The sequence below is a fragment of the Coprococcus sp. AM11-30B genome (assembly GCF_027674365.1).
Classification (GTDB): Bacteria; Bacillota; Clostridia; order Lachnospirales; family Lachnospiraceae; genus Allocoprococcus; species Allocoprococcus comes.
Window position 1 is genome coordinate 57,672 of record NZ_JAQDVB010000011.1, and the last position, 57,671, is coordinate 115,342.

The 57,671-nt window shown below is 38.7% G+C and carries 60 protein-coding genes and 2 pseudogenes (2 of these 62 cut by a window edge); 57 read left to right on the forward strand and 5 right to left on the reverse strand.

Going from position 1 to position 57,671, the window contains the following annotated elements; all coding sequences use genetic code 11:
- The 12 genes and pseudogenes from PGU50_RS08875 to PGU50_RS08930 all read left to right on the forward strand — a co-directional run.
- On the forward strand, positions 1-183 hold the 3' end of the coding sequence (locus PGU50_RS08875; RefSeq protein WP_270246729.1) for a metal ABC transporter substrate-binding protein. The gene continues 810 nt to the left of window position 1, outside the view; the window shows 183 of its 993 coding nt (coding positions 811-993); the start codon falls outside the window, past its left edge; the stop codon is at positions 181-183.
- A gap of 8 nt (positions 184-191) precedes the next feature.
- On the forward strand, positions 192-902 hold the full coding sequence (locus PGU50_RS08880) for a metal ABC transporter ATP-binding protein (RefSeq protein WP_270246730.1): 711 nt from the start codon (positions 192-194) through the stop codon (positions 900-902).
- Positions 899-1,738 (forward strand): metal ABC transporter permease, encoded by an 840-nt coding sequence (locus tag PGU50_RS08885; RefSeq protein WP_117556992.1) that lies wholly within the window; start codon positions 899-901, stop codon positions 1,736-1,738. The genes PGU50_RS08880 and PGU50_RS08885 overlap by 4 nt, the downstream gene beginning before the upstream one ends.
- A gap of 1 nt (position 1,739) precedes the next feature.
- On the forward strand, positions 1,740-2,315 hold the full coding sequence (locus PGU50_RS08890; RefSeq protein ID WP_195250473.1) for a hypothetical protein: 576 nt from the start codon (positions 1,740-1,742) through the stop codon (positions 2,313-2,315).
- 54 nt (positions 2,316-2,369) lie between these two features.
- Positions 2,370-3,452, forward strand: a complete 1,083-nt coding sequence (locus PGU50_RS08895; protein WP_270246731.1) for a YibE/F family protein — start codon at positions 2,370-2,372, stop codon at positions 3,450-3,452.
- A complete protein-coding gene (locus PGU50_RS08900) occupies positions 3,446-4,216 on the forward strand; it encodes a YibE/F family protein (RefSeq protein ID WP_270246733.1) in 771 nt (256 codons plus the stop codon). The genes PGU50_RS08895 and PGU50_RS08900 overlap by 7 nt, the downstream gene beginning before the upstream one ends.
- 125 nt (positions 4,217-4,341) lie before the next feature.
- A complete protein-coding gene (locus tag PGU50_RS08905) occupies positions 4,342-4,809 on the forward strand; it encodes a MarR family winged helix-turn-helix transcriptional regulator (RefSeq protein WP_022220303.1) in 468 nt (155 codons plus the stop codon).
- Complete coding sequence (locus PGU50_RS08910) at positions 4,806-6,557, forward strand: ABC transporter ATP-binding protein (protein ID WP_270246734.1); 1,752 nt, start codon at positions 4,806-4,808, stop codon at positions 6,555-6,557. The genes PGU50_RS08905 and PGU50_RS08910 overlap by 4 nt, the downstream gene beginning before the upstream one ends.
- Positions 6,557-8,452 (forward strand): ABC transporter ATP-binding protein, encoded by a 1,896-nt coding sequence (locus PGU50_RS08915; protein ID WP_117835663.1) that lies wholly within the window; start codon positions 6,557-6,559, stop codon positions 8,450-8,452. The genes PGU50_RS08910 and PGU50_RS08915 overlap by 1 nt, the downstream gene beginning before the upstream one ends.
- A gap of 310 nt (positions 8,453-8,762) precedes the next feature.
- Positions 8,763-9,638, forward strand: a complete 876-nt coding sequence (locus tag PGU50_RS08920; protein ID WP_055157237.1) for a YitT family protein — start codon at positions 8,763-8,765, stop codon at positions 9,636-9,638.
- A 36-nt stretch (positions 9,639-9,674) separates the two neighbouring features.
- A pseudogene (locus PGU50_RS08925) lies at positions 9,675-9,893 on the forward strand (prevent-host-death protein).
- Positions 9,894-9,906: 13 nt separating this feature from the next.
- Complete coding sequence (locus PGU50_RS08930) at positions 9,907-10,188, forward strand: type II toxin-antitoxin system RelE/ParE family toxin (RefSeq protein WP_243002785.1); 282 nt, start codon at positions 9,907-9,909, stop codon at positions 10,186-10,188.
- Between the two features lie 236 nt (positions 10,189-10,424).
- On the opposite strand, the gene PGU50_RS18225 is transcribed toward PGU50_RS08930, so the two are convergent.
- Positions 10,425-10,658: a relaxase/mobilization nuclease domain-containing protein gene (locus tag PGU50_RS18225; RefSeq protein WP_172676486.1), complete on the reverse strand. Its 234-nt coding sequence runs from the start codon at positions 10,656-10,658 to the stop codon at positions 10,425-10,427.
- 245 nt (positions 10,659-10,903) lie between these two features.
- Between PGU50_RS18225 and PGU50_RS08935 the strand changes: the two genes are divergently transcribed.
- The 30 genes and pseudogenes from PGU50_RS08935 to PGU50_RS09080 all read left to right on the forward strand — a co-directional run bounded on the left by PGU50_RS08935 (position 10,904) and on the right by PGU50_RS09080 (position 39,201).
- The gene (locus tag PGU50_RS08935) at positions 10,904-12,355 is read left to right on the forward strand and encodes an alanine/glycine:cation symporter family protein (protein WP_055157245.1); all 1,452 of its coding nucleotides are present in this window, start codon (positions 10,904-10,906) and stop codon (positions 12,353-12,355) included.
- Between the two features lie 3 nt (positions 12,356-12,358).
- Complete coding sequence (locus PGU50_RS08940) at positions 12,359-13,969, forward strand: amidohydrolase (protein WP_195602107.1); 1,611 nt, start codon at positions 12,359-12,361, stop codon at positions 13,967-13,969.
- A 234-nt stretch (positions 13,970-14,203) separates the two neighbouring features.
- Positions 14,204-14,545: a nucleotidyltransferase domain-containing protein gene (locus PGU50_RS08945; RefSeq protein ID WP_270246736.1), complete on the forward strand. Its 342-nt coding sequence runs from the start codon at positions 14,204-14,206 to the stop codon at positions 14,543-14,545.
- A gap of 27 nt (positions 14,546-14,572) precedes the next feature.
- The gene (locus PGU50_RS08950; protein WP_270246737.1) at positions 14,573-14,962 is read left to right on the forward strand and encodes a HEPN domain-containing protein; all 390 of its coding nucleotides are present in this window, start codon (positions 14,573-14,575) and stop codon (positions 14,960-14,962) included.
- A 1-nt stretch (position 14,963) separates the two neighbouring features.
- Positions 14,964-15,092, forward strand: coding sequence for a hypothetical protein (locus PGU50_RS08955; protein WP_270246739.1), 129 nt, complete (start codon positions 14,964-14,966; stop codon positions 15,090-15,092).
- Positions 15,093-15,284: 192 nt separating this feature from the next.
- Positions 15,285-15,554 (forward strand): annotated as a pseudogene (locus PGU50_RS08960) (DEAD/DEAH box helicase family protein); the annotation flags it as partial.
- A 302-nt stretch (positions 15,555-15,856) separates the two neighbouring features.
- Entirely contained in the window at positions 15,857-16,819 is a 963-nt protein-coding gene (locus PGU50_RS08965; RefSeq protein WP_006426197.1) for a hypothetical protein, read from the forward strand.
- 74 nt (positions 16,820-16,893) lie between these two features.
- Entirely contained in the window at positions 16,894-18,333 is a 1,440-nt protein-coding gene (locus tag PGU50_RS08970; RefSeq protein ID WP_243002862.1) for a DUF5677 domain-containing protein, read from the forward strand.
- Between the two features lie 22 nt (positions 18,334-18,355).
- On the forward strand, positions 18,356-19,426 hold the full coding sequence (locus tag PGU50_RS08975) for a hypothetical protein (protein ID WP_270246740.1): 1,071 nt from the start codon (positions 18,356-18,358) through the stop codon (positions 19,424-19,426).
- Between the two features lie 176 nt (positions 19,427-19,602).
- The gene (locus PGU50_RS08980) at positions 19,603-20,430 is read left to right on the forward strand and encodes a ParA family protein (RefSeq protein WP_270246742.1); all 828 of its coding nucleotides are present in this window, start codon (positions 19,603-19,605) and stop codon (positions 20,428-20,430) included.
- Positions 20,408-21,319, forward strand: a complete 912-nt coding sequence (locus PGU50_RS08985) for a ParB/RepB/Spo0J family partition protein (protein WP_330672481.1) — start codon at positions 20,408-20,410, stop codon at positions 21,317-21,319. The genes PGU50_RS08980 and PGU50_RS08985 overlap by 23 nt, the downstream gene beginning before the upstream one ends.
- A 266-nt stretch (positions 21,320-21,585) precedes the next feature.
- The gene (locus PGU50_RS08990; RefSeq protein WP_270246744.1) at positions 21,586-24,654 is read left to right on the forward strand and encodes a VaFE repeat-containing surface-anchored protein; all 3,069 of its coding nucleotides are present in this window, start codon (positions 21,586-21,588) and stop codon (positions 24,652-24,654) included.
- 111 nt (positions 24,655-24,765) lie between these two features.
- Entirely contained in the window at positions 24,766-24,933 is a 168-nt protein-coding gene (locus tag PGU50_RS08995) for a hypothetical protein (RefSeq protein ID WP_330412105.1), read from the forward strand.
- Positions 24,934-25,031: 98 nt separating this feature from the next.
- Positions 25,032-25,505, forward strand: a complete 474-nt coding sequence (locus PGU50_RS09000; protein ID WP_117559163.1) for a JAB domain-containing protein — start codon at positions 25,032-25,034, stop codon at positions 25,503-25,505.
- Between the two features lie 173 nt (positions 25,506-25,678).
- Positions 25,679-27,022, forward strand: coding sequence for an AAA family ATPase (locus PGU50_RS09005; RefSeq protein ID WP_117559161.1), 1,344 nt, complete (start codon positions 25,679-25,681; stop codon positions 27,020-27,022).
- 2 nt (positions 27,023-27,024) lie between these two features.
- Complete coding sequence (locus PGU50_RS09010; RefSeq protein WP_117559159.1) at positions 27,025-27,690, forward strand: RloB family protein; 666 nt, start codon at positions 27,025-27,027, stop codon at positions 27,688-27,690.
- 45 nt (positions 27,691-27,735) lie between these two features.
- Positions 27,736-29,094 (forward strand): ATP-dependent nuclease, encoded by a 1,359-nt coding sequence (locus tag PGU50_RS09015; RefSeq protein WP_270246745.1) that lies wholly within the window; start codon positions 27,736-27,738, stop codon positions 29,092-29,094.
- Positions 29,091-29,447, forward strand: coding sequence for a hypothetical protein (locus tag PGU50_RS09020; protein WP_270246746.1), 357 nt, complete (start codon positions 29,091-29,093; stop codon positions 29,445-29,447). Before PGU50_RS09015 ends, PGU50_RS09020 begins: the two co-directional genes overlap by 4 nt.
- 128 nt (positions 29,448-29,575) lie before the next feature.
- On the forward strand, positions 29,576-30,562 hold the full coding sequence (locus PGU50_RS09025; RefSeq protein WP_270246747.1) for a DUF3991 domain-containing protein: 987 nt from the start codon (positions 29,576-29,578) through the stop codon (positions 30,560-30,562).
- 15 nt (positions 30,563-30,577) lie between these two features.
- Complete coding sequence (locus PGU50_RS09030; protein ID WP_270246748.1) at positions 30,578-30,889, forward strand: hypothetical protein; 312 nt, start codon at positions 30,578-30,580, stop codon at positions 30,887-30,889.
- 188 nt (positions 30,890-31,077) lie between these two features.
- On the forward strand, positions 31,078-31,164 hold the full coding sequence (locus PGU50_RS09035) for a DUF3789 domain-containing protein (protein WP_101872451.1): 87 nt from the start codon (positions 31,078-31,080) through the stop codon (positions 31,162-31,164).
- Positions 31,165-31,284: 120 nt separating this feature from the next.
- A complete protein-coding gene (locus tag PGU50_RS09040; protein WP_270246749.1) occupies positions 31,285-32,271 on the forward strand; it encodes a DUF5688 family protein in 987 nt (328 codons plus the stop codon).
- On the forward strand, positions 32,268-32,606 hold the full coding sequence (locus tag PGU50_RS09045; protein WP_270246750.1) for a plasmid mobilization protein: 339 nt from the start codon (positions 32,268-32,270) through the stop codon (positions 32,604-32,606). Before PGU50_RS09040 ends, PGU50_RS09045 begins: the two co-directional genes overlap by 4 nt.
- Positions 32,597-34,039 (forward strand): relaxase/mobilization nuclease domain-containing protein, encoded by a 1,443-nt coding sequence (locus tag PGU50_RS09050; RefSeq protein WP_270246751.1) that lies wholly within the window; start codon positions 32,597-32,599, stop codon positions 34,037-34,039. The genes PGU50_RS09045 and PGU50_RS09050 overlap by 10 nt, the downstream gene beginning before the upstream one ends.
- Positions 34,014-34,895 carry a DUF3801 domain-containing protein gene (locus PGU50_RS09055; RefSeq protein WP_118445560.1) on the forward strand — a complete coding sequence of 294 codons (882 nt, stop codon included), beginning with the start codon at positions 34,014-34,016 and terminating at the stop codon, positions 34,893-34,895. The genes PGU50_RS09050 and PGU50_RS09055 overlap by 26 nt, the downstream gene beginning before the upstream one ends.
- 5 nt (positions 34,896-34,900) lie before the next feature.
- Positions 34,901-35,875 carry a hypothetical protein gene (locus PGU50_RS09060; protein WP_270246753.1) on the forward strand — a complete coding sequence of 325 codons (975 nt, stop codon included), beginning with the start codon at positions 34,901-34,903 and terminating at the stop codon, positions 35,873-35,875.
- 26 nt (positions 35,876-35,901) lie between these two features.
- Positions 35,902-36,105 carry a hypothetical protein gene (locus tag PGU50_RS09065; RefSeq protein WP_173789905.1) on the forward strand — a complete coding sequence of 68 codons (204 nt, stop codon included), beginning with the start codon at positions 35,902-35,904 and terminating at the stop codon, positions 36,103-36,105.
- A complete protein-coding gene (locus tag PGU50_RS09070; RefSeq protein WP_270246754.1) occupies positions 36,092-37,888 on the forward strand; it encodes a VirD4-like conjugal transfer protein, CD1115 family in 1,797 nt (598 codons plus the stop codon). The genes PGU50_RS09065 and PGU50_RS09070 overlap by 14 nt, the downstream gene beginning before the upstream one ends.
- Before the next feature lie 32 nt (positions 37,889-37,920).
- Positions 37,921-38,286 (forward strand): glutamyl-tRNA amidotransferase, encoded by a 366-nt coding sequence (locus PGU50_RS09075; protein ID WP_115624663.1) that lies wholly within the window; start codon positions 37,921-37,923, stop codon positions 38,284-38,286.
- Positions 38,287-38,364: 78 nt separating this feature from the next.
- On the forward strand, positions 38,365-39,201 hold the full coding sequence (locus PGU50_RS09080; protein WP_005342786.1) for a hypothetical protein: 837 nt from the start codon (positions 38,365-38,367) through the stop codon (positions 39,199-39,201).
- A 28-nt stretch (positions 39,202-39,229) separates the two neighbouring features.
- Here PGU50_RS09080 and PGU50_RS09085 read toward each other — a convergent pair whose 3' ends face one another.
- Positions 39,230-39,610: a hypothetical protein gene (locus tag PGU50_RS09085; protein WP_270246756.1), complete on the reverse strand. Its 381-nt coding sequence runs from the start codon at positions 39,608-39,610 to the stop codon at positions 39,230-39,232.
- Positions 39,611-39,691: 81 nt separating this feature from the next.
- Between PGU50_RS09085 and PGU50_RS09090 the strand changes: the two genes are divergently transcribed.
- The 7 genes from PGU50_RS09090 to PGU50_RS09120 all read left to right on the forward strand — a co-directional run bounded on the left by PGU50_RS09090 (position 39,692) and on the right by PGU50_RS09120 (position 49,699).
- The gene (locus PGU50_RS09090; protein WP_270246758.1) at positions 39,692-40,084 is read left to right on the forward strand and encodes a PrgI family protein; all 393 of its coding nucleotides are present in this window, start codon (positions 39,692-39,694) and stop codon (positions 40,082-40,084) included.
- On the forward strand, positions 40,065-42,404 hold the full coding sequence (locus PGU50_RS09095; protein WP_270246759.1) for a VirB4-like conjugal transfer ATPase, CD1110 family: 2,340 nt from the start codon (positions 40,065-40,067) through the stop codon (positions 42,402-42,404). The genes PGU50_RS09090 and PGU50_RS09095 overlap by 20 nt, the downstream gene beginning before the upstream one ends.
- A gap of 89 nt (positions 42,405-42,493) precedes the next feature.
- Positions 42,494-44,161, forward strand: a complete 1,668-nt coding sequence (locus tag PGU50_RS09100; protein WP_270246760.1) for a DUF6075 family protein — start codon at positions 42,494-42,496, stop codon at positions 44,159-44,161.
- 130 nt (positions 44,162-44,291) lie between these two features.
- Positions 44,292-46,403 carry a penicillin-binding transpeptidase domain-containing protein gene (locus PGU50_RS09105; RefSeq protein ID WP_270246761.1) on the forward strand — a complete coding sequence of 704 codons (2,112 nt, stop codon included), beginning with the start codon at positions 44,292-44,294 and terminating at the stop codon, positions 46,401-46,403.
- Complete coding sequence (locus PGU50_RS09110; RefSeq protein WP_270246763.1) at positions 46,354-47,592, forward strand: DUF6070 family protein; 1,239 nt, start codon at positions 46,354-46,356, stop codon at positions 47,590-47,592. The genes PGU50_RS09105 and PGU50_RS09110 overlap by 50 nt, the downstream gene beginning before the upstream one ends.
- Before the next feature lie 8 nt (positions 47,593-47,600).
- Positions 47,601-48,833, forward strand: coding sequence for a DUF6070 family protein (locus tag PGU50_RS09115; protein ID WP_270246765.1), 1,233 nt, complete (start codon positions 47,601-47,603; stop codon positions 48,831-48,833).
- A gap of 26 nt (positions 48,834-48,859) precedes the next feature.
- The gene (locus tag PGU50_RS09120) at positions 48,860-49,699 is read left to right on the forward strand and encodes a hypothetical protein (protein ID WP_173824657.1); all 840 of its coding nucleotides are present in this window, start codon (positions 48,860-48,862) and stop codon (positions 49,697-49,699) included.
- A 100-nt stretch (positions 49,700-49,799) separates the two neighbouring features.
- Here PGU50_RS09120 and PGU50_RS09125 read toward each other — a convergent pair whose 3' ends face one another.
- The gene (locus PGU50_RS09125) at positions 49,800-51,599 is read right to left on the reverse strand and encodes a BlaR1 family beta-lactam sensor/signal transducer (protein ID WP_270246766.1); all 1,800 of its coding nucleotides are present in this window, start codon (positions 51,597-51,599) and stop codon (positions 49,800-49,802) included.
- Positions 51,600-51,617: 18 nt separating this feature from the next.
- Positions 51,618-51,986, reverse strand: coding sequence for a BlaI/MecI/CopY family transcriptional regulator (locus PGU50_RS09130; RefSeq protein ID WP_119636673.1), 369 nt, complete (start codon positions 51,984-51,986; stop codon positions 51,618-51,620).
- 159 nt (positions 51,987-52,145) lie between these two features.
- Here PGU50_RS09130 and PGU50_RS09135 point away from each other — a divergent pair, with 159 nt between their 5' ends.
- Entirely contained in the window at positions 52,146-52,568 is a 423-nt protein-coding gene (locus PGU50_RS09135) for a winged helix-turn-helix domain-containing protein (protein WP_270246768.1), read from the forward strand.
- Between the two features lie 58 nt (positions 52,569-52,626).
- A complete protein-coding gene (locus PGU50_RS09140; RefSeq protein ID WP_173824653.1) occupies positions 52,627-52,968 on the forward strand; it encodes a hypothetical protein in 342 nt (113 codons plus the stop codon).
- 181 nt (positions 52,969-53,149) lie between these two features.
- Here PGU50_RS09140 and PGU50_RS09145 read toward each other — a convergent pair whose 3' ends face one another.
- Complete coding sequence (locus tag PGU50_RS09145; protein WP_006428642.1) at positions 53,150-53,512, reverse strand: helix-turn-helix domain-containing protein; 363 nt, start codon at positions 53,510-53,512, stop codon at positions 53,150-53,152.
- 485 nt (positions 53,513-53,997) lie between these two features.
- Here PGU50_RS09145 and PGU50_RS09150 point away from each other — a divergent pair, with 485 nt between their 5' ends.
- The 6 genes from PGU50_RS09150 to PGU50_RS09175 form a co-directional block, all read left to right on the forward strand.
- A complete protein-coding gene (locus PGU50_RS09150) occupies positions 53,998-54,468 on the forward strand; it encodes an RNA polymerase sigma factor (RefSeq protein ID WP_270246769.1) in 471 nt (156 codons plus the stop codon).
- Positions 54,469-55,061: 593 nt separating this feature from the next.
- Positions 55,062-55,583 (forward strand): type II toxin-antitoxin system PemK/MazF family toxin, encoded by a 522-nt coding sequence (locus PGU50_RS09155; RefSeq protein ID WP_270246770.1) that lies wholly within the window; start codon positions 55,062-55,064, stop codon positions 55,581-55,583.
- Between the two features lie 150 nt (positions 55,584-55,733).
- Positions 55,734-55,961 (forward strand): helix-turn-helix domain-containing protein, encoded by a 228-nt coding sequence (locus PGU50_RS09160; RefSeq protein ID WP_005337954.1) that lies wholly within the window; start codon positions 55,734-55,736, stop codon positions 55,959-55,961.
- Positions 55,958-57,175, forward strand: a complete 1,218-nt coding sequence (locus tag PGU50_RS09165; RefSeq protein WP_270246771.1) for a site-specific integrase — start codon at positions 55,958-55,960, stop codon at positions 57,173-57,175. The genes PGU50_RS09160 and PGU50_RS09165 overlap by 4 nt, the downstream gene beginning before the upstream one ends.
- 2 nt (positions 57,176-57,177) lie before the next feature.
- Positions 57,178-57,642, forward strand: coding sequence for an N-terminal phage integrase SAM-like domain-containing protein (locus tag PGU50_RS09170; protein ID WP_270246772.1), 465 nt, complete (start codon positions 57,178-57,180; stop codon positions 57,640-57,642).
- Positions 57,614-57,671, forward strand: partial view of a site-specific integrase gene (locus PGU50_RS09175; RefSeq protein ID WP_270246773.1) — the start only. Its footprint extends 797 nt past the window's final position; the window shows 58 of its 855 coding nt (coding positions 1-58); the start codon lies at positions 57,614-57,616; the stop codon falls past the right edge of the window. The genes PGU50_RS09170 and PGU50_RS09175 overlap by 29 nt, the downstream gene beginning before the upstream one ends.

Sequence of the window (57,671 nt, forward strand, 5' to 3'; positions counted from 1 at the left end):
GCGATTGAAAATTCCAATCAGAAAATTGCAAAGACGATCATTGAGAACACCAAAGAGAAAAATCAGAAAATCCTGACACTGGATTCTATGCAGTCTACAACATCGGATGATGTGAAGAATGGCACAACCTACCTGTCAGTGATGGAAAAGAATCTTGAAGTATTAAAAGAAGCTTTGCAGTAGGAGGGAATATGGCACAAATTATATGTCGGGATCTGGCAATCGGATATGAAGGAAAAACAGTCGTGCAGAATATAAACCTTTCGGTAAAGAAAGGGGACTATCTGTGTGTGATCGGGGAAAATGGGGCTGGGAAATCTACTTTTATGAAGACTTTACTGGGACTTTTATCACCGGTGAGCGGGAAAATAGAATTCCATGATGGACTGAAGAAGAATGAAATCGGATATTTGCCACAGCAGACAGAGGTGCAAAAAGATTTTCCGGCATCCGTGAGAGAAATTGTTCTCTCCGGATGTCAGAATCACCTTGGCTTCTGGCCGTTTTACCGTACAAAAGAAAAAAAATACGCAGAAGATATGATGAAAAAACTGCAGATCACTCATCTGTCAAAACGTTGCTACAGAGAATTGTCCGGAGGGCAGCAGCAGAGAGTTCTGCTTGCAAGAGCACTTTGTGCGACCAGGAAAATCCTGCTTCTGGATGAACCGGTTTCCGGGCTGGATCCACGAATGACAGAAGAAATGTATCGGTTAATTGAGAAAATCAACCGGGAAGACAAGATAACGATCATTATGATCTCGCATGATATCCGTGGGGCAATGGAATATGCAAGTCATATCCTGCAGATTGGTCAGGAAGTTATTTTTGAATCGAAAGAAAATTATCTGCGGGCGCATACAAAGAGAAGAACTCTGGAAAATACAGGAGGGAAAAAATGATAGAAAAACTGATATTTTATATGGGATATCCTTTTGTGCGGTATGCACTGATCGTTGGCGTACTGATTGCACTTTGTTCCTCCTTACTTGGAGTGACACTGGTATTGAAAAGATTTTCGTTTATCGGAGACGGCTTATCCCATGTTGCATTTGGAGCAATGGCGGTAGCATCGGTTTTAAATATTACAAACAATATGCTGTTCATCCTTCCGGTAACGGTTGTATGTGCGATTTTATTATTACGGACAGGACAAAATACAAAAATAAAAGGAGATGCGGCGATTGCAATGATCTCAGTTGGAGCACTTGCAATCGGTTATCTGCTTATGAATGTATTTGCGACAGGTCCTAATCTTTCAGGAGATGTATGTACTACATTATTTGGATCTACTTCTATTTTGACATTGAAGATTGAACAGGTGTGGCTGTGTGTGGTATTGTCGGTTGTGGTTGTTGTGTTATTTATCGTATTTTATCATAAAATTTTCTGCGTGACCTTTGATGAAACGTTCGCAAAGGCAACAGGCATCCGGGCAGACCGTTATAATTTGCTGATCGCCGTGATCACAGCGCTGATCATCGTACTTGCAATGAACCTGGTAGGCTCGTTACTGATCTCGGCACTGGTCATCTTTCCGGCACTATCCGCGATGCGTATCTTTAAAACATTTTTCAGTGTAACGGTATGTTCGGTTGTATTATCTGTGTGCTGTGCGATCAGTGGGATGCTTTTGTCAATCCTGGCAGGAACACCGGTTGGTTCAACGATCGTGGCAGCCGATATTGTGGCCTTTTTGATCTGCTGCATGATCGAAAAAATCGCGGGAGGGAAATAAAGTGAAAAAATTACAGAAATGGCTGATATTGTTTGTGGGAATTCTTTTGATAACCGGATGCAGAGATAATGCAAGCAGCAACAAGAAAGTGAATAACGGGAAATCTGTTAATGATGTATTAGAGAAACAGACAAAAGCGGAAGAACAGAAGGAACAGACAGAGGAAAAGGACAAGAAAAAAGAAAGTACAGACACTTCAGAAAATACGGGGACAGAAGATGTAGATTATGATCTTACAGAAATGAACAGTGATATGGTCTACGCGACAGTTTACCAGATGATGGTGGAACCGGAGCAGTATGAAGGAAAAACAATCCGGATCGACGGGATTTATTATATAAGTAAGGATGAAGCGACAGGGAATACCTATCATTTTTGCGTGATCAAAGATGCGCTGGCGTGCTGCGCGCAGGGACTGGAATTTGTCCGGAAAAATGAGGAAGAATTGTCGGATGAAGATTATCCGGAACAGGAAACAGAAATTATCGTTCAGGGAACGTTCGAGACATATAAAGAACCAAATGATGAGACTTTGTATTGCAGGATCACAGATGCGGATATGCAGATAAAAGAATAAGAAGAGAAAAGATGAATCATGAAGGAATACGGGAAAAAGATTAGCAGATATTTGATGAAAAACCAAAAAGGAAGATTTTATTGTGTGGCAGGTGTGTTGTATCTGCTGGCAATTTTGTTTGTCATGAATGATGCCTGGCTGTATCAGACACCGATCGTGAAAGTGACAAAAGTGGTGACAATTGTAGAAGGGAAAAGCAAAAGTACACGTGGAACAGAAGAAACGAAATATAAGCAGAGTCTTTATGGTAAGATCCTAAACGGAAAAGACAAAGGAAAAGAAGTCCGGATTGCCAATGAATACACAACAACAGAAATGGTTGACCAAAAATACCATAAAGGTGACCGAGTGTTTTATAAGGGATCATCGATCATTGGAGTAAAGCGGGATACGATGCTGGTTGTTATGCTTGGCTTCCTTGCACTTCTGCTCCTTGGGATTGCCGGACGGCAGGGCGGTTTGACGATCATAACAGCAATGTTGAATATTCTGATTTTTGTGATCGGTTTCTGGATGGCGGATGACACATCGGAAATTCTGAGTGTATGTAGCAGACTGATTCTTTTTTTCGCAGTGGTAACGCTTGTTGGATTAAATGGAATCCACAGGAAAACTTTTGCCGCACTATTGACAACACTATGTGTCCTGCTTATGATCATGGGGATATTTGATTTTGTTATGCAGCATATGGAAGAACTGGATTATTCGACGATGGAATATCTGGGCAGCATTGATAATCCGGATGAAATTTTCCATGCAGAGATCCTGTTGTCAGGACTCGGTGCCATCATGGATGTGGCGGTTGCCATATCGGTGGCTTTAAGCGAGATTGTTGAGCAGAAACCGGAAGTAAAATTTGTGGAACTTTTCCGTTCAGGCAGAGAGATCGGATATGACATTATGGGAACAATGATCAATGTGCTGTTGTTTGTGTTTGGCTGCGGTCTGATTCCTACATGTTTGATCCGGATGAACAATGAGGTGCGTTTTGTTACCATTGTAAAATTGCATATTCCATGTGAATTATGCCGTTTCTTTGTAGAAAGTATCGGAATTGTACTGGCGATCCCAGTGTCTATTTTCATAACAGCAGTTATGATGAAACTATCTGTGAAAAAGAGGGAAAAAAGATGTTGATCATATTGGTACTGATTCTAATGATAGTAGTAGTGCTTGTCGGAGGGGACAGAGGCGCCATGTCTCTGATCGCTCTGGCGGGAAATATTTTGTGCCTGAGTCTTGCGATCTGGCTTTATGCCGTCGGAGCACCCGTGTTTCTGGTTACTGCCGGTGCAGGAATTTTAATTTCCTGTATCACTTTGTTTTATCAAAATGGGACGAATATTAAAACCTGGAGTGCATTTCTTGCGGTTGCAATTACAATGTGTGTGTTATTTGCATTTATTTATCTGGTCGTATGGAAAAGTGGGGCGGGAGGCTTGAATGAGATCCAGGCAGCCGGAGAGGATGTTTTCTATTATAATATGAACCTGGATATCAGTATGCCCAAGGTTGCAACAGCCGTAATTGTACTCAGCACGTTAGGAGCTGTGATCGATATGGCACTGACAGTAACAACTTCCGTATATGAGGTGAAATGTCATAAACCGGATATCAAAATGAACAAACTGGTTCAAAGTGGAATGAAGATTGGAAAAGATGTGATCGGAACAACGGTTAATACGTTATTGTTTGCATATCTGGGAGAATCGCTGTTGTTATTCGCGTATTTGAGAATGCAGAATTACTCCATTGAGCTGTTGCTCAACTCCAAAATTCTTTTTCAGAACTGTATTTCCATGATTTTTGGAGCAATTTCCTGCACAATGATAATGCCGGTTTCAGCGGTTTTGATCGCAAAAAACTGCGAGCTTTTTGATTGGATGGAAAATAGTAAATAGCAGGTTGACAGCAGGGAAATATCTGTGATAAACTTGTTTAAGATTAAACTGTTTACGAATGAACAATTTATTCGTGAACAGTTTTCTTTTTTTGAAGAAGCAAAAAGTGGAAGGAGGAAAGTCATTTGTGTGAAGGATGTGAAGAGCGAATCCACGTAGGACATCAGGTGCACCGGATAGACCGTTCGATTTCAAAACTGCTGGAAATGCGTGTAAAAGAAGAAGGACTGGATGAAATTGCCCTGATGCATGGCTGGATCTTACGCTATCTATATGAACATCAGGATAAGGAAATTTATCAGAAAGATATAGAAAAGTATTTTGGTATCTGCCGTTCAGCGGTAACAAATATTATCCAGACTCTGGAGAAAAAAGGGTACATTTGCCGTGCATCGGTTGCAAATGATGCGCGTCTGAAAAAAGTAATGCTGACAGAAAAAGGACGGGAAAACCATGAAAAACTGGGAGAAATTTTTCAGAAAATGGATGCGCAGTTGGAAGAAGGCATTACAGAAGAAGAATTACATGCATTTATGCATGTGATCGATAAAGTTTATTACAATATGGAAAAAATGAAAGGAGAGAATTCATGATTCGGACTTTATTAAAAGAAGTAAAAGAATATAAAGCGGCATCGATCGCAACACCGTTTTTTATGATTCTGGAAGTATTGTTTGAGACATTGATTCCATTTCTGATGGCATCTATTATCGATAAGGGTGTCAATACCGGAGATATTCACCATATTTACAAAGTTGGTGGAATTATGATCGTGGCTGCATTTTGTGGCCTGCTTGCCGGAATGGCAGGAGGACGATACGGAGCAAAGGCTTCGACCGGGTTCGCGAAGAATTTGAGAAATAAGATGTTCGATCAGATCCAGACCTATTCGTTTGCAAATATTGATCATTTCAGTACAGCAGGTCTGGTTACACGTCTGACAACAGATGTGACCAATGTGCAGAATGCGTACCAGATGATGCTGCGTATGATGATGAGAGCACCGGCAAGTATGATCTGTGCAATGGTGATGGCATTTATGATCAATGCCAGACTGGCAAGTATTTACCTTGTGGCAGTTGTGATCCTGGGAGTGATTCTCTTCTTTATCATTCGTCATGCAACGGCTTATTTCCAGCAGGCATTTCCAAAATATGATGCTTTAAATGCATCCGTTCAGGAAAATGTATCTGCGATCCGTGTAGTAAAAGCATATGTAAGAGAAGAACAGGAAACAAGTAAATTTCAGTATGCAAGTAAGAATATTTACGATATTTTTGTAAGAGCAGAGAAAAATGTTATATGGAACTCACCGATCATGATGTTCACTGTTTATACTTGCATCATCCTGATCAGCTGGTTTGGTGCAAAGATGATCGTAGTGAAATCGTTGACAACAGGAGAGTTGATGAGTCTTCTTGCATACTGTATGAACATTCTGATGAGTCTGATGATGCTGTCTATGGTATTTGTCATGATTTCCATGAGTATGGCAAGTATGCGGCGTATAGCAGAAGTACTGGGTGAAACCAGCGATATCCATAATCCGGAACATCCGCTTTATGAAGTGGAAGATGGAAGTATTTCATTTAAGAATGTAGATTTTGCTTACAAAAAAGACAGTGCAGAGAAAGTCCTGAAGAATATCAATCTGGACATCCATTCCGGTGAGACGATTGGCATTATTGGAGGAACCGGAAGTGCGAAGACGAGTCTGGTGAATCTGATCAGTCGTCTGTATGACGTGACAGGCGGAGAAATCCTGGTTGGCGGAAAGAATGTTAAGGATTATGATCTGGAAGTACTGAGAAACCAGGTATCTGTTGTATTGCAGAAAAATGTACTGTTTACCGGAAGTATTCTGGATAACCTGCGCTGGGGAAACAAAGAGGCGACCGACGAAGAATGTATGGAAGCATGTCGGCTTGCATGTGCAGATGAATTCATTGAGCGTTTCCCGGATAAATATAATACCCACATTGAGCAGGGAGGAAATAACGTATCCGGTGGTCAGAAGCAGAGACTGTGTATTGCAAGAGCACTGCTTAAGAAACCGAAGATCCTGATCCTGGATGACAGTACCAGTGCGGTAGATACTGCTACAGATGCGAAGATCCGCCGTGCATTCCGTGAAGAAATCCCGGATACAACAAAGCTGATCATTGCACAGCGTGTATCCAGTGTGCAGGATGCAGACCGTATCATCGTTATGGATGAAGGGCAGGTTCATGGATTTGGTACACACGGAGAATTGCTGAAGACCGATGAAATTTACCGCGAAGTATACGAATCGCAGACTCAGGGCGGAGGAGATTTTGATGAAAACGGAGGTGAAGCATAATGCCAAGACCGATGGGAAGACCACAGAATAAAGTGAAATATCCGGGGAAACTTTTGATGCGTCTGATAAACTACATTTTCCGTGATTATAAAGTTCATTGTATTGCAGTATTTATCCTTATATTTGTAGGAGTTATCGCAAATGTGCAGGGAACGATGTTTACAAGAGATCTGATCGACAAATATATTACACCGTTCTTGCTGTCTGACGGTACACCGAACTTTTCACCGCTTGCACATGCAATTGAAAGGGTTGCGGTATTTTACGGAATCGGAATCGTTGCGACTTACGCATATAACCGTATCATGATCAATGTGACACAGGGAATGATGATGAATATGCGTAATGAGCTGTTTGAACATATGGAAAAGCTGCCAATCAAATATTTTGATACCCATGCACATGGTGATATCATGTCAATTTACACGAACGATATCGATACCCTGCGGCAGATGGTCAGCCAGAGTATTCCGCAGATCATCAACAGCGGATTTACGATCATCAGTGTATTTGTCAGTATGTTGATCTTAAATATTCCACTTACGGTTGTGACGATGATCATGGTTGCAATTATGATATTTGGTACCAAGAAAGCCGCCGGACAGAGCGGGAAATATTTCCTGGAACAGCAGAAAAATCTTGGAAAAGTCAATGGTTATATTGAAGAAATGATGAATGGACAGAAGGTTGTCAAGGTCTTCTGCCATGAGGAAGAAAGTAAGGCAGAATTTAAAGAGCTGAATGAGGCACTTTTTGTAAGCGCAGACCGTGCGAATACCTATGCAAACTACCTCGGACCTTTGAATGCGCAGATCGGAAATATCAGTTATGTAGTCTGTGCGATTGTCGGAGGTGCCCTTGCGCTGAATGGTGTGGGAGGATTTACACTGGGTGCACTGGCAAGCTTTCTGACATTCAATAAAAGCTTCAGTATGCCGATCAACCAGGTCAGCCAGCAGATGAATGCTATTGTAATGGCACTTGCAGGAGCAGAGCGTATCTTTACCCTTCTGGATGAGAAAGTGGAAGTAGATGACGGGTATGTGACTCTGGTCAATGTGAAAAAAGAAAATGGAAAATTTATAGAATGTAAGGAACATACCCGATGCTGGGCATGGAAGCATACACATCAGGCAGATGGTTCGGTAGATTATATTGAGCTTAAGGGAAATGTAGTATTTGATGGTGTGGATTTCGGGTACAATAATGACAAGATCGTGCTTCATGATGTGAAATTGTATGCAGAGCCAGGACAGAAAATTGCCTTTGTAGGTTCGACAGGAGCAGGAAAAACAACCATTACAAATCTGATCAACCGGTTTTATGATATTCAGGATGGAAAAATCCGCTACGATGGAATTAATATAAACAAGATTCGGAAAGCGGATCTGCGACGTTCCCTTGGAATTGTACTGCAGGATACACATCTGTTCACAGGAACGGTAAAAGACAATATCCGTTTTGGAAAACTGGATGCAACAGATGAAGAAATCTTTGCAGCAGCAGAATTGGCAAATGCAGATGGATTTATCCGCAGACTTCCGGAAGGATATGATACGGTCATCACCGGGGATGGGGCAAACTTAAGCCAGGGACAGAGACAGCTTCTTGCAATTGCCAGAGCAGCAGTTGCAGATCCGCCGGTACTGATCCTGGATGAGGCTACAAGCTCTATTGATACGCGTACTGAACGTATTATTCAGGAAAGCATGGACAGACTGATGCATGGACGTACTACGTTTGTGATCGCACACCGTCTGTCTACGGTTCGGAATTCCGACTGTATCATGGTTCTGGAACAGGGACGCATTATCGAAAGAGGTACCCATGACCAACTGATTTCAGAAAAGGGAAAATATTATCAGTTGTACACCGGGAATGCAATTGCTGAATAAGATTCAAAAGACAGGATGTTACTGTTCACAGTACCTGTGACCAGCAACGCATCTCGCCATTTTAAATCGCCTTTGGCGATGGGCGAGATGCCGTTCAAGATAAAACGTGCATCCTCCGTGCCAATCAGCGTAGTGATTGACACGGGAGTGAACAGTAACAACAGGATTCAACAAAATTTACATAAATTAAAAAATACTATCAATTTTTTTGTGCATACGCTATACTTGTATATATAGCACTGCAAGTCCTTCCGAGCAGAGAAGTAAAATAGCAGTTCTATAAAAATGTCATGATAGGGTAGGTTTGGGAATGAAAAAACAAATCAATTGCAAAGAAGTTGTATGGGAACTATTTACACTTACCGCTGCGGTGGCAATTATCGCTGCAGCGGTTTATTTCTTTCTGGTGCCGAGCCATGCATCGGTCAGCAGTATTTCCGGTCTTGGAATTATTCTTACGAATTTTATACCTTTACCGCTTTCAGTGATCACGATGGTCCTGAATGTTGTTCTTTTGATCATCGGATTCATAACATGTGGACGGGAATTTGGTACGAAAACCGTGTATACCAGTATCTTACTGCCGGTATTTATCGGTATTTTTGAACGGATTTTCCCGAATATCGGTTCCCTGACAAAAACCCAGGAACTGGATGTCCTCTGTTATGTTCTGGTAGTCAGTGTAGGACTCAGTATTCTCTTTAATATGAATGCTTCTTCCGGCGGACTTGATATTGTGGCTAAGATCATGAATAAATATCTGCACATCGAATTGGGGAAAGCCATGTCTTTAGCCGGTATGTGTGTGGCGCTTTCGGCAGCACTTGTATATGATAAGAAGACGGTGGTTTTAAGCGTTCTTGGTACTTATTTTAATGGGATGGTGGTAGACCATTTTATCTTCGGGCAGAATCTGAAACGAAGAGTATGTATTATTACAAAGTATGAAGAAGAACTTCGGAATTTTATTCTGCATGAGCTTCATAGTGGAGCAACCATTTATGATGCCATCGGAGCGTACAATTTAGATAAAAGACACGAGATCATTACGATCGTAGATAAAAATGAGTATCAGAAACTCATGAATTACATCAATAATCTTGATCCGAAGGCTTTCATCACAGTGTACACGGTGGCAGACATGAGATATCAGCAGAAGGTTTTGGAAAATGAAGAAAGAAGTTAGTGATCTACTCCATCAGGTTTAAGAAATACAAATGAAATATCTGAAATATGTCACAAACAATAGCAACCAGTATTTATTACAAAAAATGATTATGGAGATTTAGTAGTTATGAGTATGGAAACTTATGAAGAATTACTCAGCACAAATCAGATTGATAAGGCAATTTTTGAAGCAGAACGGGAAGTCGCAGAAGGTGCAGAGTTATTAGATGCACGTGAGGCATTGGGAGAACTCAGGAGGAAACATTTGGGATAAATATACCGTAAAAATGTTTCCACAGGAATATAGAGATATTGATAAGATATACGAGCAGGCACTTCTTGTTAGTAATTATGCTGATAATGCAATTGCACTGGCAGAAAAACTTGAAAAAGCAATTTTAAGTTTGGAAGAACAGCCATATCGAGGGGCAGAAAGAAAATATGGATTTTATGCTTTTAAAGGATATAGGCAGTTGACTGTAGAAAACTATATTATCATTTATGAAGTGTTTGAAAATGAAAAAGTTGTTGCAGTGGTAACTGTAAAATATGGAAAAAGTGAGTTTTAGAATCAAGAAATCTCACTGAAATATAAAAGGTACTAAAAAACGTCACAATTTGTGGCGTTTTTTTAGTGCAGGAAAAAGTAGACCAAGAGTGTCAGAAATCAGATTTTCATCAAAGGAAAGAAGCTGATATCTTATTTGAAAAAAGAGAAGAACCATTTAATATTTATGAAGATTGCAAAAAGTAGTAATTTTTTCTGTTAAAAAAGTCATGAGGGATAATTTTATATAAACGGATATTATTCTAATAAGCGCAACGGATGATCCCCATACCACAAACGGTATGATTGTAGAACAAATTTAACATGGTCTCTGATAGCATAGAAATTATGCATATCACAGTTATAGAGCATACCATTAGTCAAATCTATTGTATTTACAAGAATATGGACGTGAAGATGACTGTTATTTTCATGAATCGAAAAGATAACCTGGTACTGAGCATTACAAAATTCAAACGGAAAAAGTAGCAATTCCTCCGGAACTGTGATATACTGTGATCGTTTGGAAGATTAGTGGACTGAAATGTAAGATCCCCAGAGCATGAAGTATAAAGAGGGCAGAAACGGGGCTCGCAGATATATGGCAGAAGAGCTGTATGTCGAGAACACCGGGTATCCGTATCTGACTTCATGTTCTGGGGATTTTTTATATTCTGTACGCGGATTTTCCGAATGTATGCAAAAGAAAAACAATAAAAAGGATAGGAGAGGAAAAGATGTTTGAATTATTTGAAAATCTGACCAATTGGCTCTGGGGACTGCCGCTGCTGATCACGATTCTCGCTACAGGCGTATATCTGACAGTACGTTCCGGTTTCTTCCAGTTCCGCCATTTTGGTTACATTGTGAAAAACATGTTCAGTAAAGAACGCCGTCAGGAAGGCGGAGACGACGGAAAGAGCCTGACACCGTTCCAGGCTATTTCCATTGCGATCGGCGGTACTGTTGGAGTATCCAACATGTCCGGTGTTGCAACAGCCATTGCAACAGGAGGACCTGGTGCATTATTCTGGCTCTGGATCGCGGCGCTTCTTGCTATGGTCATCAAGATGGCAGAGGTAACACTTGCTGTGTACTACAGAGAAAAACAGCCAAACGGTGAGTATCAGGGAGGCCCGACCTACTACATGCAGAAGGGTCTTGGCGGAGAGAAAAAGCTTCCCTTCTGGAAACTTTTTGCAGTACTGTTCGGCGGCTGTATTTTTATGACATGGTTCATCACCTTACAGAATTATACAGTATCAGAGGCTGTCGGAAGTACCTTCCACCTGCCGTACATCGTGCCGTCACTTCTGTATGTGGCAGCGATCTACCTGATCATCATTGGCGGTGTAAAGAAAGTCGGTGTGATCTCTTCCTATATGACACCGATCATGTGCATGCTTTACATTGTAGGATCTCTTGCAATACTGGTAGTGAATTTTGACAAGCTGCCGGAAACCTTTGGACTGATCTTCAAGGGTGCATTTACAACACAGGCAGCAGTCGGCGGATTTATGGGAGCCGGTGTTGCAACAGCTATGCGTCTTGGATTTGCCCGTTCTGTATACAGCAACGAGGCAGGCTGGGGAACATCACCTATGATCCATGCTTCCGCAAAAACAGACCATCCTGTAAAACAGGGACTGATGGGAGCATTTGAGGTATTTGCAGACACCATCGTAGTCTGCTCCATGACAGGTCTTGTTGTTATCACCACAGGCTACTGGAATTCAGGACTTCAGGGATCAGAGCTGACACTGACAGCATTTGAGTCCGGAATGGGCTCTGTTGCGAGAGCACTGATCGCGATCAGTATTTTCCTTTTCGGACTGACAACATCAACCGGATGGTTCACCTATTACAGCGTGATCCTGAAGCACTGGCTGAAAAACAATCAGAAGGTTCTGAAGATTGCAGAGAAGGTTTTTATCCTTGGAACGCCATTATGGGGTCTTCTGGTCACAGTGCTTACTCTTTACGGAAACGGAACACCGGCACAGTTGTGGGTAATTGCAGACTTTACAACCGTATTCCCTACATTTGTAAATGTTGCCACATTATTTATCTTAAGTGGTACCTTCTTTAAACTGCTGAAGGATTATAAGGCGCGTTACATGGGAATCGGAAAAGTAGACAAGGATATGGCACTTTTCTACGAGGATAAAAAAGAAAAAGAGGAAAAATAAACAGTGGATACGATTTTTTTTAACGGATGTATAAGAACACTGGATAACAGTGAAAAAGTGGCAGAGGCTGTGGGAATCGAAAATGGCCGGATCGTTTTTGTGGGAACTGATAAAGAAGCGGAAGCTTTTTCCTGCAAAAAACGGATTGACCTTAAGGGAAGGCTGATGCTGCCCGGTTTTGTGGATACACATATGCATATGTTGCATTATGCATTTGTGGAAAGATCTGTGAAACTGTTTGACTGCACAAGTGTTGAGGAAATGCTTGCTGCAGCAAAAAAAAGACTGGAGGAGAGTAAAGGTCAGAAGCTGACCTGGCTCTACTGCAGAGGCTGGAATGAGGAGCATTTTGATAAGCCGCGCTATCCGCATAAGGATGAGCTGGATGCACTCTCAACGGAAATCCCCATCATTATGGTGCGTGTCTGCGGGCATGTGGCTGTGTGCAACAGCTGTGGTCTGGAGCTTCTGAAAAAAATCCCGGAGTTTCCGGAGATTGAGAAGGAGGTTGATCTGGATACCGGACTTCTGAAGGAGAATGCAGTACAGTTTTATTCTTCCGTATTGGAAGCACCATCCCAGGAAGAAGTGGAAGGCTACATCAGATACAGTGCGAAGAAGCTGAATGAATGTGGATTTACAGGTGTACAGTCCGATGATCTTGCCTCCCTTCCGGGAAAAAACTGGCGTCGGATCATGACCTCCTACAAGGCACTGGATGCCAGAGGAGAGCTGAGTATCCGCCATTATGAGCAGTGCCTTTTTGAGCGGGCGGAGGATGCGAAGGCTTTTATCGAGGAAGGATATCGTACCGGGCAGAGGGGAGATCACTTTACTGTTGGACCGATGAAGCTGATCCAGGATGGTTCCCTTGGTGCAAGAACAGCGGCCATGAATGAGCCTTACGAGGATTCGCCGGAAAATACCGGGATCATCACATTCAGTCAGGATGAGCTTGACGATCTGTTTGCTTTTTTTGACCGGCATCAGATGCAGGCGGCGGTACACTGTATAGGCGATCGTGCCATGGATATGGTTATTGAGGCAGCTGCGAAATCTCCTTACCGGAAGGATAACAAAAAGGGCAGACATGGTATCGTGCATTGCCAGATTACCAATCCGCGTATTTTGCAGGGGATGAAAGACCAGGATCTGCTGGCATATATCCAGCCGGTATTTATCGATCTGGATATGAACACAGTGGAACCTGCCATCGGCGCACAACGTATGGATAAGGTGTATGCATGGAAGAGTATGCTGGATATGGGAATCCATACGTCCGGCGGCTCGGATGCTCCTGTGGTAAGCTTTGATGCAATGGAGAATATTTATTTTGCAGTTACCCGCAAAAATATCAGCGGTCAGCCACAGGAAGGCTGGATCCCATCCGAAAAAATATCCGTAGACGAAGCGGTGAAGCTTTTTACAAAAAACGCAGCTTACGCTTCCTATACAGAAGACGAGAACGGAACCATCGAAGTGGGAAAAAATGCGGACTTCGTAGTTCTCGAGAAGAATATCTATGAGATCGACCCGGATGAGATCAAGGCCACGAAAGTGGATATGACAGTTCTTGGCGGTGAGATCGTTTATGAGAGAGAAGTAGAAGAATAGTGGCAGTATAAAAAGAAAAAAGTGAGAGGCAGAGTCTGAGTGGAGCAGGCTCTGCTTTTTTTTGATTTCAGTAAAAATATAGAACAAGATGTATATCATAACGGTGAACAAAATTCGTCGAAGAAAGCAGTAACATTGTTACATGGAAAATATTGATTGAGAAACGAGGGTAAACTGGTTATAATAAAATCAAAAAATTTATAGTATTATCAGCAGAAAATGAGGTGATGATGTATGCCAAAGATTATGCAGGATTTAATTAAACAGTATGTGGAAGCGGTCAAGAAGATTTATGGTTCCCATGTACGCCAGATAATCCTTTATGGTTCTTATGCAAGGGGGGACTTCCGCCCGAATTCTGATGTAGACATTATGATCCTGGTGGATATATCAGATCTGGAATTAAAGGCATATGCACAACAGCTCTCGTACATGACCTATGACTTTAATATGGATCATGACACGGACATAAAGCCTATTGCAAAAAGTGAAGCACATTTTAACAAGTGGATTGTGAACTATCCATTTTATTCCAATATTCATAAAGAAGGGGTAATTTTGTATGGAGCAGCATAATCAGGAATCGGTACTAGGCGGGATCTGGTGTTATATCGTCGGGAAACAGCCCGAAATGATCTGAAATCAGCAAGAGCATTATTTTTTATTGAAGATTATAAAGGAGCTAATAACAGAGCGTACTATTCCATCTTTCATGCAATTAATGCAGTACATGCAGTCAGCGGTAAAGCATATAAAAGACATAAAGATGCTGTGGCAAACTTTAATAAGGATTATGTGAAGACGTCTGTGTTTCCAAGGGAAATGGGAAGGAAAATCGGTCAGGCAGAAGAGATTCGCCATGCCAACGATTATGATGATTTTTATATTGCAAGTAAAGAAGAATCAGAACAGCAGATTTCAGTTGCAGATGAATTTATAATTCTGTCAGAAAAATATTGTCTGGAACAGCTTGAAGAACAAAAGGAATACTGAAATGAACGAGGATGAAAAGATAACGGTATTCAGAGAACTGGTGAAATCAATTAAAGAAAATTCAAAATATCTATCAGAAGACTTCGATCCAGATACAGAGCTGGAAAAGGGAAAAAAGAAAAATATTTAGAAATAGTTTTTTGAATAAATAATATAGAAAACGTATAAAGTACAGAACAAACATTCGCTTGCTCTGCACTTTTTTTACTCTGAATGATATACTGTAAAAGCAAGAATAATAAAGATAAAAACACTTTTTTTTACGTGTAGTAACAGGCAGTATTTACATATCCACAAATTTCAGAATAACAAGGAGAAACGTATGGATCATTTCAAATTACACTCCGAATACAAACCAACAGGCGATCAGCCCCAGGCAATTGAAAAACTGGTCAAAGGCTTTCAAGAAGGCAATCAATGTGAGACTTTGCTGGGTGTCACAGGCTCCGGTAAGACCTTCACCATGGCAAACGTCATTGCACAGTTAAATAAACCGACATTGATCATAGCGCACAATAAAACACTTGCAGCACAGCTGTACGGTGAGTTTAAGGAATTCTTCCCTGAGAACGCAGTGGAATACTTTGTCTCCTAGCATGAGAAAGTCACAAAACGGGTAGTATTTTGTGGTATGTGGGTGGTTGAACATCCAGATGTTGTGGAAGTGGTAGTGGTGAGAGTATAGGTGAAAAGCGGGTGGATGAAGAGGTTTTGTGACTTTTCATCGCCTGCTTTTTTGATTATAGAATTTGAAAAAATTAGTGTATAGGGGTTGAAGAGATGATATGATAAAATATGAAGATTTGCCAGTTGAATTAAAAAAATTATATTTATATTTGAGATAGAAAATTAAGTGAGAACTGAAATAAATAAGGAAATATAGGTGATGATGTTATGAATGGTATCTTGAAACTTGCAAAAAAATATTCCAAACAATATCATTTGAGTCTTCTTCCGTGTGAAGATTCAAACAATCTTTTGTGCAATCTAAATTTTTTATATGATGAAAAATGGGAAAATCAAAATTCTTATCCATATGAAATATTGACATATCTCTTTGACAGTTATTATGTTTTGCCTCAAAGACCAGATTTAGCAGCTTTGTTTTGTTGGCAAGCCATTAATCATTCATACTATGTGCAACAATTAGGTGATAATAGTATAGGATTTTGCGTGGATACAAAAGGTGTTGAACTTGTTAGGGAGGCTCTTTTGGCTGAATGGAATAACAGGTATAAGGCAATTTTGGAACCGTTTTTGTTGAAATTACCAATGAAGACTTTTCATTATGTCGCATCATATTTGTTAAAAGGATATGCAATGGAAAGTGCGGGGATTGCGGAAAAATATAGAGCATCGTCATATAAGTCTTTGAAAGGGAAAATCCCTGTGTTATCAGATATTTTGATTAATTCTTATGGAAATGTATATAACCAGATTGCAAATCCAGTGGTTGTGGGAAATAAAGTGGATTTAGGAATTGATAATTTGAATAAAGAAAAGAGTCGGGCAATAACACATAGTTTTGCAACGAAATTAAGAAAACTTGTGAAAGGCGATGAAGTAGAAATTACATTTTCTGACATAGCAAGAACAAAAAAGAGATATAGTTTTACAGAAGAGGAAAGACTTTCATTTGTTTTATTTGGTATTCTTTATGCTTCAAGATGTAATAATTTTCACGGGAATGTTGCGGCTCGAATGAATAGCATTAATGCCAATAAAGAGACGTTTGAGATGTATACAGATATTTTTTTGACGGAGTATATTATATTAGCGATACATATGCATAGTCAGGGAATATTATCTGATGCGGCGCTAGATAAAGTTAAGAGAAATGTGGAATTAATGATATAAATAAGACATTGAGAAAAGATAAAATGCAGCGGGAATACATACATGAAAATTTGTAATTGAGAGGAATGATGATAATGGATAAAATTGAATTGTCAAAACATAAAAAACAAGGAGATACATTGTATACACCATTTACCTCCCCAAGCGGTTTGGGGGCAAAATTAAGTCTTTCCAGTTGGGCAAGGTGTTGGTTGCCTGAATTTCTTTGGATTGGTTTAATTATCCGTAAGCAAGGGAGAAAAAAGGGTTTTGAAAATATGTATCATATAATTGAAGAGTTAAAAGACGAAGACATGGTAATTCCACAACTATCAAAGATTTTCGGATTATCCGCGGAACAGCAGAGAAAATATTGGTCAATAGTAACACGATATGTGGAGAAAAATATATTGTTGCCTTTAACAGTGGTGATTACTTCGGATATAAATGAGACTTTTTATGATTCTTTTTATGATTTTTCAATAAATGTTGATGAAAACATTTCGGAACTTTTGAATATTGCAAAGGAGACTAATAGATTTCATGATGAGTTGAGTACCGATATATGTTTTATAGTTGATTGGTTTTACATACAGAATGGGAGATTGTATATTTCAAATGAAATAGATATAGTTCCTACAGCGTTATCAGAATATTATAAATGCAATCATGAAGATGAAGCTATGAGAATATATAGACCTGTTATTAGATCTACATTCCAAGGGTTGTGCAATTTAGATTGTAGTAAGGAGTTTTCTGAGAAAATATGGAAAGTATTGGGGAAGATTTCAGAATGTAATCCTTTGGTAATAGTATGGGATGAGGAGAAGGAAAAAATGGAATTCTACGAGATTGCAAAGCAAACAATTGAATATTTCGCTGCAAATAATGAAGATAAGAAGATGGAAACTAAATATTCCGTAATCATGGGGATGACTTGTTATATTTACAAAATATATCAAGAAATTATAGAAAAACAGATGCAGAATAATATTAGCGGAAGGATTCTATTTAGAACAATGTTGGAGACATATATCAATTTAAAATATATGATGCAACAGGAAGATGAAGTGCCAGATGTTTATGATAGGTTCAAGGCATATGGAAATGGTAAGTATAAATTAGTAATGGCAAAGTTACGTGAGGAGAAATATACTGTATCGGATGATTCGCAGATTGATGAAAGAATAATGGAATTAATGGTGAATGAAGATATGGATGAAGCTTTTGTCAATATAAGTATTGGGTATTTTGATAAAACAAGTGTTAGGGCTAAATTTAAAAAATGTGGCGAAGATGAACTATATGAAATATATTACGAATACGCCACTAATTTTGCACATGGTATTTGGGGCGCAATTAGAGAATCATCCATGCTAATTTGCGACAATCCGGCACATATATATCATTGTGTACCAGATTATCATGCTGAACAGAATTTGCGTAGTGTGTTAAGTGATTGTGAAATGGTTATGAAGAAGACATTTGAAGCTATTGCAGATTATATAGAATTTCCGGAGTTTTATAATATTTAGTTAAATCCAAGGGGTGATATAAATGGTTGAATTGAAAGCTATAAAGCGAATCATGAATAATTATAGGATTTTGCTTGAGAGATATGAAGAAAAACTGGAAAGTTTTACTGTATCAGATTATAAAAGATTAATTGGTGAGGTAAAAATGTTCTGGTATCGAAATAGGAAAAGTATAGAGTACTTTGTCTCTCATATTACGGAAGATGACAAAGTGGCTTTCCTTGCAGGAGCAGTTCGCCTGGATATTGTGAGTAATGGACATTATGAATATATTTTGGTGGGGAGAGTCAGATTGATAAATGAACCACTGTTAAAAATGGCTATTTTATATAATGGTACGGAGGATGAAATTAATTTTGAATACACAAACCAATATGTGAAGGAGTGCATTCGAGATATATTGCTTTTACTTAGAGAATATACAGATGATTTTTATATCTTGCCAATAGAATATATTACAGTTAATAATGGGGAAGCTTATCATTTGGCGTTATCAAAAGCTGCTGAAAATATGATTCTCTCGATGTTTTCAACGGAATATAATGATATGCAGGATTTTTATGCAAAGAATGAAACATATGAAGATATTGAAAATAATTTATTACCACAAATAAAGAATCAGTTGATATTTGATGGGGTGGAAGATATTAAGATGCCATTGAGAGATAGATGTACTAATTATTTAAAATCAAATGGTCATATTATGCCTATGATGAAAAATATGAGTGAGGCACAATTATTTTATTTACTTGTAGTGCAATTTTGCATGCAAACAATTGATATAGTAATGGTTATGGATATCTATCATATGATTCCATTTATTAGAAATGATGTTACTTTTCAGTATTTTACTATACTCTCCCAGTCGAATTTATCAAGCAAATTTACAAAACAAAAATATTTGAATACATATATTCCATATGTTGTTCAGAAAGCTTTCGATTTTTCAGATAAGGAATACGGTTTTGTGAAATTACATATGGGAAATGGAAAGATGACTGATGCGATTATTAATGCGATTGAAGAAGAAAGAATTCCACTTCCGGGAGAAATTGTGAAGTGTGTTGAAAGTTATATGAGTTCTGTTGAATAAAGCCATGTTGTCAAAAATGTATGAAAAAATTAGGAGATGAATGATTAAGTAGAGTAATTATACATAGCCGATTGGTTCACCAAGAATCAGTCGGTTTTTTCATGCCCATTTTTATACATAGCCAGTCTCGTAAAAAGGATTGGCTATTAAATTTTTCGAGGAAGGAGGGAAACCCTATGACCAAGTGTAAAGTAATCGCCCTTGCAAATCAGAAGGGAGGAACAGCGAAGACCACAACTACATTAAATCTGGGAATTGGTCTTGCACATCAGGGGCGAAAAGTATTATTGGTTGATGCTGATCCGCAGGGGGATTTAACAACCGCATTAGGATGGACCGATGCAGATGATCTTCCGGTTACATTGGCAACACAAATGAAGAAGATATTACAAGATGAACCATTTGTGTATAATGAAGGTATTTTGCATCATGAAGAGGGAGTAGATATTATTCCGACTAACATTGAATTATCGGGCATGGAAATTTCACTGGTAAATGCTATGAGCAGAGAGCAGACTTTAAAGCTGTATTTGGCAGATTTGAAAAAGGATTATGATTATATCCTGATTGATTGTATGCCTAGTTTGGGAATGTTGACCATCAATGCGTTAGCTGCCGCAGATAGTGTAATTGTTCCAGTGCAGGCTCATTATCTTCCACTAAAGGGCATGACACAGTTAATGCAAACAATCGGTAAGGTACAGAGACAGCTAAATCCTAATCTGAAGATTGAGGGAGTATTGCTGACACTTGCAGATATGAGAACAAAACTTGCAAGGACAACAGAGACTAGCCTTAGAGAGAATTATGGAAAGCATATTAGGATTTTCAAAACTGTTATTCCAGTGGCTATCACAGCAGCAGAAAGCAGTGCAGCAGGACAGAGCATTTATGAGTATGACAAGAATGGAACTGTCGCAAAGGCGTATGCAGAATTTACGAGGGAGGTGATTCAGTGTGACGAAAAGCAGAGAAATAAACATGAATCTTCCCTCAGCCGATGATCTTTTTACAACGCAAGAAGAAAGAGACCAGAAGAATCAGGAATATGTAAAAAATATTTCTATTTATGAAATTACAGACTTCCCGAATCATCCGTTTAAGGTAAAAATGGACGATAAGATGTTGGAAACAATTGAGAGTGTCCGTGCTCATGGTGTATTAGTGCCTGCACTTGTCAGGGAAAAGCCAACGGGTGGGTATGAAATGATTTCTGGACACCGCAGGAAAATGGCAAGTGAATTGGCAGGAAAAGAGACAATGCCATGTATTGTAAGAAATCTTAGTGATGACCAAGCAGTCATTGTTATGGTTGACAGCAATCTTCAGCGAGAAGAAATCTTACCATCCGAAAAGGCATTTGCATATAAGATGAAGTTAGAGGCTATGAAGAGACAAGCTGGACGTCCAAGAAAAAATTCTGTGCCAGTGGCACAGGAATTTCGAGGAAAGACTTCAAGAGAAATATTAGGTGAGCAAGTTGGAGAAAGCCAAGACCAAATCCGCCGTTATATCCGCCTTACAGAACTTATCCCAGAAATCCTTGAAATGGTCGATGACAAAAAGATTTCTATGCGTCCGGCAGTAGAATTGTCTTATTTGCCGAAAGAGGAACAGGAGATATTGTACGACACCATGGAGTCGGAGGCTTGTACCCCAAGGCATTCACAGGCAATCAAAATCCGCAAATTTTCAGCAGAAGGCAGATTGAATGAAGATGTTTTACTGTCGATTATGTCAGAAGAGAAGCCAAATCAGGTAGAGCAATGGAAAATTCCAAAGAACCGACTGAAGAAATATTTTCCATCGGGGACTTCACAACAAAAAATGGAAGAAACCATTATCAAAGCACTGGAATTATACCGGAAACGGGAAAAAAGCAGGGAACGATAGGTATTTTGACACCAAGGGAGAAGTCTATCTGTTGGTGGTCAATGAGAAATCATCCTTTTTCTGTTTTCCCCTCCCCACACCCTACCCCTTTGGTTTACCAGCAGATTACCAGCCGAAAAGACAATAAGGAGCCGGGAACATTTTCTCTTTCGGCAGGTCAGAGATTCCCATACCCTGCATGACAGCAGGGAGTAAACAGCATAAAGCAACAACAGGCGTTCCAGACGGACGTCTTTTTTTGATTGAAAAGAAAGGAATTGTAGAAAATGAAGAAGATATGGAAACGAGTGTGTACAGGGATTCTTGCCCTGACCACGATTTTAACCGCATTACCGATTTCAACAGTTCAGGCAGCGGAAACACAGTATTGGACGGAATCCTCAGAGAGAGTCGGATATATTGAACATGTGATGAATGATGGAACCATTCATTCTACATTCAATGAAGGTCACATGAAAGTAGAGGGTGAAACCGCCTATTGTGTAGATATTAACACTGGATTCAAGAATGGGTATAAAACCAGACACGATGCAAGTTCCAGCATGAGTGCTGCACAGATTGAAGATGTGGCATTGTCACTGGAATATGTAAAGCAGTATAGGGGCAGTCACAGTAACCTGAATGCGAATCAGGGATATCTGTTGGAACAGTGTGTGGTATGGCAGAGACTCAGTGAACAGTTAGGCTGGCAGTGTGATAATGTACGAGCTGCATATTCTGAGATTTCGCAGGATATTCAGAATGAAGTGTATGCAGGAGCGAGAGCATTTGTACAGGCGAACAAAGGTCGCTATAAATGTGGTGGATATATCTATACTGGCGAAGGACAGGATCTCGGACAGTTTTGGGCAGAACTGAATGTCGGAAATGCGAAGGTAAAAAAGACTACAGCAAATGAAAGTATCACAAAAGCAAATGCAATGTATTCCATTGCCGGAGCAACTTTTGGCATATTCTCAGACCAGAATTGCAGTAAGCAGATTGGAACGCTTACAACAAATGGGAATGGTGAGACAAATGAAGTTGAAGCGACTGCAGGGACTGTTTATATCAAAGAACTTTCTGCACCGAAGGGATATAAGCTGGATACGACAGTACGCAGTCTGAAAGTTGAAGCAGGAAAGACAGCCGTATTAAATGTTTCCGATGTTCCGAAAGTAACAGAGACATTGGTAGATCTGTTCAAGATTGATATGGAGACAGGAAAAGCAACCGCACAGGGTGATGCAGCACTGTCAGGAGCAGAGTTTACCTGGCATTATTATGACGGATTTTATACAAAAGATAACTTACCAGAGAAAGCAACACGTACCTGGGTTACAAAAACGGTGGCAGAAAAGAGCAGTGACGGAAGTATTCATTATGTGACAAAACTGTCAGATGCTTACAAAGTATCGGGAGATGCATTTTACACTCAGAATGAAAAAAGCGTATTACCACTTGGAACACTGACTGTTGAGGAGACAAAAGCACCAGACGGATATTTACTGGACGGAGCTTATATGCAGGCAGGGGACAGCACAGAGCAGATCAAAGGAATGTATCTGACACAGATCACGGAGGACGGAGAACTTGCAGTTCTTTCCGGAAGCAACCAGTATTCCGTATCTGACCAGGTAATCCGAGGTGGTGTGAAGATTCAGAAATGTGATTTAGAGACAAAAGATACCAAAGCACAGGGAAGTGCCACATTAAAAGATGCAGCATTTGCAATTATTTCTCTGAATGAGAATCCGGTTCTGGTAGAAGGAAAACTGTACAAGAAAAATGAGACAGTTAAGACAATTCAGACAGGGATTGACGGAATTGCAACAACGACAGCAGATTTACTTCCATATGGCAAATACAAACTGGAAGAAACCAAAGCGCCGGAAGGTTATCTGACTGACGGAGCAAAAGCAATTGAATTTTCGATTACGGAAAATGGAAAAATTGTGAATTTAACAGACGAAAGCCATTCCATTTACAACCAGATTAAACGTGGAGATCTGGAAGGAGTCAAGATTGGAGCAGGCAAACATAAGAGACTGGCTAATGTACCATTCAAAATTACCAGCAAGACAACCGGTGAGAGCCATATCGTAGTGACAGATAAAAATGGTCAGTTTTCAACCGTTTCCGATTGGGCGTCTCATAAGAAAAATACAAATGTCGGGAAAACAAGTGAGGACGGTATCTGGTTCGGAACTTCTGAGCCGGATGACAGTAAAGGTGCATTACTTTATGACACTTATGAGATTGAGGAGTTAGCTTGTGAATCCAACAAAGGCATGAAATTGATTCCAGCATTTGAAGTTGTTGTCAGCAGAAATAAAGTAACAATCGACCTTGGGACACTGACCGATGAGTATGAAAAAGAGATTACTATTCATACAACAGCAACGGATAAAGAAACGGGCGAAAAAATAATTGTTGCAGGAAAGAAAGTAACGATTGTAGATACGGTTACGCTGGACGGTCTGGAAGAAGGAAGAAAATATCAGTTAAAAGGCTGGCAGATGCTGAAAGAGGAAAATGCAGAACTGCTCATTGATGGAAAGCGTGTGGAGAGTGATTATACCTTTGTTGCTGACAATGAAAAAATGAAAGTAGAAATTTCTTATATGTTTGATGCATCAGAACTTGGCGGACAGAATCTGGTTACATTTGAAGAATTATACGATCTGAAGAATCCGGAAGAACCTGTAAAAGTTGCAGAGCATAAGGACATTGATGATGAAGGTCAGACAGTCCTGATTACCGAGCGAAAGATTTTGATTCATACCACAGCAACTGATCAGAATGGCAAGAAAGAAATCGAAGCCGGAAAAGATCTGACGATTGTGGATACGGTTACTTTAGAAGGACTGGAAATCGGTACGAACTACAAGTTGTCTGGTTGGCAGATGGTTAAGGCAGAAAATGCAAAGCTGCTCATTGATGGCAAAGAAGTTACCAATGATTATGAATTTACAGCGGATAAGGAAAACATGGAAGTGCGGATTGAGTTTACTCTCGACGGCAGCACTCTTGGAGGAAAGCAGCTTGTAACCTTTGAAGAACTGTATGATATGATAAATCCAGAAGAACCGAAAAAGGTAACAGAGCATAAGGACATCAACGATGAAGGTCAGACTGTAACCATCAAAGAAGTACCGGAAACACCAACCCCAGAGACACCAGGTACTACTACAAAGACCAGTAACCCTCCGAAAACAGGAGATACGGCAAATGCAGCTTTATGGATAGCCATTCTGGTATTATCAGCAGCCGGAATCACAGGAGTTCGTATCTGGAATAAAAAGAAACAGGTTAAGAGATTAGGAATTGAAGAAAAGAAAGAAGAGAAGGAGTAAAACAGAGGGCGGCGATAAGCTGCCCTTTGATGCTGAAATGGGAAAGAATCAGAAAGCAATAAAAGTATTACAGCGTTTATTTGATGCCGGATACGGAAAGAGATTGTCAATATGACGATGGATGAGATGCTTGCTTTGCCGGGAGTGAATGTAGCAGATCTGTGCATTATCAGTGAGTTGCAGAAAAGCATTAAGACAAACAAAGTGATAAGCTATTTGTCAGGGAAAACAGAAGCAAGGGAAGAAACGAAAGGAGCAGATTATGGTGGAACAACCTAAATATTTGGAAATGACATTATCACAATTGAAATCATATGTGGAATCTTCAGAGAGTAATGTTCTTCTGGTTGTAGAATTTCCAAAAGGAGATCAGAACAATGGGGAATGAATTGGAAGTTGTAAATATCCGTCTAGTAAAAGAACCATCTCTTTATAGTGAGCAGACATTGGACAGTCCACAGGCTGTTGTAGAATTGATGGCGAAGGAGTTATCTCAATACGACAGAGAAGTATTTTGCATCCTGAATATGAAAAATAATGGACAGGTAATCAATATGAATCTGGTCAGTGTTGGAACGATCAATGCATCTTTGGTAATTCCCAGAGAAGTTTTTAAGAGCAGTATTCTGGCAAATGCTTCTGCAATCATTGGACTTCATAATCATCCCAGTGGCAATGTGAAACCGTCAAAAGAGGATATGATCGTTACGAAAAAGCTGCAGAAGTGCGGACAGCTACTGGGAATAGAATTGCTGGATCATATCATTGTCGGTGGAACTAATGGAAAGATGCTCAGCTTCCGAGAAGAAAAGATGTTGAATGTGACAGGAAGGATGGACTGGGAAAGATAGGGCAAGCGGTGGAGAGTCAGGGAATCTATGATATAAAGATTCCTTGACTTAACAAAAATAAAATGATTTTGAAGAAAAAGTGCAAAATAAGAATAAAAAATTGACTCTATCATACAATAAGACTATAATATAAATATGATTTTGTTAAAAACAAGCAGAATGGAGGTAATAAAATGCTTCTTGAATTTAAAACAAAAAATTATAAATCTTTTGTAGAAGAGGCAAGCTTTTCAATGGTAGCTGCGCCAAAACAAAAGGGATTAGATTATAGTCTTATGAAGACAAAAATAAAAGGAAAAGAGATAAAAGGGTTAAGTTCTTCGGTTATTTATGGACCGAATGCGGCAGGAAAAACTAATATTATTGGTGCGATGGATATATTGCGGGCAATTGTTTTGAGAGGAAATATCAGAAATTCTGAAGAAAAATCATCACCAAACCCAGCTGCAGCAGCATTAGAATTGATTCCAAATAATAATGAAATGGAATCAAAACCGGTATGTTTTGAAATAGAATTTTATGAGGAAGATGGAGAAAATCATAAATTTAAAATACACTATGAATTAGAGGTTGATCTTGGAACCTTTCTTGAGGAGGAACATCAAAGAAAAATCCTTGCAGAAGTGCTGGAGGTCAATGGAGAAAGAGTATTTGAACGTACGCAAGATCTGAAAATAGAGAACTTAAAGGTTATTAAAGATTATTTGTCGGATATAACAGAACAGAACGCAGACAGTGTAAATGAAATTGCGAAAAACAGTTTGAATCAAGAAGAATTATTTTTAACCAATGGTTTTAAGTTGATTTTTTCGCCTAAATTCACAAAGCTGATTGTTGATTGGTTTACGAATAAGTTTATGGTGATTTATCGTGCGGATTCGATGCAACTGATTAAAAGATTTGCAGATCCAAAAAAGAAAGCAATCTATGTTGAAAAAACAACAGATGAAGCTGCAAAATTATTTGGAATTAATTCAAATGCAGTAGGATATGTCGTGAGCGATGACGAGCCTGATGCAAAATTATATTCTGTATTTAAAAATATGAAAAACAAAAAGACTACGGCGGTTGCAGCAGATATTTTTGAGTCATATGGAACGATTCGATTTATCAATATGTTTCCTCTTGTAATTAAAGCGATGCAAACGGGTGGAACATTGGTGGTGGATGAATTTGATGCATCCATTCATCCGATGGCATTGATGAGTATTATCAATGTATTTCACAATGATGATGTAAACATCCATCATGCACAGCTTATATTTAATACTCATAATCCGATATTTTTGAATTCAAACCTTTTTAGGAGAGACGAGATTAAGTTTGTTGAGCGTGATGATGATACACATGACAGCGTATTATATGCATTATCTGATTTTGGCACAACAGGTGATAAGGGTGTTCGTAAGCACGAAGATTATATGAGTAAATATTTCATCAGCCAGTATGGAGCAATAAAGGATATTGATTTTACACCAATCTTTGAAGAAATCTTATGTGATGAAAAAGAGGGATAGGGATGGCAAAGAGAAAACCAACAAATAAATATTATTTCAGTGTTGAGGGAGAAACAGAACAGTGGTACTTAAAATGGCTGCAGGACACGATAAATAATACTGAAAAAACTGCATGCAAGGTGTCCATTGATTGTCCGGTAAGGAAGAATCCATTAAAGCATGCGAAGTCATTGATCGTTACCAGAAAGATTGAAATCTATCATTTTTTTGATTACGAAAGTGATGAACCGCTTCATGTCAGAGGCTTTCAAGAAGCTCTGGACAATATGAAGAAGGCAGAAAAAATAGGAAAACAGATAAAATATAAATCTGGATATAGTAATTTTACTTTTGATTTATGGATCATTCTTCATATGACGAACTGTAATGCGTCATTTTCACATCGAAAACAGTATATTACACCGATTAACCGGGCGTTTGGAGAAAAATTTCAAAATATGGACGAATTCAAAGAAGAGAATAATTTCAAGAGATGTCTTAAGAAAATGGACTTGTCCAATGTAATTGCGGCTGTTGATCGGGCAAGAAAAATTATGCAGAGAAATCAGGACAATGGATATACTTTGTATCAATATAAAGGGTATCAGTATTATAAAGAGAATCCTTCATTGACTGCATGGGAGGCTATTGAGAAGATATTGAAGGATTGTGAATTAATAGGAAAGTAAAAGATACATGCTGTTACTAAAAATAAAAATGCAATGGGAGTATATATGTATAAATTTAGAATAGATAAATTAGAACTAAATACTATAGATGGAGTAATAGATTTTGAACCTAGACGGATCAATGTAGTTATTGGACCCAATAATTCTGGCAAAAGTAGATTTTTGAAAGAATTAAGAGATTGGCTTAGTGGAGATAAAACAGATATTAAAATTATCAATCAAATTGAGTATTCTTATCCAGAAAGCTATCAAGAGGTGGAAGAGTCTTATAATGTCAAAAATAAAATGACAAAAGATATGTATGGAAATTGGATTTTAAGAACATATTTAAATAAATCAAATCAACCTTGGGACGTAAATACTACGTTTGAAAGTTATTTTACGAGAAGTTTAAATTCTGTTGCTCCAGAGTGGGAAGATTTTTTCAAAAATATTGTACGAGAAAAAAATGAGATATCATTTTTTCAGTATTTTGGACCATTATTTTTTCGATATTTAGGAACAGAAGAAAGATTAACAATTTGCAAAATGCAAAAAAACTATGGATTAGATAGTACTAATACAAATTATCTTACATCTTTTAAATTTGAAGATAAAGTGTTGCAGGAATTGTCAGCTAATGTTAAACGAATATTCAAGAAAGATATAATATTAGATACACAAACATTAGGTGATAGATTAGGTTTTCGTGTTGGTGAAGATTTTGGATATTTGCGGGGGACATTTGAGCAAGAAAAAGAGGGAGTTTTACAATTATTTAATGAGAAATTATTAGATGATCAAGGGGATGGATTGAAAAGTTACGTATCTACTTTTTTGTCATTAAAAACAAAAGAAAATGATGTATTGTTAATAGATGAACCGGAAGCTTTTTTACATCCACCATTAGCACGTCAATTGGGGGAACTTATAGGAGAGTTTGATGAAAATAAACAAATATTTGTTTCAACACACAGTGTGGAAATTTTGAAAGGGATACTATCTAAAAATACAGATATAAATGTAATAAGAATTACACAACCGGAATCATTGAAAAATAGTATAGATTTAGTTGATAAGGGAGTGTTACAGACAATTATACAATCTCCTCTTTTAAGAGTCTCGAGAGTATTGGAAGGTTTGTTTTGTGAAAAAGTAATTGTGACGGAAGCAGAGGCAGATGAGTTGGTTTATCAAGAATTAATAGAAAAAGTGTTTCCACAGTCAGGTCTGTATTTTGCACATGGACAAAATAAACAAACTTTAGCGGAAATAGCAGAAATGTATAAAGCTGTAGGTATAAGATATGAGGTTATTACAGATTTTGATATATTAAGAGTAAATGATGAATTTAATAAATTTATAAAAAAATGTCAATTGATGAATCTGAAAGACAACGATATAGAGGATATATTGGCAAATTGAGGGATAAGATTGATGAAGAAATAAATGCTGATGGAATGGATGCTGATGAGAAGAAAAAAGCTTTAAAAGCAAATAGAGATCAGGTATATCATCAAGAAGGAATAAGACATTTAAATGAAGGGGAATTAAAAGAAAATATTGAAGAATTATTAAAAAAAATGGGAGAAAATCATTTACATATATTAAACACAGGAGAATTGGAAACATTGTTGCTGCCTTTCGATATTCCATATACGAATAATAAAAGTCATTGGGTTGTATCTGCAATAAATAAAATTGCTTCATTAAGTAAAAAGGATGTAGAAGAAAATGAAAATATATATAAATTTATAGAAGAAATAGTGTTGTCGTAGGTCACTAAAATTTACAAAAAGGAATTACATAGCCAGTTGGTTCCACCCCAAGGAATCGCCTGGCTATTTTCATGCCCGGATATTATCCCCAATAATATCAATCTAAGGCAAGAAAGGAGATGAAAATTATGCCATATATACCACCATCGGTCGTGCGGGAGGTCAAGCGGATGGATTTGCTTACGTACTTGAAAAATTATGAACCATACGAATTAGTTCACTTTTCTGGCAACACCTACACTACCAGAACACACGATAGTTTGAAAATATCAAATGGGAAATGGATGTGGTGGAGTCAGAGAACCGGTGGCAGATCAGCACTGGATTATCTGATCAAAGTAAGAGGATACAGTTTTTTAGAGGCGGTTGAATTGCTTGCAGAACGGGCAAATATTCAGCCGCCTCTTTTTGTATCTGAGAATGTTCCGATGGAGAAACAGTTACTGTTGCCAAAGAAAAATCAAGATGATCAGAAAGTGATTGCGTATCTTTTAGGACGTGGGATTGATAAGGAAATCATTCAGTTTTGTTTGGAGTCCGGAAGAGTTTATGAAAGTGCATTTCATCATAACGTAGTGTTTGTAGGGATGGATGAGAAAGATAATCCGAAATATGCAGCTCTTAGAGGAATCGGAACCAGCTTTATAGGAGAAGCAAATGGAAACGATAAGAATTATTCTTTTTCCATTTTTGCAGAGAAATCCAATGATACGGTGCATCTGTTTGAGTCAGCCATTGATTTGTTATCCTATGCGACGTTGCAGAAATTAGACGGGAAAGAGTGGAGGAGAGAACATTTATTGTCACTGGCAGGTGTTTATCAGCCAGCAAAAGAAATTGAAAAAAGTAAAGTCCCTGCAACGTTGGTCAGGACATTAAAAATGCATCCAGAGGTGAAGACAATCGTTCTGCATTTGGATAATGACCGTATTGGAAGACTTGCCACAAAAGCAATTTCTACAGTACTTCCGAAGCAATATCAGATAAAAGATGTACCACCAAAACAAGGAAAAGATTACAACGATCTGCTCTGCATCAAGTTAAATCTGGCAATTACAAAGAGAGAAAAAAGCATGAAAAAGAATATGTCTGGTCATGAAAAATATGAGAGATAGAAGGTGAAAAAAGATATGAAAATTGCAAGATATGAGCTGAAGGTTGTGTATAAGAAAGAACTGATTTTGATGAAGGAAGACGATGTAGACAGCGAAGAACTGTTGAAGATTTTTCTGGAAACACAGTTGAAAGAGGAAAAAGAACCGAGTGAATTACTAGGAATTATTGCTGAGAAAGTGTCAGAAGAAAGCTGTACGGAGCAGTGTGAAAGTTGTCAAAAGTATTGTCCGGCAAGTGAAGAATGTATGGCAACTGATGAAAATGTACGATGCACAAAGTGTGAATACTTGTGTGAAACTTGCGGGATTTGTGAACTGAAAGAATAAAAAAAGCAAGTGCTTTTTCGGCAAGTAAATCTTCTGATACCCGGAACAGTGAGACGGGTGCAGATGAATACACAATACCAGCAAGCAACGCCTTTGGATTGCCACACAGGTTTCCTGTCTGGCAGTCTGCGGCAGCTTGTCAGGGGAATCCCTGAAACCCTCAGAAAATGAAAAAGGAGAAAGTAACAATGTTGAAGTTTATTTGTGGAGTATTAGTAGGTGGCATTATAGGAGTAGTGTTGATGTGCCTGTTGCAGATTAACAAGATTCAGTAGACAAAAAGAAAGGAGATACAAGATGCAGGTTGAAGTATCAATGAAAGACAAGAAGAAAGCAGAAAGACGGTATCAGGAATATTTAAAGAAAATGAACAAGAAGAAGGGAGAACAGAAGAAATGATTGCAAGAGAAATGATAGCAGAAAAAGTGTTTGCGGAAAGTGTAGCAAAGGACATCAGGAATTTTCTCCCAGAAAAATATGAGAATGCAGAATTTCAGGTAATGCAGATGAATAAAAATAATGGAGTCCAGATGATAGGAGTACAGGTAAGACTACAGGAAGAAAATGTGTGCCCAGTTGTTTATGTAGGGTCGTTTTTTAATGAAATACGTTTGGGTGAACCTGTTGAGAAAGTGATGAATGAAATTGCAAAATGCATGGAAGAAGCAGGCAATGCCCCATTTGTGGACTGTGGTATCAACCCAATGGATTATGATTCAGTGAAGGAACATCTGGCAGTGATGCTTGTAAACACCCAGGCAAACAAACGAATGTTACAGGAAATGCCTCATGAAAATATCGAAGATCTGTCGGCTATCTGTTATGTGGATTTTCCGGTAAAGTCTAACGATGGAAAAGCGACTATGAAGGTGAAAAATGAACATCTTAAGATGTGGAATGTGGATGCAAAGGAAATGTTCCAGCAGGCCAGAGCAAATATACAGCCTGTAAATACACCGATTCTTCAGTCAATGGACGAGATGTTGTTGAGTATTTTTAATGAAGAAGGACATGCAACAAACCTGTTAGATGAAAATGTTGATTTTGGACTTCGTTCACATGATATGCTGTATGCACTTACGAATGTAGAAAAGCAATATGGAGCATCTATGATCACGCAGCCAGAAGTTTTAAATAAATTGGAAAAGCTTTTTCCAGAAGGATTTTATGTGTTACCGTCATCTGTGCATGAAGTTCTGATTGTTCCGGATAATGGAGAGATGGAACCGAAAATGCTTGGTGAAATGGTACGGGAAGTAAATAAAAATGAAGTGGAACGGCAGGAGGTTCTTTCAGACAGAGTTTACAGCTACGATAAAGAAAAACACCAGATTCGCCAGGAACCAGATTCTATACAGAAAGTAAAGGAGATGGAGCGTTGAGAAAACGTAATGTAGCAATCCTTTTTCGATTGAACAAAAAAGAAGCGGAGGCGTTGGATAAGAAAGTAAAGAAAAGCGGGCTGAACCGGGAATCTTACCTGAGACAGTTGATTTCTGGTGTTGTTCCAAGAGACGCACCGCCGCCAGATTATTATTCTATGATGCGGGAGCTGCATAAGATTGGAAATAACTTAAATCAGATCGCACAGAAAGCTCATGTGTTAAATGTGGTAGATGTGCAGCGTTACGATAAGGAAGTGCGGAAGTTCAATGAAGCAGTCCGTAAGATTACAGAAGCAGTGATACTTCCAGAGAAAAATGAATCATGGCAGTGACATCAATCTGGAGCATCAAGGGGTGGATTGGAAAAGTAATCAATTATGCGGAGAATCCGGATAAGACGAAAGAGAACAATGAAGGGCGAATATCTGAGAATCAATCACGATCCACACAAGGACTTAATGATGTAATTACCTATGCGGTGAATGCAGAAAAGATCAGACGGAGGCAATCTGAATCTATGGAAATGGAACTTGTCGGAGAAGCGGAAGAACTGATGGAACAGTATGTATCTGGAGTTAATTGTGCACCGACAACAGCCAGAGAAGAAATGATTGCAGTCAAAAAGCGTTTTGGAAAGGAGGACGGAATTGTTGCATTTCATGGCTACCAGTCTTTTGCACCGGGAGAATGTAATCCGGCAATGGCACATGAGATTGGGAAGAAGCTGGCAGAAGAATTGTGGGGTGGTCAGTATCAAGTGCTGATTGCAACTCATTTGGATAAGGCAAATCATTTACACAATCATTTTGTGGTGAACTCTGTTTCATTCCTTGACGGGAAAAGATACCACAGGACAAATCAGGATTACCGGGATATGTGGATGGTGTCAGACCGTTTATGTAAAGAATACCAGTTATCGGTTGTGAGGCAGCCAGAACAGGGAAAAGGAAAACATTATGCCGAGTGGCAAGCAGAACAGGATGGGAAGCCGAGTTATCACAGCATGGTAAAGGCAGATGTTGACGAGGCAATCCGAAAGGCGAGGACTGAAAAACAGTTCTTTTTTTATTTGCGGGAAAAAGGATATTCTTTTAAGTTCGGGAAAGACATTACCATTCGTCCGGAAGGGCGGGAGCGTGGTCTGAAGTTAAAGCGGAATTTTGGAGAGAATTATTCACTGGAAGCAATCAGGGTTCGGATTCTGGAAGAAAATGAATTACCTGCCGAGAAGAAATTTCCGGTTCAGAGGCATTACCGGATTCGGGTATCCGGCAACTTCAAGCAGACAAGAAAAATCGGAGGACTTCGGGGATTGTATCTGCATTACTGTTATCTTTTAGGAATCCTACCGAAGAATCGCCCGTCAATATCTGCTAAACAGGTGCATGTATTGTTCCGGGAAGATTTATTAAAACTAAATACCATTTCAAAAGAGACGAAGCTGCTCTGCCATTATCACATAGATACTGCAGAGCAGCTTTTTTCGTTGAAAGAAAGTTTGCAGAAGAAAACGGAGCAGTGTGTGGAGGAGCGGAAGCACCTGCGTTATAAGATCCGGGCAGACAGACCGGAAGAAGAAATAGAGGAAATGAAAGAGCAGATAAAAGTTCTGACAGAGAAAATTGGAACGCTCAGAAAGGAGGCAGCACTTTGCGATGGAATCGCCGCACGTTCCAAGGTAATCGAAGAAAAATTTAAGACGGTGCGGGAAGAAAAAGAGAAGAAGGAGGAACAAAGCCATGAACACATCAGGCGAAGCCGCTGACCAGGTGGTACGAATGTCGTTGGAAGTCGGTGAAGCAGCATTGAAGATCAGTGGTACAGGTGCGAAGCATCTGGCAGTGATGCTGTATACAGTCTTAAAAGAGAAGAAAAAGACAAAAGGCAGAGTAAGACTTGAAACATTGGTTAAATCAGGTAGACCACTGACGGTATTTTCGGTGAAAGAAAGTGATCTGAAACAATTCGTGCAGGAAGCAAAGCGATATGGCGTGTTATATTGTGCAGTCCGAAATCCCAAAGGAAGCAGTGACGGACTGGTAGATGTGATTGTAAAGGAAGAAGATGCACCAAGAATCAACCGTATCGTAGATAGATTCCAGTTTGCATCTGTAACAGAAGCAGCGAAGATTAAGACGGAAATTGAGCGGACACGTGCAGAAAAAGCAAAAGCCGGAAAATCAGAGAAGCAGGAAAAGAAGCCGGAAAAAGTACAGGTTCAGCAGGAAAAACAGGGACAGGCAGAACCGGAGAAAGATTATCCGCAGAAATCCAAGGAGGATCAGCTTATGGACGAGTTGTTTGGAGAGTCGGTGAAGAAAGAGGGTAAGGAGCAAAACCCCTCTTTGGCAAAGACGACCAAATCCCGTCTGTCCGAGCCTACCTCAAAGAAGCAAGAGAAAACCGCAGAGGGTACTTCTAAGCTATTTACCCCGGAAAAACCAGAGAAACTATCGGTCAGAAAGGAACTTCGGGAAATACAGAATGCAAGGAAGAAAGAAGCGGAGCGGCGTGAGAATAGAAATGATCCGGTGAGAAATCAGGGAAATAAAGACCGGAATCAGATTCGCCACCAGCAGCCACAACAGAAACGAAAACCAAGGAAAGGGAAAGAGAGGTAAATTTTATGGATAATAGTTTTGATTCTTTATTAAATGCATCGGCTGTACCACAGGATGAAAAGGTACAGGCATTTATTGCGGAAAGCAGAAATAACAGGAATCGCTGCTATGAGTTGTCAGAGCAGGTAACCGCACAAGTGGCAACGGATGGGAAAATGCTGCAGAAGTATCTGGATGTACAGAGTACCTTTGATCGATATACTACCAATAATGCACTTCTGATTCTGGCACAAAGACCAGATGCACAGAAATTAGGTGACTATGGATACTGGAGAGATCATGGATTTTATTTAAAACGTATGGAACGACAGAATCCAGTTCTGATTTTAGAGCCGGGAAAAACATATAAGCGTGAAGATGGTACAGTTGGAAATTATTATAATGCGAAAAAGCTGTATGATATTTCTCAGACAACAATGTCCGATACAACAATCCAAAAGTCAGAATATGAAGAACATGATTTAATCCGGGCGTTAGTCAGTACCCCTCCGGTAAATATTGTTGCGGCAGAACCAGAACAGATGCCGGATGAAAAAGGAGCATTTTTTAAACCGGAAGAAGGTTGTATTTATGTAAGAAAAGGGATGAGTGCACAGGAAATCTTTCAGAATCTTGTGCCGGAATTGGTATTTGCCGGATATGCGGATGGAAATCCACACTATGATAAAAATGAAGATGCATTTCATGTATCGTGTGCGTCTTATATGTTGTGTAAAAAATATGGAATGGATACCAGTCGATATAATTTTTTACATGCACCAGAGTTTTTTGAAAATATGGAACCACAGGAGGTAAGAGGAGAGCTTTCTAAAGCAAGAGATGCAGCTAATGCAATATCAGGAAGAATGACGAGAGTGTTAGAGCAGGACAAAAATCTGAATCAGCGTCAGCAGGAAAAGAGCGAGGTTGAACAGAAGGAATCTGAAGTTAAAACAGGTGAACAGAAAACTCAAGAGCATGATAGAGGTGAAGCACGCTAGAAAAATCAGGGAAAGGAGAATGCAAAATGAGCAGTGATACGATCACGTTAGAACTGGATAAATATGAGAGCGGTGTGGTGTTCCATTCCCTGAAAGATAAGCGGAATCAGATGCTGAAAGAGGGAAAGGATACGGAGCTTGTCGATAATGTTCTGATGAAAGTGATAGAGAAAATCGAAGTACCGCCGGAGAAGGAAAAGCGAGGACGCAGAAGCCATGAAGAACGATGATGAGCAGAGTGGTCTGATACTGGCAGTAATTGGAATTATCCCGGTTATCTGGTTTGCGTTACTTGTCGCACCTTATCTTTCGTCTGGTCTTATGGGGATTCTGGAAGGAGTCCCGGAAGCAATGAACCACCCGTTTTCGATTCAGTTATGTGGGGACAGTGTAAAAACTGTCCTTATTTTTTTGCTGTCTTACGCCATGGGAATCGGGATTTATATTTCTACCAGGAAACATTACCGACGAGGCGAAGAACATGGCTCTGCCAAATGGGGAAATGTGAAAAAAATCAATCGCAGATACAGGGAGAAGCGATTTACAAAAAATAAGTTGATGACCATGCATGTACGAATCAGCTACAATATGCGGAAACATTTGCGAAATGTATTGACGGTTGTGATTGGCGGTTCCGGTTCAGGAAAGACCAGATTTTTTGCAAAGCCGAATCTGATGCAGGCGAATACCTCTTTTGTGGTTTTAGATCCAAAAGGAGAGAACTTGCGGGACACTGGGTATCTTCTGGAAGAAAAAGGATATGAGGTAAGAGTGCTTGACCTGATCAATATGGAAAAGAGCCATTGCTATAACCCGTTTGTATATCTGAAGGATGATAACGATGTGCAGAGACTGGTGACGAACCTGTTCAAAGCGACTACACCAAAAGGCAGTCAGTCCAACGATCCATTTTGGGATACCGCAGCTTCCATGTTGTTACTGGCACTGATTTTCTATCTGAGATATGAAGCACCAGAGGAGGAGCAGAATTTCCCGATGGTAATGGAAATGCTTCGTGCCGGAGAAGTCAGAGAGGACGATGACCAGTACCAGTCACCGCTTGATGAATTGTTTGAGCGGTTGGAAATGAAGAACCCGGAACATATCGCAGTAAAGTATTACAAAGATTATCACTCTGGTAGTGCCAAGACATTAAAATCCATTCAAATCACATTAGCCGCAAGACTTGAGAAATTCAACTTATCCAGTCTGGCAGCACTGACTGCAACAGATGATTTAGACCTGCCATCACTGGGAGAGCGGAAAGTGGCTTTATTTGCGTTAATCCCGGACAACGACACCAGTTACAACTTTCTGGTGTCAATTTTATATACCCAGTTATTTCAGCAGTTGTTCTATCTGGCAGACCATAAATATGGTGGAAGACTTCCAGTTCATGTGCATTTCCTCATGGACGAATTTGCAAATGTTTCACTGCCTGATGACTTTGATAAGATTCTGTCCGTTATGCGTTCCAGAGAAGTGTCAGTCAGTATTATTTTGCAGAATCTGGCACAGTTAAAGGCATTGTTCGAAAAGCAGTGGGAAAGCATTATTGGAAATTGTGATGAATTTTTATATTTAGGCGGCAATGAGCAGGGAACACATAAATATGTCAGCGAACTTCTTGGCAAGGCAACGATTGACACGAACACCTATGGAAAGTCAACAGGACATTCCGGGAACTATTCCACCAATTATCAGAATACAGGGCGGGAGCTGATGACACCCGATGAAGTTCGCATGTTGGATAACCGATATGCGATTCTTTTTATTCGTGGAGAAAGACCAATTTTAGACGAGAAATTCGATATTTTAAAGCATCCCAATGTGGGACTTACGACTGACGGAAACGGGAAACCATATCTGCATGGTACGGTTGGCCGGGCGGTGGCAAGTATCTCATTGGGAGACAGTTTAGAAGGTGAACTTACAGACGATTCACTGGAATCGGAAGATTACGAATTATTATCCGATGAAGATCTGGAAGAAATCATACAGAAATATCAGTAAATCCAAGAAAAATATATAGGAGGCTATCAAAAATGAAGTTAGATATGCGAAAGAAGCAGGAGAAGAAAGAAACCACAAAAGTAACGAAGAAGCTGCCAATGACAGCAAAAATGAAACGTGCCATGGCAGTGTATATTGCAATGGTACTGTTTATGACAGCAGGAGCAAGTACCGTATTTGCGGCAGACGATCCACTGACCGTTATCAATAATCTGTCCACATTTATTTTTGGATTGATTCGTGCTATCGGAATGATTTTATTAGGATTTGGAATTGTGCAGGTTGGTTTATCACTGAAATCTCATGATCCAAGCCAGAGAGCAAACGGATTTTTAACGTTAGCAGGCGGTGTAATCATTACATTTGCAAAAGAAATCCTGAATCTGATTACAGGTTAAGAAGAAAACAAGAAAATGGGACGGTGCAGGCCCGAAAGGAGCCGCACCGACCCGGCTAAGACAGGAGGTGTTTAGAAAGTGTCAGATAACTGGGTAGTACAGAACTTGCAAAATGCCCTGGATACCTGGAACAGTAAACTTGCGGAAATATGGCAGATACTCACACAGTCACCGGAAACTTTTAAAGGTGGCGGTATCTGGCAGGTGATTGTGCAGATCCATGGAGCATTGCAGGCAATCGGCTATGCTTTGTTAGTGCTTTTCTTTGTAGTCGGAGTGGTCAAGACTTGTGGAAGTTTTACAGAGGTAAAAAGACCGGAACATGCATTAAAAATATTTATCCGTTTTGCGATTGCAAAAGGCGTAGTCACGTATGGACTGGAGCTGATGATGGCATTATTCAATATCATACAAGGAGTGACCAGTACAATTATGCAGACCGCAGGATTTGGAAGTACAGAAGATACCGTTTTACCGGACGAAATCATAGAAGCGGTAGAAGATTGTGGATTTTTTGAAAGTATTCCTCTATGGGCGGTGACGTTGATCGGTGGACTTTTTATTACAGTTCTGAGCTTCATTATGATTATGAGTGTATATGGAAGATTTTTTCGATTATTCCTATATACAGCAATTGCACCGATTCCGTTATCTTCCTTTGCGGGAGAGCCGAGCCAAAATATTGGAAGAAGTTTCTTGAAATCCTATGCAGCAGTGTGTCTGGAGGGAGCAATCGTGGTACTTGCCTGCATTATATTTTCATTGTTTGCATCATCACCGCCAGTAGTCGATCCAAATGCAGCGGCAGTGACTATGGTGTGGAGCTATATTGGAGAATTGATTTTTAATATGTTGGTACTGGTCGGTGCGGTGAAGATGTCAGACAGGGTAGTGAGGGAAATGATGGGATTGTAAAAAGGACGCCCGAAAGCATCCTTAAAATTTATTCTACAATGTTGTTGCTATTGTTATACCGCATATTCCCCTGAGAATCAAAATGGACAGAATCTAAAGAAATCCCTCTTTGTCTGGCACGAGAAATCTGGAAGGACATATCGTCTTTCATAGCTTTGTAGTATTGATGTTCCTGCCACTTGCGTCGTAGAGCAGTAATCCAGCTAAGAACAGAAAAGGCAGTCAGCAGATAGAGGATTGCAAATGCTAGTTTCTCATGGCTTGCTGCCCATGGATTCAGAATCGTGGAAACAGCAAGGAAGTATAACAGCGGTAAGGTCAGATTTAATCTGGCAGCAATCCGAAACAGCAGAGAAATCAGGAATAGAGCAACGGTAACAACAAGTGAAATCATAACAGTGATTGGCATAGGTCAGTCCCCCTTTCATTTACCCAAAGTGTAACAGAACAGGAAAAATATAACAAATGTGCGATTTGGAGGTGTATCGTTTTGGAAGTAAAAATTAACAAGGAAATCAGGGATTACACAGAGGCAATCTTTTTCGGATTGTCCCTGAGACAGTTTATCTTTTCAGGATTAGCCTGCGGGATTGACGTTGGGCTTTATTTTTTGCTTCACCCATACATGAGTATGGAAACAGTGAGTTGGATTTGTGTACTGGGAGCTGCCCCATGTGTAGTGTTCGGGTTTGTAAAATATCATGGAATGACAGCGGAGCAGTTTATCTGGGCATGGATAAAATCAGAAATCCTGATGCCGAAAAAACTGGTGTTCCGGTCAGAAAATTTTTATTTTGATGCGGTAGAACCAGTCATTAAAAAATATGAGAAAGAAAGTATGAAGAAGGAGGGACGCAAGAAAAATGATAAAAACGCTGAGTAATATCTTCAAGCAGGATAAAGAAAAATTTGTAATTCCAAGAAGCGTACAGCAGGTAATTCCCATCGAGACCATCTGGTCTGACGGGATATTTAAAATCGGGAGAAATAAATTTGCACGTACTTATAAATTTACAGATATCAACTATGCGGTGGCAAGCAAAGTAGATAAGGAAGCCATGTTCCTGGAATATATGGACTTATTAAATTTGTTCGATTGCGGTGGAACAACAAAAATAACAATCAACAATCGCCGCTTGAATAAGGTGGATTTTGAAAAAGCAATTCTGATTCCGATGCAGGAGGACGGACTGGATTTATATCGGAAAGAGTACAACAACATGCTTTTAGATAAGGCAACCAGTTCCAACAGCATGGTGCAGGAAAAATATGTGACAGTATCCTGCTATAAGAAAACGATCGAAGAAGCCAGAACGTATTTTGCACGAGTGACAACAGAGCTGAACAGCCATTTTGCAAGATTGGGTTCCAAATGTGCAGAGGTAAATGGAGAAGATAAGTTACGGATTCTGCATGATTTTTACCGTACAGGAGAAGAATCTGGTTTCCATTTTGATATTCAGGAGAATATGAGAAAAGGACACAGCTTCAAAGATTATATCTGTCCGGATACCTTTGAATTTGAAAAAGATTATTTCCGCATGGGAGATCGTTATGGAAGGGTACTTTTTCTTCGTGAGTATGCTTCTTACATCAAAGACGATATGATAGCAGAACTGACCGACATGAATCGAAATCTGATGTTGAGTATTGATGTGATTCCGGTTCCGACTGATGAAGCAGTACAGGAAGTGGAAAAACGTCTGCTTGGTGTGGAGACAAATATCACGAACTGGCAGAGACGGCAGAATGCAAACAATAACTTTTCTGCAGTGATTCCTTATGATTTGGAACAGCAGAGAAAAGAGAGTAAAGAGTTTATGGACGATCTGACCACGAGAGATCAACGCATGATGTTTGGAATACTGACTATGGTGCATACGGCAGAATCAAAGAAACAGCTTGACGCAGATACAGAAACACTTCTGACAATTGGACGGAAAAAGTTATGCCAGTTTTCGATTCTAAAATTTCAGCAGATGGACGGACTAAATACAGCACTACCCATCGGACACCGGAAGATTCCAGCAGTCCGCACACTGACTTCGGAGAGTGTAGCAGTGTTGATGCCATTCCGGGTGCAGGAGATTATGGACGCAGGAGGTATCTATTGTGGAGAAAATGCAATCTCCCATAACTTAATCATGTGTAATAAAGAAAAACTGTTGAATCCAAACTCATTCCTTTTGGGTGTGCCGGGAAGTGGAAAATCCTTTAATGCAAAAATGCAGATTGTATTTCTGGCACTGGCAACGCAGGACGATATCCTGATTTGTGATCCAGAGCGAGAGTATGCATCATTAGTTGAAGCAATGGGCGGAGAAGTGGTTCGCATTGCTGCAGGAAGCCGGGATTATATCAATGCAATGGATATGGTAGACGGTTATGGAGATGGCGGTGATCCAGTGATTGAGAAGTCACAGTTTATTTTATCTCTGTTTGAACAGTTGGATAAAAAAGGAATCAATGCAAAGGAACGTTCTATTATTGACCGATGTGTGGGAGAAGTTTATGAGGAATATCAGCATGGCGGAGCAGTGCCGACTTTGCGGGTGCTGCGTGAAAAATTTTTAGAACAGGAAGAACCGGAAGCACAGGATTTGGCACTGGTATCAGAATTATTTACCAATGGAAGTCTGGACGCATTTGCACATGAAAGTAATGTTGATGTGAATAACCGTATCATGGTATACGACATTCTGGATTTAGGAAAGCAGCTAAAGACCATGGGACTTCTGGTTATCACTGATGCAATGCTGAACCGGGTAACGGAGAACTGGAAACAGGGAAAGCGAACCCATATTTTCTTAGACGAGTTTCATGTAGTATTTGAAAATGAGTATTCCGGAGCATTTTTTAACTCTGCATGGCGAAGATTTCGTAAGCGTAATGCATTTCCGACAGCAATTACCCAGAACGTGGAATATTTGTTAGATTCTGTTCTTGCAAGTACGATGATTTCCAACAGTGAGTATATCGTGATGCTTAATCAGGCAGAGCCGGATAGGGCAAAACTGGCAACACTTCTAAATATCTCCACAGAACAGATGGGATATATCACAAATGCAGATGCCGGTTGTGGTCTGGTGAAATACGGCAGTTCGCTTGTACCGTTCGTCAATAGATTCCCAACCAATACAAGGTTGTATAAACTGATGACCACAAAGCCGGGAGAGGACAGTATCAACCGGGGAAGAATGTAAAATTAAAAATATTTTGAATAATGAAAAGCAAGGCACTGGAAATCGTCACAATTTGTGGCGTTTTTTTAGTGCCGGAAAAGGAGGCAACTATGTCAGAAATCAGATTTTCATCAAAGGAACACGAAAAGTTTTTTTATCAGATGTTAGCAAAATGCGGAAAGCACGACAGTTATTACAGTTCATTTTTCTATTGTGTGGGAATTTCTGAAGATACCAGAAATCATGTTGACCGCATCTTTCACGAAACAGGGCATCAGGTACGTAGACAGGCAGGAAAGATTATTGAACGGAAGAAAGAGAAAGTTTCTGTTTCTTTGGCAGGCGAAGAAACAGTTTACCAGCCGAAAGAACAAATCCGACCAGTACCGCCTTCAGGCGGGGAAAAGGCACAGGAGCAGGGAAAAAAACTTGCTGTAAAAAAAATCAAGACTGTTGAACGGGATAAAAGAACCATTAAGACAGGGAAAGCATCGGAGCAGGTTGTAAAGAATACCGGAAAGGGTACCATCAAGACATCTGGAAAATCAGTCAAGACTGCAGAACAGACGGCAAAGACCAGCATTAAGACATCGGAGCAGACTGCAAATGCTTCTGTCCGGGCAATGCATTATTCTATGAAAAAAGCAGAAAAAGCAGTGCAGACAGCAAGGCAGACTGCACAGAATACCAGGATTGCAGTGAAAAAGACAGCAAAAGCGGTAACACATGCAATAAAAGCGTTGATTGAAGCTACAAAAGCATTACTGAGTGCATTGACTGCAGGTGGTTGGATTGCGGTTATGATTTTGATTATCGTCATTTTATTTGGTGGATTTCTATGCATGACAGGTGGGGATAATTCCAGTACGGTTTCTTCGGTTAGTGCAGAAGTAGAAGCATACGAACCACTAATCTGTCAGTATGCAAATCAATATGGCATTGGAGAGTATGTGGAACTAATCAAAGCCATTATGATGCAGGAATCAGGTGGGAGAGGACTTGACCCGATGCAGTGTTCAGAAGGGAGCTTTAATACAAAATACCCCAAACAGCCGAATGGAATCACTGATCCAGAGTATTCGATTTCTTGCGGAGTGCAGGAGATAAAAAGCTGTCTGGAACGTGCAGGGGTAAAAAATCCTCTGGATATGGATAATATTAAACTGGCATTGCAAAGTTACAACTATGGAAATGGATATCTGGAATGGGCGAAAGCCAGAGGTGGATATACCCTTGCAAATGCAGCAGAATTTTCTGATATGATGGCACAGAGAATGGGGTGGAGCAGTTATGGGGACAAGCAGTATGTACCGCATGTGCTTCAGTATTATGCATTTGGAAGAATCCCGACAGGCATCGGTAGTCAGGCAATCGTTCAGGTAGCAGCATCTCAGGAAGGAAAAGGCGGAACAACCTACTGGAGTTGGTATGGATTTGGAAGCCGAGTAGAGTGGTGTGCCTGCTTTGTGTCATGGTGTGCAGACCAGAGTGGTTATATCCAGAGTGGAGCTATTCCAAAATTCTCTCTTTGTTCGGACGGTGTGAAATGGTTTGAAAGTAAAGGCAGGTTCCGGGACGCCAGTTATACCCCGGCGGTAGGAGATATTATTTTCTTTGACTGGGGGAATAATGGAACGATTGACCATGTTGGAATTGTAGAGAGCGTTAGTGGTGGAACCGTAAATACCATTGAAGGCAACAGTGGGGATAAAGTAGCAAGACGGAGTTACAGTATCGGAAGCAGTAACATTTATGGATATGGTGTTCCGGCATATTAAAAGGCAGGAGAAAAAGTGTGATAGTCTAATGGTGAATCTGGAGTATACAATTCCTGAAAAAAGACTTGACTTTCAAATATTACAAGTGTAAGATTTAAGAAAATAAAAGCATTGAAAGAAAGGGGTATCTATGAAAAAAAGACGGAAAAAACAAAGCACTAAAAAATCTTACACTTGTAGGATTTGGGGATTAATAATAGCTATAACAGTAATTGCTATTTTGGGAGGTGTTTTATTAAAAAGATCAATTATGGAATCACCAGAAGACACACTGGTGGAATATATGAATCATATTGAAAAAAAGGAATATGAAGCGATGTATGCCATGATAGATTCAGGGGAGAAAGGTTATCTGGAAAAAGAAGAATATATACAACGAAATTCTAAGATATACGAAGGAATAGAGGTCACTGACATCAAAATCGATCACATAGTGATTAAAGAGAAAAAAGCAGATACAGTTACGCTTTCGTATGAATCATCATGTAATACAATTGCTGGAGCAATACAGTTTGATAATATGGTAGAACTGAAAAAAACAAAACAGGGATATAAATTAGTATGGCAGGATAGTTTGATTTTTCCAGATTTAGAGAGTGATGATAAAATAAGCGTTACTACCTCAAAAGCGGAGCGAGGAGAAATATTAGATCGGAATGGTAAAATGCTTGCAGGAAAAGGTGTAGCGACATCGGTTGGTATTATACCGGGAAAGCTGGAAGACAGGAATGTATCTCTTGAAAAAATAGCAGAGTTATTGAAGATAGACGTAGAAACAATAAATAACAAACTTACAGCAAAGTGGGTGAAAGAAGATTCTTTTGTACCAATTGAAACAATTCCAAAAGTAAAAGAAACAGATTTAATGAAAATACAGCCAGAAGAAAAGACGCTTGAGGAGCAGGAGCGTCAGAATAAACTTCTGGAAATTCCGGGGATTATGCTGTCAGATGTGGAAGTTAGATCTTATGAGTTAGGGGAAGCAGCCGCTCATTTACTTGGTTATGTACAATCTGTAACGGCAGAGGATTTGGAAAATCATCCGGGGGAAGGATATACAAACGAAAGTGTAATCGGAAGGTCTGGGTTGGAAAAAATATATGAAAAGCAATTAAAAGGAAAAGATGGTTGTGATATAAAGATTCTAGATAGCGATGGGGAAGAAAAAGAAGTTCTTGTAGGCACTTTTAAAGAAGATGGTAAAGATATAAGATTGACGATAGATTCTGACTTGCAAAAATCATTATATGAGCAGTTTAAAGAAGATCCGGGGTGCTCTGTTGCAATGAATCCTTATACGGGAGAAGTATTGGCTTTGGTCAGTACTCCATCTTATGACAATAATGAATTTATACGAGGATTATCATCAGAAAAATGGACATCATTAAATGAAGATGAAAAGAAACCTTTATATAATCGTTTCCGTCAAGTATGGTGTCCTGGTTCAACATTTAAGCCAGTTGTAGCAGGAATTGGGTTGAAAACGGAAACCATAGATCCAAAAGAGGATTTTGGAAATGAAGGTCTGGAATGGCAGAAAGATTCGTCCTGGGGATCTTATCAAGTGACAACACTTCATGAGTATGAACCGGTTATTATGAAGAATGCAATTATTTATTCTGATAATATTTACTTTGCAAAGGTTGCTCTTAAAATTGGAAGTGAAAATTTTATGAATACTTTAAATGAAATAGGCTTTAATCAGAATATACCGTTTGAGATTGCGATGCAGGAATCAACATATTCAAATACGGATAAAATAGAAACAGAAATACAACTGGCAGATAGTGGCTATGGACAAGGGCAGATTCTTGTAAATCCGTTACATTTGGCAAGTATTTATACTTCGTTTTTAAATGAAGGGAATATGGTAAAGCCGTATTTAACATACGAAGAAGAGGCTGCCGGTGAAATATGGATAGAAAATGCTTTTACCAAAGAAAATGTAGAGGAAATTATGCAAGGTGTAGAAGGTGTTGTAAATAATCCAGAAGGAACCGGATATGCGGCACATCGTGACGATATTTTACTGGCTGGAAAAACGGGGACAGCAGAGTTGAAAGCAACGAAAGAAGATACTTCTGGTAAAGAAATCGGGTGGTTTTCAGTGTTTACAGCAGAGGAAAATGTAGACAGACCAATTCTTCTCATCAGTATGGTTGAGAATGTGAAAGGAATCGGTGGAAGTGGTTATGTTGTTAGAAAAGATGCAACAGTATTGGATGAGTATTTTAAAGAATAAAAAAATTTTTACAAGAAATTATTACAAATGTAAGATTTTGACAGTGATATTGATAATTCTTATGGTTTTTACAGGATGCAGACAAGAAAGAATCACAGAAAAAGTACAAAAGAAAGAAACTGTAGAATCTGCAATGTATGCTGAAGCGAAAGAAATAGCACAAACTTTTCAGAATATCTATATACAAGAGAAGTCAGAGTTAAATACATTAAAAACGAAAAGAAAAATTATCAATTGTCTGAAAATGCAAGGATATGCGACAGTAGATCGTGATAATCAGATTGATATGGTCAACAGTGAAAAGGTAGAAAAATTTTGCAAAGCAGCGGAAAAAGAAGAACAGGCAGCAGTTGACATTATTGTCGTATTTGATGAAGGGGAAATTATACAATATCATTTAGAGTCAATGGATGGAAAGGTGGATGTTCGATTATGTCAGGTTGAATGGAAAGATAATAATCCACAGGCCGAATATTATGATGAATATGAAGCGTATGCGTGGAAATATACGGAAAAAGGATATTTGTTTATTGAAGAGTACCGTCCACCGGGATTTGATGGAGCACCGGGGGAGACTGGATTCAGAGTACAGCCATTGAATGAAACGTGCAGAGAATTGAATCGAAAATACGTTATGCCGTTGGGGTATGAACTTAATAACCTGTTGATTACAAATTGGGATAACCAGAATTATATGGAACTCGATTTTTATGACCTTTATGAAAAAATGTATTATATGAAATATGGAAAGCAAGTTCCATATGAAGCAAATTATGGTGGCGCAGAATATGAAGTTCCAGAAGATGAGTTTGAAGAGGTTTTACAGACATATTTACCATTTGACAGTACTGAGATTAAAAAGGGAACTTTTTATAACTGTGATGACAAAACTTTTAGATACAGACCGAGAGGATTGTATGATTGTGAATTTCCATATGAGCCATATCCGGAAGTTATCTCATATGAAAAATTGCACGATGGAACATTAAAACTTACGATAGAAGCAGTATGGGAAATCAGAATGTTAGATCAGGCAATCACCAGTGAATTGATGATAAAACCTATGGAAGACGGAAGTTTCCGGTATTTATCAAATAAGGTAATTAGTTCAGATCAAAATGCAAATGCAGGGTGGTATATGCCAAGGTTAACAGAAGAAGAGTGGGAAGAGAATTACAGTAATAATTAGGGGGCAATATGAAAAGAAAAAGTATTTTGTTAGTGCTTTGTATAGGAATGATTCTGACTTCCTGTGAAAGTAAGATATCGGTAAACAGCACAGATGTAAAAAATGAGAAGAATCAGAAAAACACTGTTATGGAAATTCAAGATAAGGGATATGATTTGCAAATTGATGAAAAAAAGAAAAAGGAAGTAGTGAACGATTGTGAAGAGAATATGGAGGCCATCCGAGATATTTATTCTGAATTTAATGGAATACAAGAAGCTGATCAGAATGTTGCCAGGCAAATGATGGATCGGATGAAAGAGATTATTAAACAAAATGGAAATCCGGTAAGGGGTTCAGATCATTATTCTGTTATGGAAAATTATCAGAAGATGGAAATGTTTTTGAATGCTGCCAGGCAAGAAGAAAAAGACAACGTAATTTTATATGAAATTGATATAGATGGAGGAATTACCAGAAAAGAATATACATATGATGGGGAAAACATGTTTGTTATTTCAGCAAAAATGTTGTGGAACGATGATACAGAGCCGATGCTTACCTATATTTCTCTTTCAAAAATAAAGGAATGGAAATACACAGAATATGGGAACTTTTGCTATGAAGTATGTGTACCGGAACCACCGGAAGTGACAGAAATTGTTGATGGAAGTTGTATTATCCGAGTTAGACCATTAAATGAGGAATGCCTGGAATATTCAGAAAAATATGTAGGGCCATTGGGTTATCAGGGAAACAATCTATTGTGCTCAAACTGGAATATAGAGAATATGCAAGATCTGGACTATAATGGGATTTTTGAATATCTTTATAATATGAAATACGGGGAAAAATTTAGCAATGAAACTGGAGTAGCAGGAGTTACGGCAGATGAGTTTGAAAGTGTAATTATGACATATCTTCCTGTTACCGCAGAAGAACTAAAAGAATGGGCGGTGTATGATGAACAAAGTAATACTTATGCGTGGCAACGTTTGGGATGTGGTAGTTATGCACCAACACATTTCGGATTATCATTGCCGGAAGTAATTGAAATCAAGTATAATGAAGATGGAACAGTTGTATTGACTATAAATGCAGTTTGTGATTCTGTAGTGTGTAATGATGCGGTTATTACACATGAACTTACGGTGAAATTTCAGAATGATGGATCGGTTCATTATGTTGGAAATAGGATTTTAGATAATGGAATCGATAATATACCAAAATATCAGTATCGATTAGATAAGTTGCAGGATTGATCAGCAACGAAGAAAGGTAGAAGAGAATGGAAGAACAGATAAAAAAGATTTATGAAAAGCAAAAAAATGGTCGCATCAGAATGATACGAAATGTGCTGTTGATTTATGTAGCATTGATTTGTATTGTAAGTATTTTTAAAGGGAATCCATTTCCACATCAAGAGACAGTACTCTTTTTCAATGTGAAACAGTCGGGCTGGATCACAACAGATTCCTATCTTCTATGGGGCTGTGCGGTGCTTGATCTGATTGTGGTCATGTTGATTGAAATTTGTAATATTCTCCGAGAGTTTTCAAAAATTGATCGGATGCTGTCGCAGGAATGTGATGCAGAGAAATATTTAGAAATGTTGGAGGGGATGATAAAATACGGAAAGAGTCTGGATTATAAAGGTTTTCAAAAAAATGTAGTATTGATGGCTCAACCTAAGTATATAGTTGCACTTATTGCTAATGGAGAACTACAGAAAGCAGAAGAATATACAAAGAATGAATGGAAAGGAAAAAAAGAGGGACGTTTCTGGCAGCAGGTTGTGACGAATCTTGAACTGACGAAGAAATATCAGGAGAAAGATGGAGCTGGATATTCTGATACATTAGAAAAAGCAGGAAACGTATTTCAGAATAATCCGCTGTTTATGGCAAAAAAGTTTATGCTGAAAGAGGAAGATGAGGCAGCAATAAGATTACTGGAAGATGATACAGAAAAGTTGCCATATTATGAGGTTACACGCAGACTTCTGCTTGGAGTATGTTACTACAGAGTAGGGAAAGAACAACAGGGAAAAGAATGCATGGAATATGTAATTGCCCATGGTAATACGTTGGATTGTAAAAAAGAAGCCCAAAAATATATAGGAATGTAAGTGAGGATATACCTTAAAATAATCAGATAACAATATTGAAGAGATTACGAAGAAAAAGAAAGAACTGATAACGGGAAATTATGCTATCAGTTCTCTTTATTTATTTCCAAATACCAAGATTAGAAAGTACAGATTCTGTTATTTCGGTAGCCTGACTTCCAGTTGCACCAGAAGAGGATTGAATATTTGTTGCGAAGTAGTAAGTATTATTCGCTGTTTCAATGTATCCGATAAACCAACCATTGACATCTTTACCATTGACACGTCCAGTTCCTGTTTTCCCGTAAAGAGAACCGGAAGAAGTAGTGGAAAGCAGCAGAGCTTTTTTTACTGCCTGGATATTTTTACTGTCAAAATGAAAATTATTTTGATAGAAATCCTGTAACAATTCCACCTGTTCTATGGGTGATATCTTCAGAGAGAAATCTGTCCAATAGAGATTTAGATTTGTTCCAGTATTCTGATTTCCATAGTTTATTGTCTGTAAAAATGTTCTTACGGCTTCAAAACCTGCCTGTGAATCAATTGCCTGAAAATACCAGTTTACGGAATTATGCATAGCCGAGGTTAAATCTTGATCGGCTTCCCATGAATTAAAAGGATATGGTTCTCCATTCCATGTGAAAGTGGAATGTTCTGGTGTAATAATTCCAGATTCCAAGCCAAGTAATGCATCATATATTTTATAAGTCGAATTTGGTGATACACGTGTGGAAGCATGATCCATATTATAAATATTCCATCTATCAGCAGACTGATCATATAAAACAAAACTTCCGGTGTAGTCCCCAAAATTGGAAGAAAGATTTAGCTGAGTAATATTCTTTTCGGTTGTGTCAAAATGATAGCCAGTCTGATCAGAAGCATAAACAGAAAGTATGGGAATGCATCCAATGATGATAGTAGAGACGAATATGCATATAAGATATCCACGAATTTTTTGTTTAAAAGTAGGTTGGTGGAATGATGCAATATTTAAAATGCGTCCTTTTAACTGTTTTATATTTCCACTGATTCCCATAGTAAGAGGGAATGGAGACAGAGCTATTGTTTCGGCAAAGTTAATCAGTGTATTTCCATATGACTTGTATTCTGTTTCTTTCAATAATTGTAATACAGCACTGTCGCAGGCAAGTTCCCGTTCCTGCCGTATTCTTTTTAGAAAATACCAGATTAGGGGATTGAACCAGTAGAAAACATTTACTGTATTTATCAAATATCCAATTAGAATATCTTTATGCTTGTAGTGCTGCAGTTCATGAAGAAGCATATATCGAATATCAGTTGCGCTTATAGTTCCAGCGTTAAAATCTGAAATCAGGTGAATTGGAAGATAAATGCGAGGACGTAGGAAACCAGCTAAAACAGGAGATTTCAAAAATGCTGTACTATAAATTGGGATTGTGTTCTTGATGTTCGTTTCGTTTAAACAATCTATATAAAGAGTGTTTATTACTTCGTTTTGAAGAGGTAAGGCAGAACTATGTAAGGCTTTTACTTGTTTTGCCGAACGGTAGAGAAGAACAAACATTACGAAAACACCGATGCTCCAGAAAAATACAAGTAATGAGTGAATAAAAGTTGGAATTTGGGTGTTGACCGAGACAGCAAAATCATTTATTTTATTCAAAGTATAACTATTACCAGAAAGAAAAGTGGTTTGAATGTCACCATTGGTATTTGAATTTGGCATTAGTAAATGTCCCCATGATATAGAAGATGGGGCAGACTTTATTGGAAAAAAAGGAACAATTAGAACGACAAGAAATATAATCGAAAGATTATATTGCATACGTGCGGATAATTGATTTTGTAATAATCTTTTTAATCCCAGTAAAATGCCTAAAAAAATACAGATGATGGCATTACAGAGTAAAAAATGAAAGCTAAAATATGTCAAAATATGCTCCTCCCATGATTAATGATTGGAAAGAAGATTCCGTAAGGCAGTAATGTCTTCTTCAGATAATTTATCGTCCTCAATGTAAGAGGCAAGCATAGAAGTGATATTACCATTATAATATCGCTTTAAAAAAGAATTACTTTCCTGCCGAATATATTCGTCTTCCTTGACCAATGGAGTATAGACAAAAACCCGGCTTTGTTTTTCATAGGTTAGTGCTTTTTTAGAAACGAGACGTTTAATCAATGTCTGAATTGTTTTAGGACTCCAACTGGAAATTTGTGTTAATTTTTCAGTAATTTCATTGGTGCTGATTGGTGCGTATTTCCAAACGATTTTCATAACTTCAAATTCAGCTTCTGAAATTTGAGGCAGATTGCTCATGTGATATTCCTCCAAATCTTACAAATGTAATAAAAATATTATATATCTTAAAAGGTTATTCTGTCAACGAAATAAAAACTTGACTTTAAATCTTACAGATGTAATAATAGATAAAAAATTACACTTGTAAGATTTGGAATGTGAAAGGTTTTTATAAAAATGGGAAGGGTAGTTGTTGTAACATTTGATGAAAATGAGGAAGAAAAATTAAATGAATTATTACATTTTCTGTCTGCTAAAAAATACTCTGAGATGCCTGATAAACAAAATAGGGTACTTGATTACGGAGCATTAAAAATAAATGCGGAATATCGTTCTGTAGAAAGTAATGGTGAGCTGGTTCAATTGACGAATTATGAATTTGAAATATTATATTTGCTGGCAAAAAATCCAGGACGGATATTTTCAAAGGAACAAATATATACACAGGTGTGGAAAGAACCATATTATGGGGCAGAAGATAATGTTATGGGCATAATTCGGAGAATCAGAAAAAAGATTGAGCCAGATTCTGCAAAACCAAGATACATTTTAACTGTATGGGGAATGGGATATAAATTTAATGGTGAATTGATGAAATGATGGAATATAAAATTGGGCATAATAAGTAAAGATACCAAAAATAGCAGGAGAAATTTTTATGGAAAATGATATTTGGAATGAAATATCCTCTTTTTTGAACCAGTTGCGTTGTGAGAATATAAACAGAGAAAGTTATATCTATTTCCAAGAACTTGCAAATATTCAGTTGAAGAAGAAAATGGAAAAAGAAAAGGTGAATAAACTTCTCAATCATATAAATAATGAGGACAGGGAGAAGTTGAAGCAATATGGAGAAATTTTGGAAGAAGAAGCGTTTGTGTCAGAACAAAGGGCATATTGTCAAGGATATGTAGATTGTATTCAGTTATTGGCTGGTTTAGGACTCTTGAAAAAATCGACGGATATGGAAAAAATAATTAGCGAGATGAAAAGCAATTAAGTGTGTCGTGGAGGAAAATGTAGTATTTGATAGATAAAAGGATGTTCGTAAAGAAGAAACAGTTATGTTATATCAAGTTGTAATGATATAGCATAACTGTTTTTAACATATGATAATAGTATTTATTCCACTAATTTTAAATATCGGTAATTATCAGCTATTTATCGGTATTTTACAAGTTTTATTTTGTATCATTAGTAGTGTCTACGTTAGAAATAAAAGGATTAGAATCTAGCAGAGCTGTCGTAGTTGCAAGAATTACCTGTAACTGATAATCATTGCACTGATTTAAGAGCCGAAGAATCTGATCATATGTAGAATTATTTTTATTCTGATTTGGATAAACGTAGTCATCAGCAGAAATATTTAAAGTCTGCATGGTTTTACAAAATAATTCCAGACTGGGACCGCCTTTATGGCGTTCGAGGTCTCCAAGATAAGCCGCCGATATTCCGAGTTTTTCAGCAAGAGCTTCTTGTGTTAAATGCATTTCCATACGCCCTTGTTTTACTAAAGTGGCAAATAATGTTTTTGGAATATCCATGTTTATATACCTCCATAAATTTAGTGTATTACCCTAAATTTGAAAAGTGAAAAGGGTGTAACATTAGAAAAAATACAGGGTATTACCCAATGAATGAGAAAGCATACAAATCTCTTTCGGTTAAAAAAAACAGATTCCGAAAGAGCAGTATTTGTATGCTTATTTTCTTTTCCGGAATCTAACCGGAGAAAATATGGTTCTTAGCAAGAGTTCAGCTAAAAAATTCTGTTCAACAGAAGGTATTCAATTAAAAAAATCTCAACAATTTCATTAGTAAATGTTGGAATTGAAACTAGGGTAAGAGCCAATAATGAATCCAGGGTAATAAAATATCGAATTAAATGCGTCCATAGGAGTGAAATCTGTCAGGGCGTTTTTTGTTACCTAAATATTGAGAATGAGCAATTCAAAATAAGGGCGATTGCTCGTATTCGTGCCCCGCCTACTGATCTGAATTCAAAAAAATTCAGATCGGAGGAAAGGACATGGAAGGCAGACAGCCAAAAAGAAGAAAAGATAAATACAACCCATATGAAATCTATGAGAAGGACGGAAAATATTATGTTTCATTTCATAATGGTGAAAAAGAGTACAAGGATTTGGAAATAGGAAAGAATGTATATGAAGCTTTTAATACGTTTGAATTGCAGGATGTGTCGCATATGAATGTTGTGGACAGGCATTTGGAACAGTCAGAAATCTGGGATTCCAGTTTATATGAACGGGTATTTCAGAAAGAGGAAGGTGTAGAGGATACTGTTCTGAATAAACTGGAAGCGGAACGTTTACATAGTGCAATTCAGCAGTTGTCGGAAATTCAGAGAAGACGATTGATGAAGTATTATTTTAAAGATAAGAATTATGAGCAGATTGCACAGGAAGAAGGCTGCTCTTTTCAGATGGTAGCAAAGTCTGTAAAAGCAGCAATCAGAAATTTGAAAAAGATTTTGAGATAGTGGGTTGAAAAATAGCGTTTAAGTGAGGAAACAGGTGGAAAGAGAAATATTCTGATCCGCCTGTTTCTTCTTTTGTCACGAAAAGACTGGGGAGAGGGACGAACCTTGACAAATTCATATACATTCATCAGACACATTCCTGTTGTTATCGTGATGAGCGTAAGCCACATTAACAGATACGCCATAACACAGGCTGGGTAAAGACAGCGAAATCCCACCCGTATACTTCCTTTTGGTTTCAGTTTGTATTACCTGGACTGTTGAGCGAAAAATATCTGGTTATAACTGTCAGATTGCTTCTGACAGGGCGATGACAGACAACAGGCATAATGATACTCCTGTCCGGTCATAAAGTCGTGTATACAAAATATTTCTTTGATGCCGCAACAAGTGAGGGCAGCTTCAGGAGATCCCTGGAGAGGAAAACTCCTAATCCCATATATTTATTTTAGATAAAATCCTGTGGAGCTGATTAGCAGTCAGCCGTCTGATGATTTCCCAATTACAAGTCGGGGCGTCGGGGACAAATAGGCTTGTATTTTACATATTTAGGGATAACAACAGTTAGAAAGACGAGAGGAGATAAAGCAAAGATGGAAGATAGAAACGTCAGGCGTGGGGATATTTATCACGCCGACCTTGATCCTGTATTTGGAAGTGAACAGGGCGGTTATCGTCCGGTGCTGGTGATTCAGAATAATATAGGAAATAAATACAGTCCGACAGTGATCGTGGCAGCAATTACTAGTAAAGAAAAAATGAAACTGCCGACACACATTGCAGTTCCGGAAATGGAAGGTTTGGAAAAGGATTCTGTAGTGCTGTTGGAGCAGCTTAGAACTTTAGATAAAAGACGGTTGGAAAATTATGTGTGTACCTTAGATTGTACTGAAATGGAGAAAATCAATAAAGCAATCCGAAGAAGTACCGGGATACCGAAGATAATTGAAAAACCGTTAGTCGTGAGCTTGTGTAGAGTATGTGCAGGCAATTTTTATGAGGTGCCGGGACATTATATCCGGCGGGTGAATCCGGAGCAGCGATATAAGGAATTATGTATGTTCTGCAATGTCCGGAATGGGTACGACTATTATATAGGAAGAAAGAACAAGTAACACGTAAAAGTCAAGTGTGCGATTTGAAAATTCGCACATTGGACGATGTAGACGAAAATGGATATCTTAGTGGTGTACCGTTTTTAGATGTTACACAGCTAAAAACTACCGGTAGTAAAGCGCAAAGATTAGGACGAGGAGGATAACGTCATGGCAATGATAGAGAATGAAATGGAAAAGAAAGTATATAAAGTAGAAGATGTTCAAAATTTGCTTGGGCTGGGACGCTCCAAGGCATATGAATTTATAGAAAATGTTTATTATGACAGAAAACCATTCCGGGTGTTGAAGATTGGCAGATCTTATCGTATCCCATGCAATTCTTTTGATAAGTGGCTGAATGGAGACGAGGAGAGAGAAAGAGTGAGAGCAGAATGAAACAGAAAGAAACGCAGCAAGAGACAATGTCAAAGGAAAAGAGAGTTGTCTTTTTTGAAGGAAAATCATGGTATCACAGAACCAAAGAGCTGCAGGACGATCTGACGACAAAATATGGGAAAAAAGGTGGCTTTGAAACGCCGGAAGAAGCAGAGAAAAGTTACTGGGAATATGAAAAAAGATACCAGAAGAAGCAGAGAGATCTCCAGATTGCAAAAATGCAAAAGACAGATGTGATGCTTGGGGATTATCTGGAATACTGGTTTGAAAATATTTTCAGTCCGAGAATTGAGACAACCACGAGAATGGTTGGAGCATATACCTTATATAATCTGATTCTTCCGAGTATGGAAGCGGATATCAAATTAAGGTATGTTTCAGTAGAGTATTTAGATGCTCTACTGGAACGTGTCGCGAAAATCTGTCCTTCAGCGGGAAATAAAGGGCGGGAGCTTTTGAGTATCGCCATGAAAGATGCAGCAAGAGATAAGTTCATAAGCTATAATCCAATGCCTGAGACAAAGCCATATCCGAGAGCAAAACCAAAGGTAAGGGTATTAGGCAAAGAAAAATTGAAGGTTTTTCTTGAAGCTGCGAGCAAGAATCCTTGGTATCTGGAAATTTTACTGGGACTGTTTTGTGGATTACGAAAAGGAGAAATCCTTGGATTGAAGTTTCAGGATTTTGATTTTGAAAAACAGACCGTCAGAATTAGCAGACAGCTTGTTGGAAACCTGAAACTGAAAGAAAAAGAATTTACGGTTACGGAATATGCTGTTATTGAAAGGAATCCAAAGACTGAGAACAGCTACCGGATATTGAGAGTGCCAAAAGTGGTGATGCGGGAAGTAAAACGCAGACAGCAGTTGATTGAATTGCGAAAAACTGATCTGGGCATAGAATACAAGAATTTTGATTATGTATGTTGTCAGGAAAATGGCGAACCCCGATCATTAACGGCAATGAATCAGGCACTTACGAAAATCTGTAACAGAAATGGATTGCCAAATATCACCGTACATGGACTCAGACATATGTTTGTGACCATTTTAATTGAGCTTGGAGTTCCATTGTTTAAAATATCTGGTCTGCTAGGTCATAGTTCCGTTCATACGACTTACGAATATTATTGTGAGATTATGGACGAGCAGGATAAGATTATTGCGTTTGTAAATAATACGTTTGTACCACAACAAAACGGAACGGAGGGATAGCCATGCATAAGACCTTTGATTTTAAGAAATATGTAGAATATAAGGTCTATTCGGTGACAACAATCAAAAATGGGTATGGATTTCGTGTGTTGCTGACGTTTGCAGACGAAAGTACAAAGACACAGCAACATGCGGGATTCACAACCAAAAGAGAAGCTAATGCATTTCGTGATGAAGTAATCGGACAGCTACATACTGGAACCTATATTGTGTATGGAAAAATCCGGGTAGAGGAGTTTATGATCTTCTGGTTGGAAGATATTATGCGTCCCCGAATAACAGACGACACATATACAACTTACAAAAGTGCCATTAGGAATTATATTGTTCCACAGCTTGGAAAAATGTATATGTCTACACTGAATCAGGGTTATATCAGAAAATTATATAATACAGTTGCAGAAAAACGAATCAGTTGCGAAAAATGTCAGGACGATCATGAAAACATCATTGGAGTATGCATTTAACAAAAATGTATTGGCAACTAATCCTGCGA

Coding starts and splice junctions, on each gene's coding strand:
- PGU50_RS08880 (WP_270246730.1), top strand. CDS start 192: ATGGCACAAATTATATGTCGGGATCTGGCAATCGGATATGAAGGAAAA.
- PGU50_RS08885 (WP_117556992.1), top strand. CDS start 899: ATGATAGAAAAACTGATATTTTATATGGGATATCCTTTTGTGCGGTAT.
- PGU50_RS08895 (WP_270246731.1), top strand. CDS start 2,370: ATGAAAAACCAAAAAGGAAGATTTTATTGTGTGGCAGGTGTGTTGTAT.
- PGU50_RS08900 (WP_270246733.1), top strand. CDS start 3,446: ATGTTGATCATATTGGTACTGATTCTAATGATAGTAGTAGTGCTTGTC.
- PGU50_RS08910 (WP_270246734.1), top strand. CDS start 4,806: ATGATTCGGACTTTATTAAAAGAAGTAAAAGAATATAAAGCGGCATCG.
- PGU50_RS08915 (WP_117835663.1), top strand. CDS start 6,557: ATGCCAAGACCGATGGGAAGACCACAGAATAAAGTGAAATATCCGGGG.
- PGU50_RS08920 (WP_055157237.1), top strand. CDS start 8,763: ATGAAAAAACAAATCAATTGCAAAGAAGTTGTATGGGAACTATTTACA.
- PGU50_RS08930 (WP_243002785.1), top strand. CDS start 9,907: ATGTTTCCACAGGAATATAGAGATATTGATAAGATATACGAGCAGGCA.
- PGU50_RS08935 (WP_055157245.1), top strand. CDS start 10,904: ATGTTTGAATTATTTGAAAATCTGACCAATTGGCTCTGGGGACTGCCG.
- PGU50_RS08945 (WP_270246736.1), top strand. CDS start 14,204: ATGCCAAAGATTATGCAGGATTTAATTAAACAGTATGTGGAAGCGGTC.
- PGU50_RS08955 (WP_270246739.1), top strand. CDS start 14,964: ATGAACGAGGATGAAAAGATAACGGTATTCAGAGAACTGGTGAAATCA.
- PGU50_RS08965 (WP_006426197.1), top strand. CDS start 15,857: ATGAATGGTATCTTGAAACTTGCAAAAAAATATTCCAAACAATATCAT.
- PGU50_RS08970 (WP_243002862.1), top strand. CDS start 16,894: ATGGATAAAATTGAATTGTCAAAACATAAAAAACAAGGAGATACATTG.
- PGU50_RS08975 (WP_270246740.1), top strand. CDS start 18,356: ATGGTTGAATTGAAAGCTATAAAGCGAATCATGAATAATTATAGGATT.
- PGU50_RS08980 (WP_270246742.1), top strand. CDS start 19,603: ATGACCAAGTGTAAAGTAATCGCCCTTGCAAATCAGAAGGGAGGAACA.
- PGU50_RS08985 (WP_330672481.1), top strand. CDS start 20,408: ATGAATCTTCCCTCAGCCGATGATCTTTTTACAACGCAAGAAGAAAGA.
- PGU50_RS08990 (WP_270246744.1), top strand. CDS start 21,586: ATGAAGAAGATATGGAAACGAGTGTGTACAGGGATTCTTGCCCTGACC.
- PGU50_RS08995 (WP_330412105.1), top strand. CDS start 24,766: ATGACGATGGATGAGATGCTTGCTTTGCCGGGAGTGAATGTAGCAGAT.
- PGU50_RS09000 (WP_117559163.1), top strand. CDS start 25,032: ATGGGGAATGAATTGGAAGTTGTAAATATCCGTCTAGTAAAAGAACCA.
- PGU50_RS09005 (WP_117559161.1), top strand. CDS start 25,679: ATGCTTCTTGAATTTAAAACAAAAAATTATAAATCTTTTGTAGAAGAG.
- PGU50_RS09010 (WP_117559159.1), top strand. CDS start 27,025: ATGGCAAAGAGAAAACCAACAAATAAATATTATTTCAGTGTTGAGGGA.
- PGU50_RS09015 (WP_270246745.1), top strand. CDS start 27,736: ATGTATAAATTTAGAATAGATAAATTAGAACTAAATACTATAGATGGA.
- PGU50_RS09025 (WP_270246747.1), top strand. CDS start 29,576: ATGCCATATATACCACCATCGGTCGTGCGGGAGGTCAAGCGGATGGAT.
- PGU50_RS09030 (WP_270246748.1), top strand. CDS start 30,578: ATGAAAATTGCAAGATATGAGCTGAAGGTTGTGTATAAGAAAGAACTG.
- PGU50_RS09035 (WP_101872451.1), top strand. CDS start 31,078: ATGTTGAAGTTTATTTGTGGAGTATTAGTAGGTGGCATTATAGGAGTA.
- PGU50_RS09040 (WP_270246749.1), top strand. CDS start 31,285: ATGATTGCAAGAGAAATGATAGCAGAAAAAGTGTTTGCGGAAAGTGTA.
- PGU50_RS09050 (WP_270246751.1), top strand. CDS start 32,597: ATGGCAGTGACATCAATCTGGAGCATCAAGGGGTGGATTGGAAAAGTA.
- PGU50_RS09055 (WP_118445560.1), top strand. CDS start 34,014: ATGAACACATCAGGCGAAGCCGCTGACCAGGTGGTACGAATGTCGTTG.
- PGU50_RS09060 (WP_270246753.1), top strand. CDS start 34,901: ATGGATAATAGTTTTGATTCTTTATTAAATGCATCGGCTGTACCACAG.
- PGU50_RS09065 (WP_173789905.1), top strand. CDS start 35,902: ATGAGCAGTGATACGATCACGTTAGAACTGGATAAATATGAGAGCGGT.
- PGU50_RS09070 (WP_270246754.1), top strand. CDS start 36,092: ATGAAGAACGATGATGAGCAGAGTGGTCTGATACTGGCAGTAATTGGA.
- PGU50_RS09075 (WP_115624663.1), top strand. CDS start 37,921: ATGAAGTTAGATATGCGAAAGAAGCAGGAGAAGAAAGAAACCACAAAA.
- PGU50_RS09085 (WP_270246756.1), bottom strand. CDS start 39,610: ATGCCAATCACTGTTATGATTTCACTTGTTGTTACCGTTGCTCTATTC.
- PGU50_RS09095 (WP_270246759.1), top strand. CDS start 40,065: ATGATAAAAACGCTGAGTAATATCTTCAAGCAGGATAAAGAAAAATTT.
- PGU50_RS09100 (WP_270246760.1), top strand. CDS start 42,494: ATGTCAGAAATCAGATTTTCATCAAAGGAACACGAAAAGTTTTTTTAT.
- PGU50_RS09105 (WP_270246761.1), top strand. CDS start 44,292: ATGAAAAAAAGACGGAAAAAACAAAGCACTAAAAAATCTTACACTTGT.
- PGU50_RS09110 (WP_270246763.1), top strand. CDS start 46,354: ATGTTGTTAGAAAAGATGCAACAGTATTGGATGAGTATTTTAAAGAAT.
- PGU50_RS09115 (WP_270246765.1), top strand. CDS start 47,601: ATGAAAAGAAAAAGTATTTTGTTAGTGCTTTGTATAGGAATGATTCTG.
- PGU50_RS09120 (WP_173824657.1), top strand. CDS start 48,860: ATGGAAGAACAGATAAAAAAGATTTATGAAAAGCAAAAAAATGGTCGC.
- PGU50_RS09130 (WP_119636673.1), bottom strand. CDS start 51,986: ATGAGCAATCTGCCTCAAATTTCAGAAGCTGAATTTGAAGTTATGAAA.
- PGU50_RS09135 (WP_270246768.1), top strand. CDS start 52,146: ATGGGAAGGGTAGTTGTTGTAACATTTGATGAAAATGAGGAAGAAAAA.
- PGU50_RS09140 (WP_173824653.1), top strand. CDS start 52,627: ATGGAAAATGATATTTGGAATGAAATATCCTCTTTTTTGAACCAGTTG.
- PGU50_RS09145 (WP_006428642.1), bottom strand. CDS start 53,512: ATGGATATTCCAAAAACATTATTTGCCACTTTAGTAAAACAAGGGCGT.
- PGU50_RS09150 (WP_270246769.1), top strand. CDS start 53,998: ATGGAAGGCAGACAGCCAAAAAGAAGAAAAGATAAATACAACCCATAT.
- PGU50_RS09155 (WP_270246770.1), top strand. CDS start 55,062: ATGGAAGATAGAAACGTCAGGCGTGGGGATATTTATCACGCCGACCTT.
- PGU50_RS09160 (WP_005337954.1), top strand. CDS start 55,734: ATGGCAATGATAGAGAATGAAATGGAAAAGAAAGTATATAAAGTAGAA.
- PGU50_RS09165 (WP_270246771.1), top strand. CDS start 55,958: ATGAAACAGAAAGAAACGCAGCAAGAGACAATGTCAAAGGAAAAGAGA.
- PGU50_RS09170 (WP_270246772.1), top strand. CDS start 57,178: ATGCATAAGACCTTTGATTTTAAGAAATATGTAGAATATAAGGTCTAT.